We start from the raw sequence: 57,671 nt of genomic DNA, 5'->3' as shown, positions 1-57,671 counted from the left end.
ATCCCTGTCGCCTTGCCATATAGCTCCGCCATGATCGCTTTAGGATCAGAACCTAAGGCCATAGGATGAGCGTGGTCTCGATAAGCAGTGATATACTTGTCGCCTTTTTCTAATGCAGAAACAGCTCCAGCTACACATGCCTCTTGGCCGATATACAGGTGACAAAAACCTTTGATTTTCTGCTGACCATATAACTGACCCGCCTTCTCTTCAAACTTTCTCATCAACAACATGGACTCGTACCACTCCATGTAGGTTTCCTTTGGAAAATCACTTTTGGATTTTGCTCTGGTATTCTTTTTTTCTTTTACACTTGCCATTTCTAAATAAGGTTTAAAGCGTAAACACGCAATATTTTCAAGGTTAGACTTAAACACTAGGTTAGCGAAGTGCGAAATTAGTTATTTTCGTCACTTCAGCAAAGAATATATGTTTCTTCAATCACTTAAACTCAGCAATTTTAAAAACTATTTAGCAGAAGAGGCCGTTTTTTGCGAACATGTCAATTGCTTCGTCGGACTCAATGGCAGTGGAAAGACCAACCTTCTCGACGCGATCTACTACTTATCGTTGACCAAGTCCGCTTTCAACACCATAGATAGTCAAAACATAAGACATGCAGAGTCTTTCTTCCTCATCAAAGGGGAATTCAAAATCAACAACAAATCCAGCATAATACAGTGTAGCCTAAAAGCTCAAGAGAAGAAAACCTTTAAAGTCGATGGACAGGAATATGATAAGCTCAGTCAGCACATGGGCAAATATCCAGTGGTCATGATCGCGCCTAACGATGATGAACTGATCCGTGAAAGCAACGAGGTGAGACGTCGGTTCTTTGACAGTATTATCTCACAGTACGACCCGGAGTACCTACAAGTACTCATCAAATACAACCACCATCTAAAACAGCGGAACGCTGCTCTAAAGCAGTTCAAAGAGACTAGGCAGTTCAATGCGACGCTACTCGACAACTATGACGCTGTATTAACCCAAGCTGGCAAAGTGATCGCTGAAAAACGTAAAGCTTTCTTGCTACAGTATCAGCCCTATTTCCAAAACAACTATGACGAACTCGCCGACCAAAAAGAAAATGTCACGATAGACTATAGTTCAAAGGCGTTAGAAGTAAATTTCAAAGAACTCTTCATGGAGAGCCGTGACAAAGATCGTATCATGTTACGTACACTGGTCGGCACACACCGTGATGAATTCATTCTAAAAATTAACGGAAAGCCACTCAAAAAATTTGGATCTCAAGGGCAACAAAAATCTACGTTGATCTCACTCAAACTGGCACAATTCGAATTTATCAAAGCCCACCTGAATTTGACCCCCATCCTTCTTCTAGACGACATATTTGATAAACTGGATGATGAGCGAATTCAAAAACTGCTAGATATCATTTCCTCAGACAGGTTTGGTCAGATATTTATCACCGACGCACGAGAAGAACGAACCAGGGATCTCCTCATAAAAAAATTTGAGGCCTTAAAAATATTCAAAATAGATGCTGGGCAGATGACGGAATTGACCTAAAAATTGAGCACAAAAAAGCCTGACTCATCAGAGTCAGGCATAAACCTCCTATCATTCGTGCTTCAAACTAAGATAGGCGGTTAGGTTAAAAGGTTGTCTTTCTCTATGAGAACTACCAAAACCTTACCGTCTGCCAATTGCTATCCAATGCCGTAAGACGGTTGTCCATAGCACTCTTTGGCTTTTCTAGTAAATTCGACTTTAGAACTCCCATTAATATTATATACATGCTTAGCACCAAGATTAACTTGCCGTAACTCCTTTGGTCTTTTTTATGAACAGTCATAATGCATTGATTCTGGTTAAAGATTAAAATCACAATAATTCATGGTTCAAAAGACTACCTATTTATAGCCTAAGTCAACACCACGTATTAGGTATATTAGTCGAATCAAATACTGCTGAGACGCCCCGTTAAGCACGTCTATTCACAAAATTCTACGATTTTATTTAAAGTAGCAATACCACATAGTGCGTATTTTTGCTCTTCCACCCCTTTAGTATTAGTAGACCAAGCCGTAAATGTCACATCTCATAAAGTCAGTCTCTTATCTATCATTTTTCACGCATGAACGAATTTCTTAAAAAACGGCCTTTGCTTTAATCTATCACACTTTGCAGGATGTTTTCTGGGCTGAGACCTTGTAATTTCCTGCAATATATTCTACTCATTTGTTCGAGAGAGTTGCAGATGACTCAGTATTTATATTAATTTGTACGTAGTTATACGTAATTAAATAGTGATGAAGAACGAACCATGTAAAACGTGCCAAAACCTAGATTGTATTATTAAAAGGAATAGCTATGGAGAAGGGATAGAAGATTACCTTGCCCAAAAACATACTATACAGTGCAAAAAAGGACAGCAGTTTATCTTGGAAGGAGCTCCTGTACACGGGCTGTACTTTGTTTACAATGGCAAGGTAAAAGTAGCTAAAACAGGCTTTCAGGGGCGTGAGCAGATTGTTCGCTTCGCCAAAGACGGAGAAATCATCGGCCATAGAGGCTTTGGTATTGGTCAATCCTATCAGATCAATGCAGTAGCACTAGAGGACACGGTCCTTTGCAACTTTACCAATGACGTGCTACAGGACATGCTCCACAAGCTACCCAACCTGACCTACGACTTTATGATGTTCTATGCTGAAGAACTCAATCGAAGTGAAACTAAAGTCAGAAAATTTGCTCAAATGACTGTAAGGGAGAAAGTTATTGATGCATTCCTATATATATATAGAAAATTCGGGCAGAGCAACGACTACTTAAATATTCAGCTTTCTAGAAAAGAAATAGCAGATTTTGCAGGAACTACTGATGAACAAGTCATACGTGTAATCTCCAGCCTCAAAAAGGAGAACCTGCTAAGAGCAAGCGGTAAAAGGCTTGGCATCATAGACTTAGACCAGCTACGAAAAGAAATATCAGAACATAACTTCTTCTTGGATAGCTAAAACATGTTACATAAAGCTATTACGCATTTAATTTGCACGTAATAATACGTATATATTAAATGTCACAATTTCAATCCACTCAAGCGAACAAAACACTTTTTCTAAACACGCTGGCCTTTACTTTTTGTTTTGCCGCCTGGCTTCTCAATGGTATCTTGGTTACATTCCTTGTTGACAATCAACTATTCGACTGGACTGCAATACAAATCGGATGGTTAATAGGCATCCCAGTATTAACAGGCGCAATTTTCAGACTTCCTGCCGGCATACTCACAGATAAATTCGGTGGCAAACCCGTATTCACAACACTTCTACTCATTTGTGCCGTCCCATTATTCTCACTATCCTATGCTGACGATTTTTGGTCTTATGCACTATGCAGTTTAGGCTTTGGTCTCGCAGGTACTAGTTTCGCAATTGGTATTGCGTATAGCTCGGTTTGGTTTCCAAAAGAAAAGTAAGGAACCGCACTAGGCATATTCGGAGCAGGAAATGCAGGCGCAGCGGTCACTACGATGGTTGGCCTTAACATCCTAGACTACCTCACCGATGACAAAACTAACCTAGAAGGATGGAGAGTGATGCCCCAGCTATACGCTGCGGGTCTTATCATCATGGCAATCATATTTTTCCTCTCCACGACGAGGTAAGAAACCAAATACTGATCCCAAATCCGTCGGAGAACTGTTACGACCACTCAAAAGCATCCGTGTTTAGAGATTTGGCTTATACTACTTTTTGGTTTTCGGATGCTTTGTATCTTTTGCTGGCTGGCTAGTCCCCTATTATACCAATGTCTATGGCTTTGACCTGGCTATGGCTGGTTTTTTGGCTTCCTGTTTTAGTCTTCCTTCTGGTATTATTCGAGCCTTTGGCGGATGGCTTTCTGACAAATTCGGCGCACGTACGATCATGTATCGTGTACTCGGCGGGACACTTATACTCTCTCTAGCATTGCTACTTCCCAAAATGGATATCTACTCCACAGGGAAAGGTGTTCCTGCTAAAAAATCCGGCACCATCACAGCAGTATCCAGCCAGTCCATAGCCATAGATGGACAAACCTATGACCTAGAAAAAAAAACAAACAAACTAAAAGATGCCGAGAAAGAATTTCACTTTTGGCCTGTAAAAGAAACATGGCAGGAACCTATCGTACAAGTAGGCGATAAGATTGCCAAAAAAGAATTACTCGCCGAAGGAAAAACACACATCTACTTTCAGGCTAACGTTTGGATATTTGCCAGCCTAGCGATACTGCTAGGGTCTATCTGGGGAATAGGCAAAGCAGCGGTCTACAAGCACATCCCGGACTACTTCCCTGATGAGGTCGGGGTAGTCGGCGGTATGGTCGGGGTACTAGGTGGTCTCGGTGGGTTCTGCTGTCCCATCATCTTTGGCTATCTGCTAGAATGGACCGGACTCTGGTCGAGTTGTTGGATACTGATGCTCGCACTGTCAGCGATCTGCCTAATCTGGATGCACCGTGTGATTCAAAAGATGACCGACAAAGCAGTACCACAGTTGTCCACCGATTTTGACAGAACAAAAAACTAAATTTTACTTATTCAAATTCAAGGCCACTGGTAGAAGACTAGTGGCCTTTTTATTGTCCAGAAAACGCCTCGTAGTAGGACAATAATTTATTAATTTGATCAATCAGCTTATCCACCTGATTCGCCAACATTTCAGCAGAGCGATCGGACAAGCTAACCAACATGTCACGCCACAACGCATCCACTCGATCCAACACTGGCAAACATTGCGCTGAATTGATTCGCGAGTTTCTAATGACTTTAATGTTACCCTCAAAAGCAGTGATCGTTTCTCTGGTCATCTTTTCGTTCTCCATCAGTTGCGCATTGAGCAGTTTCATCAACAACATCCTCTAACGTCCCGCACAATTGATCAAGCCAGACATCTCTCCGATATCATGAACCAATCGATCCAGCTCCTCTAGTTTATCGATCGATCGTGCACTCATATTTTGTATCTCTCCTGCCAAAACCCTGAACGGAGCTCCTTCGGATCCTCCCAACCTACCTGCGTGAATCGCAGCATTGATAGCAACCATATTTGTCTGTCTAGAGAAGTCACTCATGCTCTTGATCACCGTACCTAAATGCTCTTTAATCGTCATATTTTATCTACGTATCACTACTTACTTATGCGAAATTCTAGAAAATACAGCCTCAAAAATCCAAATTCTACGTAATCTTCAGATTTTGAAGCGAAATGTAACCAGTTTGCTCTATTTGACGATTTTTCTTAAATAAATGATTTATAGCATGTCATTTCATGGATAAAAAATATTTTCTAGGCTGTCATATCCCATTTCCCAGCGAAAACTCTCAGTCTATGTTTGCTGCATAGCAAGTAAAAACAATACGTATTAATACTTAGTTCAGTTAAAATTTAGTCAAAACGAAAATTACCATAACCAATATGAAAAACGCATACCTCATCATCACAGCACTGGTCATCAGTTGCTTTTCTGCTAAGGCTCAATTCTCCCTTTCTGGAGAAGTCAACGTTAGAGGAGAATACAGAAATGGATTTAAACGACCCATCCTAGAATCGCAAGACCCGGCCTTCTTCATAGAACAAAGAACAAGACTATATGCCAACTACAAAATGGAAGATCTCGAAGTACAAGTCGACCTACAGGACGTTCGGATGTGGGGAGAGGACGGGATCGTAGACAAAGACTACAGCGGATCCTTTGGTATCTCTCAGGCCTGGGCACGCTACTACATGACCTCCAATCTATCCATGAAAATGGGACGCCAGATCATCTCCTACGACAACCAGCGAATGTTCGGAGGATTAGAGTGGGCCATGCAAGGGTTAAGACATGACGCACTCCTGTTCATGTACGAAGACACGCTTGGTCTCAAAATCCACGTAGGTGGAGCATTCAACCAAAACCCAACTACTGGAGGTGAACCTGTACGACTAACGGGGACTTATTACCCATCATTCACAGGCAATGGTCCCTACCACGCTACAGGTAACTACAAGCACATGGAGTATGCCTACCTCAATAAGAAATTCAGCGCAGCAAGTCTCTCGCTTTACCTCATCAACGACGCTCGTCAGTACGGACTGGAAGATTCTGTTGCCAACAGACAGTCATACGGACTAATGGGGATGAAAAAACTAGGTGGCCTCACCTTGAATGCAGAAGGATTCTATCAAGGCGGAAAAATGGGACTAAGCGACCTCAGTGCTTACATGTTCTCCCTATCTGGTACAGCCAAAACATCAATCACACCATTGACGATAGGCTATGACTATTTATCAGGGCAAGATACCAGTAGCGAAAAAGCAACAGCATTCGCTCCACTATTCGGCACCAACCACGCACTATACGGTTTTATGGACTACTTCTACGTAGGCAACGGCCACCTCGGCGGACTACAAGACATCTACTTAAAGACCAAATTCAAAGTTGGGAAAGGCGCACTACTCGGACACTTGCACTACTTCCTCACTGCTGCTGACGTGATGGACGGAGCAGGAGCGACTATAGATAAAGGACTCGGCACAGAAGTCGATCTCGTCTACGTTCGAAAACTTGGTGCATCAGGCACGCTCAAAGTTGGATACTCGCAAATGTTTGCCACCGACTCTATGGAAACCGTCAAAGGCATCACCTCTGAAACCGCTTCTATCAATAACTGGGCTTGGGTTCAACTCATTTTCAAACCAAAATTCATATAACATATCACAACTGACATACCATGAAAAATCTATACAACAACTTCTTCATTAGACTCAGTGCATTCGGGGCACTCATGTTCTTACTGAGTCAATGCGGAAGCAAAAAAACTGAACCGACTACTGAGCAATTCTCAGACGCTACCACACAAACTGTACAGCTGGACATAGAAAAGCCAGAACTCACCTTTGGTTTTATCAAACTCACTGACATGGCACCATTGGCCATCGCCAAAGAACTAGGCTATTTCGAAGATGAAGGACTATTCGTAACGATCGAGGCACAGTCCAACTGGAAAAATGTACTCGACAGAGTCATTGACGGGCAGTTAGATGGCTCACATATGCTAGCTGGTCAACCCATCGCAGCAGGCGCTGGATTTGGCCGTCAGGCAGAGTTAGTCACAGCATTTTCGATGGATCTCAACGGGAACGGCATCACAGTATCCAATGATGTCTGGTCCAAAATGAAAGCCAATGTCCCTGCCGATGCAGATGGAAAACCCATTCACCCGATCAAAGCGGATGCTCTGGCTCCCGTCATCGATGAATACAAAAAGGATGGGAAAGCCTTCAAAATGGGTATGGTATTCCCCGTATCGACGCACAATTATGAGATTCGCTACTGGTTGGCCGCTGCAGGTATCAAGCCCGGCTACTATACTGCCGACAACATTCAAGGACAGGTAGATGCAGACGTATTGCTATCGGTAACACCTCCACCGCAGATGCCAGCTACACTCGAGGCAGGCACCATCTACGGCTACTGTGTAGGCGAACCGTGGAACCAACAGGCAGTATTCAAAGGAATCGGCGTGCCTGTCACCACCAACCTAGACATCTGGAAAAACAACCCAGAAAAAGTGTTCGTGATGACCAAAGAGTTCACCGAAAAGTATCCGAATACTGCCATCGCTGTGACCAAAGCACTGATCAGAGCTGGCAAATGGCTCGACACACCAGGGAACAGACCCGAGGCTGTGGGTATCTTATCCATGCCTGAGTATGTCGGTGCTGACTCGGTCGTGATCGCCAACTCTATGACGGGCACGTTTGAATTCGAAAAAGGAGACAAACGCTCTATGCCTGATTTCAACGTCTTCTTTAGATACCACGCCACCTATCCATACTACTCTGACGGAACGTGGTTCTTGACACAAATGAGAAGATGGGGACAGATTCCAGAATCAAAACCTGCCAACTGGTACTCCGAAACGATCCAAGACATCTACAGGCCTGACATCTGGAATCAAGCCGCACAACTCCTCCTCAAGGAGGGCTACTTGACTGAAGAAGAAATCCCCGAAACAGATGGCTACAAACCTGCCACCACGGACTTCATCGATGGCATCAGCTATGACGGCAAAGACCCAATCGGTTATATCAATAGCTTCGAAATTGGCAACAAAGATTAAAGTTTGATTTAAAGGTTATTCGGACGGAAAGGAAACCGCATGGTTTTCTTTCCTCCCAATAATCCCTAGACACCCGCGACCTCCTTTGTCGCTATTCAACCCATTGCACACACATACTTAAATTTTACATCATGAAAGATAAGCTCATCAAAATAGTCCGATTCTGCGGCCTTGGATTCCTAGAGCCACTCATTCGCCTTATCAATGGCGAAGAACCGAAAAAAAACGCAACCAACTTTGTCAAAAAAGCCCTCTTCCCGGTGTTCTCTATTATTCTATTCATAGGGATATGGCACAGTGGAGCGAACTACCTATTCAACAAAGAAGCCACTAGAAAAATAGAAAAAGCCAGAGAAGATCAAGGCGAAGAAGCAGCCATCGCTATGCAAGCATGCATCAAGGCGGGCAGTGTCAGCTGCCAACCTAACACACTCCCGTCTCCTGCCCAAGTATGGGGCGCCTATCTCTCCCTTCTCGACGATCACAGAGCCATCTCGGCCAAAAAAGACGAGTTCGCTGCAAAAACACAAAAAATCAATGCCAAAAGAGCTGAAAAAGGTGAAGACCCTATTCAGTACACAGGCCGTCCTTCGTTTTTAGATCAAATCAAAACGAGTATCAAGACCGTATTTGCAGGCTTTCTACTTGCCGCCTTCATAGCGATTCCGATTGGTATCATCATCGGACTTAGCAGCACCCTACGCTCCTCCTTCAACTGGCTGATACAGATATTCAAACCTGTCTCTCCAGTGGTGTGGTTACTTTTAGTATTTATGATCATCAAAACACTGATCACAGATCCAGACCTTGACAAATCCTTTATGATCTCCTTTATCAGTGTGGGGCTATGTGCCATGTGGGCCACTTTGGTCAATACAAGTATGGGAGTCGCTACCGTAGACAAAGACTTTATGAACGTATCTAAAGTCCTACGTCTATCGGTAGGCAAAAACATTTTCAAAGTTATCTTACCTGCTTCTTTCCCCCTGATTTTCACAGGTCTTAGAATCACATTATCCGTAGCATGGATGGTACTGATCGCGATTGAACTACTCGCTCAGAGTCCTGGTCTTGGCTCCTTCGTTTGGGAAGAATTCCAAAATGGCGCCAATGACTCCAATGCCAAAATCATCGTAGCGATGTTCGTCATCGGCATCATCGGGTTTGCTCTGGATCGAATCATGCTTACCATCCAGAAGTTCATGTCCTTTGACAAATCTGAAGTCGCATAATTGGTTAATAATCAGCAAAAGGTAGTAGACATACACTACTACGACTGGATAGCACTCTTAACTATTTTCTTTTAACCATTAACTAAAACAGACATGGCATTCTTAGAACTAAACAACGTCAGTAAGTCCTATGGCACTGGCAAAGACAAAGTCGAAGTACTCAAAGACATCAACTTACACATAGAAGAGGGCGAGTTCGTAGCTATCGTCGGATTCACCGGCAGTGGAAAAACTACCCTCATCAACCTCGTCAATGGTCTCCTATTTCCTGATGAAGGAGAAGTCCTCCTAAATGGAAAACCCATACTCGGGCCTGGTCCAGATCGTGGAGTAGTATTCCAGAACTACTCTCTCCTCCCATGGCTCAGCGTCCGAGACAACGTCAAACTGGCCATCGATGAGGCTTACCCTAGCGCCAGCAGAGCCGAAAAGAAAGAACGCATCGAGAAGTATGTAGAGATGGTACACCTCTCCCATGCGATTGACAAAAAACCAGCCGAACTATCTGGAGGGATGAGACAGAGAGTCTCCGTCGCACGAGCACTAGCGATGAACCCAGACATGCTACTCATGGATGAGCCACTATCGGCTTTAGATGCCCTGACGCGTGGCACACTGCAGGAAGAAATCGTTAATATATGGAGTCAAGACCAAAAAACCTGTCTGCTCATCACCAACGATGTAGATGAAGGAATCGTCATGGCCGACCGCATCATTCCTCTAAAACCTGGCCCGAAAGCTACATTAGGACCCGAGTTCAAAGTGGATTTCGAAAGACCACGAGTCATTACTGAGATCAACAAAGATCCTGCTTACAAACATCTTCGAAACGAGGTGATCGAATACCTCATCAAAGTAGGAGCAAATCGAAAATCCACAACTCATGTCGATCTAGAACTCCCCGATCTGCAACCCATCATGCCCGGCAGACTACAGTGGGGCAAGAAGAAAGAGAAAGAAAAGGTCAAGTACTTTTAATAGCCGGATTCACTACACACATACAAAAATCGAATATCTGATACTATCAGACTAAACCTACGTACACATGGAAGTTTTAGAAAAAAACAAAATACAGCAAAAAGCGAATAGTCAAGGCAAAGACCTCCGACCAGACATGCTCGTCTGTCAGGACATCACCAAAATCTACCCTACGCCTAAGGGAGATTACACCGTACTCGCAGACCTTCAACTCACCGTCAAAAAAGGAGAATTCATATCCATCATCGGACACTCAGGCTGTGGAAAATCCACCCTACTATCTATGATCGCTGGGCTCAACGAGATCAGCGCTGGCAAAGTCCTCGTGGATCAAGAGGAAATTCGAGGGGCTGGACCTGACCGAGCGGTCGTTTTTCAGTCCCCGAGTCTATTCCCATGGCTGACTGCACTACAAAATGTACTTATAGGTGTGAAACAAGTTTTTCCTCATGCGAGCAAAAAACAAAAATTAGATATTTGTAAATACTACCTAGACAAAGTAGGGCTCGGCAATGACCTGAATAAAAGAGCAATAGAACTGTCTCAGGGAATGCAACAACGAGTCGGTATAGCACGAGCATTTGCACTTAAACCCAAAGTTTTGTTACTTGACGAACCTTTTGGAATGCTGGATTCTCTCACGAGAGGCGAGCTACAAGATGTCCTGCTAGAAGTATGGCAAAAAGAACAAATCACCGCACTCATGGTCACACATGATGTGGATGAATCCATATTTTTGGCAGACCGTGTCATCATGATGACCAGTGGCCCCTATGCCAAGATCGGAGATGAGCTGAGAATCCCATTCGAAAGACCTAGAGATCGCGTGCATGTATTAGAGCACGATGACTACTATGACTACAGGAGCTATTTGATGAACTTTTTAAACCATTAATCGATTATGAAAAAACTATCCGTGCAGTATTTGCTCTTTTTGGGTGTACTAACTGTCGCGATCGTTGCGAGCCAAATACTAATTCAAAAAGCCATCGCTGACAGCAAAACCGATTCTCGAATTATCAATATATCGGGAAGGCAGCGAATGCTCAGTCAAAAAATCACCAAAGCAGCGCTCAAATTACAAAGTTGCAAAACACGGGAAGACTTCTATGCGGTCAAATTAGAACTGACCACTGCTGCAGATCTATGGGCTGAGTCTCATGATGCCTTACAGCATGGCAATGCGAATATAGATGTCTCAGAAATGAATGCTTCTCCGATACTTATCAGTTTGTTTTCAAATATTCAACCATACTATGACTCCATCATCGGAGCGGTAGGAAATATTAGGACACTAGGGTTTTCTAGTAGTATTAGAGGTTCTGAAAAAGATACCCTAGTGAAAAGCATCAAAACAATCTCGGACAATGAAGCAAACTTTCTGCAGCTAATGAATGACATCACCTTTGAACATGACAGGCTGGCTCATCAAAAAGTAGAAGAGCTTTCCACCTCTGAATACTACTTACTGGCTGTAGCACTGGTATTAATCATGCTGGAAGCATTCTTTATTTTTCGGCCTATGTTTAAGTCTGCCAAGAAAAAGGAATCAGAAATTTCGGATCTGCATGAATATGTTCAACAGTCCATTTCCTACTTAGGTAAAAGTCAGGAAGGCGAAACCCTCATCAATGAAGCCAATGAAACCATCAAAAAGCTCAAAAGTGAAAACAGTAGACTGAAAACAAAAGTCAAAAAGCTCAAAAAAGCACAGACCATTACCAACGAAGAGTAGTCTAGCCACTGACAATTAAGTATGTGTAACAGCCGCTCCTTTGCCCAGCAGAGAGCGGCTGTGTGCGTTTACCTCCTATATGTGTAGTAAAAACAGGAACTCACGTGCCAAGAGGCATTTTAATGAGTCAAAGAATAAACTATCATTGGATTTTCGAGAAAATAATGTTTTCATCAGCTACGAGCTTTTCCTAACCATCTCCACCTAAGCGGCTGTATCGCATTTCTTCACGAAAAAACCCAAAGCAGCATTAGCCTAAAAATGAGTTCTATTAACGCTATATCAACTCATTTTTATGCATCCAAACTCTAATTTGGCCCTTTTGGGTCTAGTCTCCACTCCTCCCGAAGGCGCAGGTTTCGTACGTCTCAACATCGATGACCTCTGGGTCTTAGTAGCCGCCGCACTCGTATTTTTCATGCAGGCAGGTTTCAAAGTTCTAGAAACTGGTATGGTCAAAAAAGAACATCGATCCAGCATTGGGGCTAAAAACCTACTGGATTGGGTGGCAGGTAGTATCGCCTTTTTCTTAGTTGGATTTGCTTTTATGTTTGGGGATAGTATTGATGGGTTTCTCGGGCTAGACTACTTCTTTGGTCAGGGTCTCGACTCTGGGAAAATCCTCATCTTCTTCCTCTTTCAACTTGCCTTTGCAGGGACGGCACTGACTATCGTTTCTGGTGCCATGTCTGGTCGTACAGGCGTGGTGGCTTACTTCATCGTGTCTCTAATTACCGCTACACTTATATATCCAGTATTTGGGCACTGGGCCTGGGGCAACCTCTGGAATCCCGACAATCAACCTTGGCTAGCATCCATGGGATTTATGGATTTTGCAGGGTCGACAGTGGTACACTCCACTGGGGCTTGGGTAGCTGTAATGGGCATCTACATGGTAGGGCCTCGGCTTGGACGCTATGACGCCTATGGTCGCATCCAACCGACCAAAGCATCAGACTATGCCTACAGCATATTGGGTGTAATGATCCTATGGCTCGGCTGGTGGGGGTTCAATGGTGGTAGCACGCTCGCCTTCAACGAAGATGTCGTCAAAATCATCCTCAACACCAACCTAGCTGGTGCAGCAGCTTGTTTCACGGGCTTCTTCCACGCCTATTTGTTTCAAAACAAGAAAGACGTAATCGAAAAAATCGCAGGGGGCAGTTTGACTGGGCTGGTCGCCATTACCGCTTGCTGTAATGTCGTCACGCCAATTTCCAGTTTGATGATAGGTGCATTAGCAGGCGTTATTCACAATATCTTCTATGTAGTAATTAGCGAAAAATGGAAACTAGATGACCCTGTAGGTGCCATTGCAGTACATGGAATCGGTGGCGTATTCGGTACGATGAGTGTCGCACTATTTGGTCAGGAAGAACTCCTCATGCACTCCCGCTGGATGCAGCTCGGGATTCAGTTTATGGGAGTAGCCACCTGCTTTCTATTCACCACGGCCGTTTCTTATGTCATGTTCACCGTGATCAAAAAAACCATCGGTCTCCGGGTGTCTCCTATCGAAGAGAAAAAAGGTTCATTCGTAGGCAACTATGATCTCGAAGTAGGCATCAATGAAGTAGATGATCAGACCGTATCTCAGGTTTCCATCCGTATCAGTGATAAAGGCTACAACATCTACAGCGTCATAGAATATCTATCGATCAGTCAAGAGCGACGCAAAAAAATGGTCGCAGAGGACCGCATCAAATACATGGACGAATCGGGGGGTATCATCCCACCACTAGTGGCCGTTCGCCAGTTAGGTATGATGCTCGATAGCATGAAAGATGAAGCCACAGCCGAAAGGGATGAGCTACGCAACAAACAAACAGAATATGATAGTTCGCTCCAGCATGTCAGCTCCTTACAAAGCGCCATGCTCGAAGATGAATCTGGACTCAAAGACCTCTTTGGTGAAGCATTTTTGATCTTTAAACCGCGCAAAAAAGTAAGCGGAGACTTTTACTGGTTCAAACAAATCTCTGAATACAAAATATTGATCGTCTCCAACTGTACAGGCATGGGTGTTTCTGGTGGGTTTCTAGGTATGCTAGGTATATCACTCATCAAGGAAATCTTCAGCAACAACAAACTGCTCTACCCAGATAAGGTTCTCAAGTTGCTAGACAAAAAGTTTGATCATGCACTTCGTACTCGAACACTCAGTGCCAAACTAAAAGATGCCATGGATGTCTCTATCATTATCGTGGACGAACTGAAACAAAAGATCTATTTCTCTGGTGCCAACAATGGTCTGCTGCACTTTACTGCCTCAGGTCTATCCGAATACCAAGGAAGCAAATGGCCCGTCGGACAAACTCCCGATGACGACAAGGCAATATTTACCCGAGAAGTGATCTCTTATCTGCCTGGTGAGTCCATCTATCTATATACCAATGGCTACTACAATCAAGTCAATGAAAGTGGCAATAGTCTAGGAATCGATAGCTTCAAAGCTCAGCTAAAACAAGCCCATAAAATGGATATCGATACCCAGCAAAACATACTGCTCGATGATCTACATGAATGGCAAGGAGCCGCCGAACAAACAGACGATGTTTTGGTAGTAGGCTTAAAATTAAGATAAATACGTACTAATACGTATTAAAATAAAAAAACAGCTATACGTACTTTAAAAGCTGATATAACATAAATAACTGTGTTATATCAGCTTTTATCATGTAAATAAACCTTTTCTAGACCACTGATTAACCATTTTTTAGACAGATCATTCATCATACTTTTGTCATGTAATTAAGTAGTAACCGACAACTACGTAGACAATTAGACTTGACAAAACGATGAAAACAAATACACCTTCACTAGAAAAAGCGACTAGAATCAACTTGCTTGACTTTAGCTCTCTCCAGATGCGCACCTTTCACCTGAGCTGGATCGCATTCTTTCTTTGCTTCTTTGGCTGGTTTGCGCATGCTCCTCTGATGAACTCTACCATCGGGCCAGACTTAGACCTGAGCAAAGCACAAAAAATTACAGCCTTTATTGCCTCGGTTGGTATCACCATTATTGCGCGACTCATCATCGGTAACTTGTGTGATAAGATCGGACCAAGAAAGAGCTACACGTATTTATTATTATTCGGAGCGGTCGTGGTAGCCAGCTCATCTTTTGCCTACAACTGGGAGACCTATCTCCTCTCTAGAATGGCGATTGGTGTGATTGGAGCTTCCTTTGTGATCACACAGTACCACACGACCAAAATGTTCGCTCCGAATGTCGTAGGAATTGCTAACGCCACCACCGCAGGTTGGGGGAATCTCGGTGGAGGCGTGACGCAAGCTTTGATGCCGTTGATCGCATCAGGCATGCTCGCAGTAGGCCTAGCCAACTCAGAACTGTCCAAATGGAGACCAGCCATGTTCGTTCCTGCTCTCATCATGTTGGGCGTTGCTTACCTCTACTGGACTTATACCAAGGATGACCCAAAAGGAAACTTCTCTGAAAACCCAGACCTACAGCCAAAAAAACTAGAAGGCGAATCAGGCCTATTTATGTCTGCTGTCAAAGACCGTAGGGTTTGGATACTGTTTGCCATCTATGGTGCATGTTTCGGGCTAGAGTTATTCGTCAATGGACGTGCAGCAACCTACTATCAAACCAAATTTAGCCTCAACGAAACCACTGCTGGGATGATTGCAGCACTATTCGGCCTGATGAACCTATTCGCACGCTCGATGGGCGGATGGTTAGGTGACCGATTTTCCAAAACTGGCGGGCTATCTGGTAGAGTCAAGTGGCTCGTGATGGTGCTCTTCGTAGAAGGATTTGCACTCATATTGTTCTCCAGAATGGACATGCTAGGCCTAGCCATCGGTACCATGATTCTTTTCTCACTTTTCGTGCAAATGGCCGAGGGAGCAACCTACTCTGTCGTACCATTTATCAACAAGAAATCTCTAGGCGCAGTGGCCGGTATCGTCGGTGCAGGCGGTAACGTCGGTGCGGTGATCTACGCACAATTCCTGCTAAGAAGTGGGGCCTCACTCGAAAACAGTTTCATGTACTTCGGTATCGCGGTGGTCGCCATCAGTATGCTCGGTCTTGGTATCAAGTTTAGCCAAGCAGACGAAGATGCCGCCGTAGCAGAACAAAAGAAATTAGAAGAGTTCGAGAAAGAGCTACAAGCCAAAGAGAAATTGGCGGCTTAAAAAACACATTAGCGACCAACGTCGGAACCGATACTTTTCCATTTCAAAAGACCAGCGAGTACTGCCCACTCGTTGGTCTCTTTGTTTTATTCAAACGAACGACCGTGGCTCAACCCTATCAAATGATCAGCAACAGGCGGTATTCTCATCAGCCCTACAGACAGCTCTGACAAGATCGGACTCCCAAACATGCGCTGAAACTGCCTGCCTGCCCAGAGACGAAAAGCAAACTGATCATTCCAGCACTTTTGATACGTAGATTCTAAGGCGGTATGATCCATAGTACCACCGTACCAATGCTCGGTAATCAACCCGCTGAGTAGCCATGCCGAGCGGATCGCCATCGCCATGCCATTACCACACAGCGGGGTAATCATGCCTGCAGAGTCTCCTGACATCAGAATATGATTTTCTACCGCTCTTTTCTTCTCGAAGGAAATTTCATTGATCACTACAGGCTTATCGAATAGAAAATCTGAGTCGTCCCAAATGGCCTTAAGGTGAGGATTACGAAACAGTACTTCCCTTTCCATTTCTTCTATCGTTCTACTTTTGAGATTGTCTCGATGGCTAAGGTAACAAAGGTTGTACACATCTCCACCCACGCTACTCAGTCCACAGTAGCCATCCTTGAAGTTGTGCAATGCGATCACATCTTTGGCAAAATCTGTTTTGATATGGTATTTGATGCCGATATATGGTGATCGATTGGCCATGAAAGCTCTCTGCAGACGTACGTCCAACTGGCTCCTCTTGCCAAATGCTCCGATGACCAACTTGGATGGGTATCGTTGGTTAGACGCAGTGACTTCAAAATGATCTCCATCCCAACTGATATCACTCACTTTCATCCCTTCCCTTAGTTCTACACCAGATGCTTTGGCCTTCTGCGACAGGTACAAGTCCAGATCATAACGACTAATTCCAAAACCTCCCATACCCAATGCGCTGCGAACAGTCTTGCCACTAATGGCACTCAATCGAAACTGACTAATTTGACTAGGTTCTAGCTCCGACGGGTACAAATCATGCTGGAGCAAAAAAGGCTTTACCTCATTAGAAATATATTCTCCACACACCCGATGAAAGGGATAACGCCCTTTCTCCATCAAACAGACCGACAGCCCAGCCCTAGAGAGCAAAATTGAATTAATCAAACCAGCCAACCCTCCTCCAACGATAATCACATCTAGCATGCCTAAATATCACAGATAATCATCAACTATTAGAAGACTTGCTCGTAAAATTGCATCAGAAAAATCCTCTATCATGGCAGAAGAACTTACGCTAGACAAAACACTTAGTAAACAAGATATCTACACAACACTGCTCCCTCAGATCGAAGCACTTAACAGTGGAGAAACAGACTTGATTGCCAATCTTGCCAATACCTCCGCTGCGCTGAAAGAAGCCTTTGGTTTTCTATGGGTTGGGTTCTATCTCGTCAAAGAAGATCAATTAGTGCTCGGCCCATTTCAAGGCCCAATAGCCTGTACCCGCATCTCAAAAGGAAAAGGAGTCTGTGGTACAGCATGGCACGAAGGCTTGACTCTAGTAGTAGACAATGTAGACGAATTCCCGGGTCATATTGCCTGCAGTTCCGCATCCAAATCTGAAATTGTCGTACCGTTATTCAAGGCTGGGGAGGTCATCGGCGTACTAGACATAGACAGTGATCAATTCGCCAGTTTTGACGAAATAGACCAACAATACCTAGAGCAGTTGGTTTCGCAGCTCTGCAAAAACCTCTAACCTAAAATTAGAAACACCCGCTAATCGCCACTCATTTTCTCCCCGACTTGCTCTTTGATTCCATAGAATTCATAGTGTTGCTCTGTTCCGTTTTTTGGTTCCAAGACAAACTCGTCTTTCTGTCCATCATATAACAGCTCGTAGTACTGATCCTCCAGCTCGCCCGTGATCAGGAGATCACTCTTGATGTCGCGATCATAGATCAGCATTCGACTCGCATATTCAATGGGAATATTGAGCTGAATATAGTCTCGGATATAAAGATCATGCGTCTCGCCAAATAGCACGACACGCACTCGGTTTTTGGTCTTTTGAAACTGTGTACGATAGAGATAAACCGTGCCCACCACATCATCTGCAGTAGGCGTTCGCTCGACATAGTTACGCTCGTTATAGTGATACAAGACCTTTTGAATTTCTTTGTTTTTCAATTTGAACCCTGGAGCAGAAACATAGCCATAGGACTCGGCATCATCCGCCACCAGCGTCTTTAGGGTTTTAAGCTTCTCTTCCCGCTCACGCTTGTTGTCATGTGCATCGTATAGTTCGAACAACTCATCATTCTTCTTGGCATACAGTACATACCCTCCATACTGATCCAGATACAGCGTGATACTACCAGTCATCAGTCGCTCTACAAAAAGGTAACTACCCGTCTCTGGAGGGAAAATCATAAAATAATCCTCATCCTTTTTAGCCTGACTATAACCGATGATAGAATCAGGTAGCACATCGATCATCTCCTTTATGTTGTAGTCTTTGACTTGGACTACATCCTCATAGGTAACCATACGTGTGAACGGAATACGCTTTCCGCTCTTCAACACAAGTGTGTCTTGCCCCATGAGGCTTGAATTAGACCCCAGTATTACTAACCAAATGAGTAATCCTACCTGAGGAAAGGCTATTAATTTCATACGCTAAGTTTAAGTTGTATTACACAGGGTTATGGCAGATAGGTACATCAAATTTAAAAGAATCTGACGAAAAAATTAGCACTTACAACCAAACCTAAGAATCAAGGGTCTTGATGATGAACCAAATTCCTGATGATGAAAACACCTTTTATACTTCTACTGGCCACTAGTGGCATATTATTAGCCTGCTCCAAAGACGACAGCACCAACGAACCAGAAGACACTACGGGCATAGTAGGCACCTGGCAGCTCATCGAACAACTCGCGGATCCAGGAGATGGGAGTGGCGTATTTCACCCTACAAAAAATGATTTGCGATTAACCTTCCGCACCAACGGCAGCTATACTTCCACAAATTCACTGTGTTCTGTTTTTGGGGATCCCCAAAATGCAGGGACGGGTACCTACAACACCGAAAAACTAAGTCTCCATCCAGCGGGATGCGAAGATAATGAATGGCTATCAGAAAACGGACTGCCCTATAAGCTCGAAAATGGCAACTTGATCGTCTATTATTTCTGTATAGAAGGTTGCGCACAGAAGTTCGAGAAGGTCAAATAGTCACTCAAGCTATCCCAAATAAAACATCTGGTCATCTGCGGTCGTCAAACTAAATGGTTTCTTCCCATATTTAGGTCTAAACACGATAATCTTATCCTTCTCTGACAGACGATCATATAGTATCGGATTCACATCGATCGATCTCCATGTGGTGTGTATCCGTTGCAGCGTACTGGATCGATTAGATGTAATGGTACTTTTGTCCAAAACGATGGCAGCCATGCCCACTTTCTGACCGTAGGACTGACTTCTCATATATAAAAACACCGAATGACACAGCCTAAAAAACTGAACGCTTGGAATGATCACGAGGGGAAACATGAATACCAAAACACCCCACATATCAGAAGACAGCAGTCCATATATAATGAATAGAAAAGGCGTCATCCAAATCAACTTTGATCGAAATTGTTTCCAAAAATTCTGCTTCATGACCACTCTGTCATCTTCATGAAGAGGCAACTCGATCTCTTCGAGCTGGCTCAGGTCTATCGCGGGCTCTCTCGTGACAATATCATGAGACGCTGCTGTGGCCCGCACCTCAAACATGAGAACATGCTTAGACTTAGGCGCACGATCCATCACAACCAAATCTCCAACTCTGGCTTTGGCATAATGACGATAATCCACTTTGTACTCCTCGCCATCAAGATAGATGTAATAATTTCTAGTCGTTCGGGTGCTACTCTTCCCCTTTGATGATGACCCAGTATTTGAGGTATGGATATCCAATCGCTTATCAGTCATTTTACCCGAAATTCGATGTTTCAGACCTCCTTTAATGTCCTTGACAACTGTCCAAGCCATATAAGCGATAATGCCCATAAAAATCACCCCAAAGCCTGCAAACACATAGATCACTATGTCATCATGCATGTGGGACAGTACAAACGTATACATCGCTGTAAATATGCCCACAACGAAGAGGGAAAAAATAAAGGCTCGTATCAGTTGCTTCTTGAGCGACTTGACATCTTCTGAGGTTAACGCTAGAGTTTCCATCCGTCTAAAATTTAATCTGCTATATCTGCTAAATCACCGATTCGCTCCATCCTTTCTCTCAGCTCGGCAGCATCCTCATAGTACTTGTTTACTAGATAGTGCGCGCACGCCTCCTTGCCCTCCGCAACTGGTATGCGGTAGATTTGATTGGTTTCTCTGTCTCCCGCTTTGGACGAAACCGTTAGTGCCATCGTCATAGGCTTCTTTTCCTCATCTATTTTGGCAACCGACACGAATCGCTTCATTCCGGTCAGTTCGATCAGCAGATCATTCACCAGTACTTTATCCTCTGTGAAAATCACCTTGCCCTCACGAGCACTCTCCAAGAGTTGCATTCGAGACCGAATAAACACCCCATAACAATACCAAACGATGACAGCCACGGGTACAGCCACAGCCAAACCATACAATACACTATGCAGCCAATCATACTCTGGCAACAACTGCCATATCGCTACACCCATGACGATCACAGCTATACCAATCGGCTTGGCGACTTGATCCTGATTCATCTCACTGCGGCTCGTAGCGAGATAGTCACTCCAGTCAGTCCCAGACAGTGACCACTGCTCGATGATTCCCGCCGCGTTCTGACGCACTTGATCAGAGACTGCTACTCTGCGCTGACGCATCGCCCCCGACAATAATTTGATGGCAATGGGAATACCCAACACACCAAAAACCACTACCGCCATGAGCCATGTCTGGCGTACACCCAACGCTACTGCCATCCCTCCGCCCAGAAGCGCAGCACCTGCTAACGCCAGTACGATCGTATAAACTACTATAGGCCCTGTTGATGTTTTCTTATCCATGATTCTCTGTTTAGTTTCTTTATCTAAGTCCTAGATGGTATAGACCCAAAATAAAGAGATATTAGTAGCGTATCTTATACCCACAGGAGGGTATTTTCTCGTACCTCAGATTGGGGACAGCCCATAAATAATATCAGATTTATTAACACTATACTATCATAGCCATGAGCAAACGAATCGACAAGCACCAGACACGTGGAGAAGAAATATCTAATGCCATCACCCATGGCATCACTGCACTGACAGCTATTGCAGGTTTCGTAATACTCATCATATATGGTGTTCAGAGTGATCAAAAGTGGAGTCTATTTAGTGCCTTATTCTATGGCAGTAGTTTGGTTGCGCTCTATGTGTTTTCTACGTTTTATCACAGTTTGACACATGTCAAGGCGAAACGCGTCTTCAACATACTTGATCACTGCGGTATATTTTTGCTGATCGCAGGCACCTATACTCCCGTCATGCTCATCAGCATCGGAGGAGTGACAGGCTGGGTGTTTTTCGGAATACAATGGGGAATGGCTCTCATCGGCATCATCCTAAAGATTTTCTTTACAGGACGCTACAACCTCCTCTCAACTATGCTCTATGCAATGATGGGATGGATTATTGTATTCAAATTGGAACTGGTCAAATCAATCCTCCCAGAACCTGGCTTTTGGTTGCTCGCTGCTGGAGGGTTCAGCTATACCATAGGGATCGTCTTTTATATTATTGACTACCGAATGAAATTTGCCCACTTCATCTGGCATCTATTTGTGATGGCAGGGAGTATTCTCCACTATCTGATGATGGTAATGTATGTTTTCAAATAAAATCTAGTCGTCCGAAATCAAATTCTCCAGTTTCACATCTGTCTCATGCAGCGTCTCTTCTATATGTTTAAAATTCGTCTCGTATTGATCAAAATAACCACGCTGTTCTAGACTGGAAGAGATTCGTTTGGTGAGCTCATTCATTTCGTCCAAAGAATCATCAATCATCTTGAGAATCTCTTGTTTTTCAGGCTCTCTTTCTTCTGAAGACAGTAGATTGACTAAGGCCATCACTCTACACAGTGGTGCACGCAGCAAGTGTGAGTTAATAAAAGACTGCTCTGCCAATATCTTGTTTTGCTGCTCTAGCCGCTGGGCTCGCTCTCTCACTTCCAATGTCAAATATTCATTGATCTCGGTGACTTTGGATTGGCTCTCGTACAGTGTTTTGTTGTCATTGAAAATTTTACGCTGATAGCTCTTTAGCTTATTCATGAGTCGTTGTTCGCGCTGCGCTTGCAAATACAACTCATAGAGAAAAGCATACATGACCAAAAACAACAACAAAGTGCCAAAGCCATAGGTCACATAGTCTAAATAACTATCGACGAATACCTGTCCCATGTCCTTCCTATCTGGCAAAAGACTCCCCAACTTATACTGTCCTAGTATGATCAGCAACCCTAAACCCGTACAAGTCCAAAGAGTATATTTTTCACGGTAGTCAAAAATGACCCAAGGGATAAGCATCATCCCGAACTCTGAGATGTACAATGAAATGATCAACGGATCGCTAGGAGCCACCAGAGAAGCATGATAACCCGCATTGAGAGCAAGAGGTATGAGTGAAAGAATGGCTCTAGGAACGGTGGAAAAGTTACGTCTGAGCAACCCTATCGATAGCAAGCCCAAAAAACCTGCAACAATCGGGAATACGGCTAAATATGCATTGAAATACACAAATGAGAAGACACCATATACTGCCCCTAGAAATACAATCAAATATCCTATTCGGTAAGCTACACGATGATGCCTATCCCTTTTCATGCTAGTTGACAGTTGGTTCGATCAAGTTTATGCTCTAGAGCTATTAATACTAATATACCTCATTTTTGAAGCATATCCATAACTAACCACACATACAACCGACACCACCTTTAAAAACTGCTACAAAAAAACAGATCAAAACAGGCGTTATAGTCTACAAGAGTAGATAATACAAAACCTGGGGTCGCTCATAAAAAATTACATCTCCTTCTTTTGCGTAAACCCCCATGACTTGACCAATACAACTACTCCGATGAGAAACATCGGTACACTGAGCCACTGCCCCATGTTGAGCGGAATAGACGCTTCCCAAGCTTCTTGATTCTCTTTGAAGAACTCCACGGTGAACCGCTCGGACCATAGCATCACCATGAACAGGCCAAACAGAAAACCTGTCTTGATCTGCATCCTGTGATGATACCAAATGTGCGCAAGAATCAGGAACATGAATATACAGGCGATAGCCTCATAGAGCTGTCCAGGATGTCTCGGGATACCCAAAACAGAAAACTTAACATGCTGCTCCCCTCTTGACATGTAGGCCTCATAGTGCGCTGGCTGATCCACTGGCAGTGTCATATGCTCCGCTACCCCGTAGTAGCGATCTATCGCCCGTGGGATAGTTGTCTCAAAAAACAACTTGGTATTGTCCTCCTGTAGCTCCACACCACGCTTGTAGACGAGCTCGATTTGCATCGGTATCTCACCCGGTGATGTACTTGTAGCTTCTCCACCTTTCTCGAAAGAGACCTCTTCGATCCGTGGATCCAGTCGGGTAAACATATCTTCTATGCTTCTCGCAAACACAATCCCATTCTCAGACCCCGTAGGCAATCCAATGATCTCTGAATTCATGAAGTTACCTATTCGAATACAAGCCCCTACGAGTACCGTGACAATCGCTACACGGTCCAATATCCACATATAACTTTGGTCTGCATGTTTTCGACTGTAGAGATACAACGCCACGAGCATACCTATCGCACCTCCATGGCTCGCTAGTCCCCCTTCCCATATTTTGATAATCTCAAAAGGGTTGGATAGATAGTATCCCGGATTGTAAAATAAGCAATGACCCAAGCGTGCGCCGACAACTACTGCTATCACGAGATACATCGTCAGCTGGTCTACATCCTTTACATTCTTGTTTTCAGATTTAAAAATCCAATACATTACTTGCTGTGCAAGGATAAATCCCAAAGCGAACAACAATCCATACCATCTAACGGGATGTCCCAAACCAGGAATCGTGAAAATTTCTGGGCTTGGACTCCAAATAATCATCTCAAATAATGTCATAGGTCTCTTTTATATTTTTCTCCAAAAATATGGAGTGAACAAAATCAATACAGTAAACAGCTCTAATCTCCCAAGCAGCATTAGCATACACAGCACCCACTTACCTACCATAGGTATATTGCCAAAATGATCAACAGGTCCCACATCACCCAATCCAGGGCCAATATTACCCAGACAGGTTGCCACTGAGCTAATAGCGGTCATAAAATCAAGCCCTAAAAACGCCATCAGAATAGACCCTAGCGCAAAGATGCTCACATAGATCATGATAAAGGCTAGGATGTTAAAAGTGATATCCTTGTGCACCGCTTTGCCATTGAAGCGAACGGGCAAAATCGCAGAAGGATGCAATTGCCGTTTCAATTCTAGTACACTGTTTTTTACCAAGATCAAATGACGTACGATCTTAACTCCTCCAGCGGTACTACCGGCACTAGCTCCTACAAACATGAGGACGAAAAGTAACAGCACAATTTCATACGGCCACTGTGTATAATCGGCACTGACATATCCCGTAGTTGTCATGATAGAGACCACCTGAAAAAGCCCTTCGCGTATCGACAGCTCTATAGACGTTCCCTGTGTTTGGTATATCCCTATCGTGATCAAAACCGTCACGAGTACCGTCAACAACACATAAAAGCGAAACTCCTCATTCTTAAATACAGTCTTCATCTTGCCATGCAGTGCAAAATAGGTAACCGTAAAGTTAGTCCCTGCCAAAAACATGAAGACAATAATGACATATTGAATAAAGGGGGAATTGAAGTGTGCTACACTAGCATTTTTGGTAGAGAATCCACCAGTTGCCATAGTCGTCAGGGCATGGTTGATCGCATCGTAGAAGGTCATTCCTCCTGCCCACAGAAGAGTCATTTCGGTTAGGGTCAATGCGACATAGATGAACCATAGTCGTTTTGCCGTCTCAGTGATTCGAGGCTTTAGCTTGTCAGGAGATATCCCTGGCGCCTCCGCCACGAACAGCTGCATACCTCCAATACCCAATAGCGGCAATATGGCCACTGCCAACACGATGATACCCATCCCTCCAATCCACTGCGTCAAACTACGCCAAAACAAAATGCCCTTGTCTAGCGCCTCTATGTCCGTCAGGACCGTAGCTCCTGTAGTAGTAAACCCGGATACGGTCTCAAAAAATGCATCTGTAAAACTAGGGATCGCACCGCTCAGCAAATATGGAAGCGTACCAAACAAAGACATGGACAACCAGCCCAACGTTACAATCAAGTAGCCATCCTTCTTTTTTAGTTCTTTGGAGCGATTACGTCGTGTGATCACAAATACCACATAGCCAATCACCATCGCTGATACGCCTGATATTAACAAGGCATTCATGTCTTTGCCTCCGAAATACCAACTGAACGGGATACAAGTCATCATAAAGGCGCCATTGAGCAAGATGAGCAGGCTCAGTACATTCAGGATGACTTTGTAGTTAAATCTCATTTGAAAAAGCCTTCTACTTTTCGAATACACTCTGGTTTGGAAAGCACTACAACACGGTCTTTGGGCTCAAAGGTGAAATTTCCTCTCGCCGTAATGCCACGATCGCCTCTGATCACTCCCCCGATCAACGCCGATTGAGGAAAATTAAGATTTCGAAGCTCAGCCTCCAATATCTTAGACCCCTCTTTCACCTCGAACTCTACGATCTCAGCATCTACTCCATGGATGGTTGTCATGTTGACGACCTGTCCCTTTCGGATATAACGGAAGATAAAACTCGCCGCGATTAGTTTCTTATTGATCATCGTGTCCACACCTATGTTTTGAGAGAGGTGGATGTAGTCCATGTTCTCGACGAGCGAGATAGTTTTGGGCACATTATGATTTTTGGCGACTAGCGAAGAGATCATATTGGTCTCAGAGTTACCAGTCACTGCGATGAAGGCATCCATATCGTCGATTCCTTCTTCCTTGAGTAGTTCGACATCTCTACCGTCACCATTGATGATCATGGTGTTGGGGAGCTCATCGGCTAGATCAAAACACTTGTCCCTATCCTGCTCGATTAACTTGATGTTGTATTTTTTGCTTAGCTGTCTAGCGGCTTGTATGCCTATTTTGCTACCGCCGAGGATCATCACATTCTTGATAGACTCCCTTTGTTTACCAGCTAGATCCAGCACACGATCCACACCATCAGGCTGACAGATAAAGTATGCATGATCATTGACCTGAAACTTGTTATCCCCATGAGGAATAATCGTCTCCTCACCTCTCAGTATCGCTACCGTGATAAAGGAATAATCAGGATTGAGATAGGCTGTTTCGACTAGCGTTTTATCCTTGAGCTCTGACTCCTCATCGATCAATATGCCTACGAGAGATAGACATCCTTTTTCGAAATCAAAATTATCTGTCAGAGCATTTTCTTTAAGGAGCCGCTTGATCTCCTTGGCCGCTAGTGACTCAGGGGATATAACCTCATCGATCCCTATCGTTTTGAGATCCAAAATATCTTTCCGCTGTATGTATTCGGTATTAGTGACACGAGCAATGGTCTTTCGCGCTCCGAGATTCTTCCCAATGATGGAGGTGGTGATATTAGTTGTCTCAGACTCTGTCACAGCGATCAGTAAGTCTGCCTTGGCGACCTGTGCATCTTCCAGGACCTTGTAGGAGGTCGAATTGCCTTTCGTCGTGTGTACGTCTAGATGATTAGAGATATACTGTAATCGATCATCATCCGTATCAATGATGTTAATATCGTGTGCTTCATATGCCAAAAGTTTTGCCAAATGAAAGCCTACATCTCCCGCGCCTGCTATTACTATTCTCATTGAATTCTCAAAGTATTCATTGATTAGAACAAATATAATTTAATCCACTTACCAATGGTTCCTTCCTATCTAATAGTTGAACCGCCAAAAGTGCTAAAACTCTACCGCTTTGTCGCCCTTGTCATTTCCTTTTTTCCTGGAGGCCCTGGTAATTCTTCAATTTCAAAGCCTGCCGACTTGATATCTCTTTTAAATTGCCCTTGTGCACAATAAGTAACCAACACACCATTTTGCGCCAGTCCCTGATACATTTTAGCCAACACCTCTGGGCTCCACATCTCTGGTTGCTTTGAGGGGGCAAAGGCATCAAAAAAGATCAAATCATAAACGGCCTCCTCTACTTCAAACTGGAAAACATCCGTTTCTACCTTGATCAGGGAGAATAGCTCCGTGATCTTTTGCTGCTCATTCCACGCCACTGCGTGTACGCGATCAAAAACCTCTTGCCCATTTTCATCTCCCAGCTGCCCTACATAGTTCAGCTGATCGGTCACCTCTTTGGCCAATGGATATTTTTCTAGGGACGTGTACACCAGCGATTCCATAGATTTATTGGTTTCTAAAGCTGTCAGCCAAGCGTTGAGCCCTGTGCCAAACCCGATCTCTAGTACCCGAATCACCTGTTGATCAGGATTCCTCTCACGATAGTGCGCCAGCCCCTTCTCCAAAAACACATACTGCGCTTCGGTGATCGCTCCATGAGTAGAGTGATAGGTTTCGTTCATCTCTGGCAAGAGCAGCGAATGAGAACCGTCTTTAGTCTCGAAAATTTCTACTTTAGGCATTTCTATAGATTAAAACCGTCGCATGCGCAGATACCCCCTCTTCTTTGCCCACAAAACCGAGCTTCTCTGTAGTAGTTGCTTTGATAGACACATCTTCAACTTCCATTTCCATCACTTCTGCCAAGACTCGTTTCATCTCGCTGATATGTGGGTTAACCTTAGGCCGTTGTAGACAGATCGTAGAATCTATATTTCCAACTTCATAACCTGCCTCCCTGATCAGATTCATTACTTCTGTTAGCAAGATCTTGCTATCTATTCCTTTGAATTTGGGGTCTGTGTCCGCAAAGTGATAGCCAATATCTCTCATATTCGCTGCACCTAGCAGTGCGTCGCAGATAACATGTATCAACACATCGGCATCAGAGTGTCCCACTGCACCATGTGTATGTGGCACCAAAATACCTCCTAGCCAAAACTCCTCTCCCTCTGCCAGCTGGTGGACATCATAGCCATAACCTACTCTTATATTTGGTTTCATATCCTAATCAATCTCTTCGTTTCGAAATGTAAATAAAGGCAGTCTGCCCGCCAACCCCCATCAAACCCGCTTGTTTTTGAACAAAAATTCAAATAATTGAGTCCTTCTTTGGATGAAAATATCCTCCACAAAATGTGTTGATAAAAAAGCCAATACCACCGTTCCTCCAAAGTAAATCACGAAACCAACCACACTATAGCCCCAATAATGCACAATGGGAATCAAAATAAAAAAGTGCCACAGATAGGCATTGTAGCTATAATACGCCAGAATTCTAAACACACGGTGAAATCGAAACTGAGTCAAATACACCAATACATAAGCCAGCAGCAGCGGCGAAGTGATTCTCAAACCCAGCTGATATGTCGTCTGATCTATCTGCGTGATCAGCAGCAACATTCCCCCAGCGATAAGGCAGAAAAAGCCACTTTGAAAAAACTTCATGTTTCGAATTTGATCTCGGAATAGAAAAATCAAAGCCCCATAACAGAATGCATCGAGACGGTTGTGTGTGTAGGTCGGGTACTCCGCAATATCGGTGTACATCGCCTGCACCTTAGCTATGACACAACAAACAATCACGAAACATGAAAACCAAACGGCATACCTCCGAAATGAAACCCTACTCACCGCAGCTAAAGATACAATCCATATCAAAACATAAAAATGCTCCTCAACACAAAGCGTCCAAACATGCTCAAATGCCCATCTATGTGGAAGGCCCGCATAATTGCGATAGAAAAGAAAATACTGCTTCCATTCACTCAGCTTGGGTAGATTCTCTCCATAAATCTCTGCAAAAAATAGTTTTCCGATCAAGAATGCCGCAACTAGAAAGAAAAAATAGGAAGGAATAATTTTCGTCCATCTGCTGACGAAGTATCGCTGATTGACCATGGGTTCCTCTCGACTCAGCATCTGTACCACTAAATATCCTGAGAGGATAAAAAAAGCATCGATATCAATGCTGTAAGTCTCTAAAATTTCGAAATGCGTCACGATGACAGACAATGCCGCCATACTCCTGACAAAATCAAACGCCTCTATTCTATCCTCACTTTGGACGATGCGACGGAGCCTGTCGAATATTTTGAGATCAAGAATAGCCACGGGACAACTGACTACAGCGACTTTGCTTTTTCCCAGTAGGCGTCCATCTCTTCTAGGCTCATTTCGCCCATCTGCTTGCCGTCCTTCTTGCTTTCTATCTCTAGGTACTGAAAACGCTTGATGAACTTCTTATTAGTACGCTCTAGGGCCTCTTCGGGATCTATTCCAACGAAGCGTGCATAATTGACCATCGAAAACAGAATATCACCAAACTCGCTGAGTGCTTCCTCCTTGTTGCCCTGATCGATTTCTACTTTGAACTCCTCCAGCTCCTCTTGAACTTTGCCCCAGACTTGCTCCTGATCATCCCAGTCAAAACCCACTCCACGTGCTTTTTCCTGAATACGCATGGCTTTTACCATCGCGGGGAGCGATTTAGGCACTCCTCCTAATACAGACCTATTGCCCTTCTCTTTGAGCTTGAGTTTCTCCCAGTTGGCCTTGACCTGCTCCTCATCGTCAGCTTTGGTATCACCATAGATGTGTGGGTGTCTGTAGATCAATTTGTCACAGATGGCATGCAGCACATCTGCCACGTCAAAGTCTCCCTTCTCCTGTGCGATCCGAGCGTAAAACACGAGATGAAGCATCAAATCTCCCAATTCCTTTTTCACCTCCTCACCGTCACTTTCTAAGATCGCGTCTGATAGCTCGTAAGTCTCCTCGATAGTCAAGTATCGAAGTGTCTCCCAAGTCTGCTTTTTGTCCCACGGGCAGTTCTCTCGCAGCTCATCCATGACGGTCAATAGTCGATCAAATGCTGCCAATTTTTCAGGACGCTTCACATCTGGCTTACTTCTTGATTCTGACATAATGAATTATTTGAAGGTGATAGTTGTTGACATTAGATAAGGATCTTGGATTCTTTTCGACCCAGATTCAACAAAGCTATTCGCTTTAATGTATAAATTTGCAGCAAGTATTCGAAATTATGACAACAGTACTTTTAGGAATCGGGTTTATAGCGGTGTTTTTCATTTTCATGAGTGTAAGGCTCATTTTCTTGAAAAACGGGGAATTTAAAGGGACGTGTGCTTCGCAGAACCCTTACTTGAACAAAACAGGTGAGCCATGTGGCTACTGTGGCAAGACTATGACACCTGGCGAATCTTGTGGCAACCCAGACAACGAGGTGGATAAGGTCATGAAAAACTTCAAATAACTAACCTAGAAACTAACCGGGGACTAGTTGCATCAGTATTACTAAGTTACATTTCACTTTGTGCTTTGAAAGCTTTGAATACCTTTGCGCTCCCAAAAAACTACACGCGTAGATGACGTTAATAAAATCAATCTCTGGAATACGGGGAACAATTGGTGGCAAGGAAGGTGAGGCTCTGACACCAAATGATGTTGTAAAATATGCAGCAGCGTTTGGCCAATGGACCAAGGAAAACAGTGACAGCAATAAAATTGTCATTGGTAGAGATGCAAGACCATCAGGTGATTTGATTACCAAGATGGTATCTGGCACCCTACAAAGCCTCGGCATAGATGTAGTCGATCTAGGCCTCTCGACCACTCCTACAGTCGAAATGGCTGTACCCACAGAACAAGCCTCTGGCGGTATCATCATCACAGCAAGCCACAACCCTAACGGCTGGAATGCTCTGAAACTCCTAAACAAAGACGGAGAATTCATCTCAGACGTCCAAGGTCAACGCGTACTAGAAATCGCCGAACAAGGTGAAATCGAATATGTACAGTCTAAGGACCTTGGCTCTTTCGAAAGCAATGACACCTACATCGATTTTCATATCGATAGAATTCTAGAACTAGGACTCGTAGATGTCGAGGCAATACAGGCTGCCAACATGAAGATCGCAGTAGATGCCGTCAATTCTACAGGCGCAATTGCGATTCCTAAGTTGCTAGATAAATTAGGCGTTCAGGATTACAAAATACTATTTGATGAACCAAACGGATTGTTTCCACACAACCCAGAACCACTTCCAGAGAACATCACACACATCTGCAATGAGGTAGAAAACAATCGCTACAATCTTGGGATCGTAGTAGACCCAGATGTGGATCGCTTGGCATTCGTCTCGGACAGTGGCGAGCCATTCGGCGAAGAATACTCACTCGTCATGATCGCTGATTATGTCCTGAAAAACACTCCGGGCAATACAGTGTCTAACATGTCTTCTACACGCGCACTCAAAGATGTCACCTTGAAAAACGGTGGTAGCTACGAAGCATCTGCGGTAGGCGAGGTGAACGTCGTGACCAAAATGAAAGAAACCAACGCCATCATCGGAGGAGAAGGCAACGGCGGCATCATCTACCCAGAGCTCCACTATGGACGTGACGCGCTCGTGGGTATTGCGCTATTTTTGACCGCTCTAGCAAAATTTGGTAAGTCGTCTTCTTTCATGAGAGCGACCTACCCTAACTACCACATCTCCAAAAACAAGATAGACCTTACCAAGGATATTGACGTGGATGATGTACTGGCACAGATTCAGAAAAAGTACGAAAAACACCCGATCAACACCGTGGACGGTGTGAAGATAGATTTTGATAGCGAATGGGTGCACTTGAGAAAGTCAAACACAGAACCTATCATCCGCATCTACTCTGAGTCCGAGTCCAAAAACACCGCCGAGGTACTCGCCAAAAAAATCATGATGGATATCAAAGAAATCGTGACCGAAAAAATCGAGGACTAAAACTCACAAAACACCAACAAAGAAGGCTCATCAATTGATGAGCCTTCTTTGTTTATAAACCTTATTCCCTATATAATATTGAAGTCCTCGCTTTAGGCGAGGACTTCAATTACACTTTAAAACTACTTGCTCCCTTCCCCTCACTCACCTTGCTCCACACCTCCGCTTTCTTGCGGTAGGCTTGAAAATGCTCATAGACCTTTTTGCTTTGGGAGTCCGTATCGATCATCTCGGTGATCACCTCTTTGGAGGCTTGGCGCAGGGGCGCCAGTACTTCGGGCGAAAAGGCACGAATATCGACACCTTCGTCGATCATTTTTTGGAGATAAATCGCGTTTTGAGCATCGAACTCCAGGAGCATCCATTGATTGAGGCGCATGATGGCTGCATAGAGGATTTCTTGAAGGTCTTTGGGTAGCTCGTTGTACTTGTCCTTGTTCATGGCCATCTCTAATACCGTACCGGGTTCGTGCCAGCCGGGGAAGTAGTAGTGCTTGGCGACCCGATGAAACCCCATCTTGTAGTCATGATAAGGGCCGATCCATTCTGTCGCATCGATCACACCACGCTCTAGGTTGGTGAACAACTCTCCTCCAGCCACGAGGACTGAGGTGCCTCCGACCTTGTTGATGACCTTGCCTCCGATACCAGGCATTCGGATTTTGAGGCCTTTGTAGTCTTCGATGGTGTTGATTTCTTTGTTGTACCAGCCACCTGCTTGCTGGCCGGTGTTGCCTCCAGGTAGTGGGATAAGATTGAAGGGCGCGTATATTTCTTCCCAGAGTTTTTGTCCGCCAGCATTGAGTATCCAGGTGTTCATCTGCTGAGCAGACACCCCAAAAGGGATAGACGAAAAGAATGTTGCTGCGGGAATCTTGCCAGCCCAATAGTAGCCCGATCCACTCATCATCTCTACCGCACCATGACTCACGGCATCAAAGCACTCCAAGGATGGAATCAATTCTCCCCCTCCATACACCTCGATTTTGAGGCGACCTCCACTCATTTGTTCCACCCATTTGGCGAGGAGCTTACAGCCTTGTCCCAGTACAGGAAAATTAGGTGGCCATGTCGTGACCATCTTCCATTGGTAGTTATTGTTGAAATTGATGTTTGGGGTTTCGATGGGGGATTTCTCGGTGGTACAGGATGCGAATGCACCCGTCACTCCTGCCGCCAAGGCTAAACTCCCTGCCTTGATGAATTTTCGTCTATTCTGTTCTGACATATCATGCGATTAATGGATCGAAGATAAAGAAAAAGCCCTATTAGTTCTCGGGGCATTTTTTCTAACTTTCTAAAGTATCCACCACTATGCGTGATGACAGGGAGCTACATGTCTGTCATCCTGACTTGATTTTGCGTTAGACACGTCCGATATCGGACACAATGACTTGATTTGAGTCAAAAATCAAAATGGAATAAGAATTGATGAAACCCTATCACCATCCACATCGAAGGGATGAGTACCAACATAAACAAAGAAGAAAATGAATTTTAATCAATACACAGTCAAATCACAGGAGGTCATCAACAAGGCCGGGGAGATTGTATTGGCGCATGGCCAGCAAGCCATCGAGCCTGCGCATATCCTCAAAGCCATCGTGGAGACCGATGAGAATGTCATAGGATTCATTGTCAAAAAGCTGGGCATCAACAAGGAACAGCTTAGCATCAGGATAGATGAGGTCACGGCGAGTTATGCCAAGGTCAGTGGTGGACAGCCCTACCTATCCAATGAATCCGCCGCTGCTTTGCAAAAAGCAGAAGCTATTGCGAAGAAGCAAAAAGATGAATTTATAGCCATCGAACACTTGATTCTAGGTGTCTTGGCTGGAAAAGATAAAGCCGCTGCGCTACTCAAAGAATTGGGATTCAACCAGAAAGATTTAGAAGCGGCGATACACGAACTAAGAGGAGGAAACAACGTGAATAGTCAAAGTGCAGAGTCCAACTATCAATCACTCGAGCGATACTCCAAGAACCTGAATCAACTGGCCAAGGACGGCAAGATTGATCCGGTGATTGGTCGCGACGAAGAGATCCGACGTGTCTTGCAGATTTTGTCTCGTAGGACCAAAAACAACCCTATGCTGATCGGCGAACCAGGAGTCGGTAAGACTGCCATCGTAGAGGGTATGGCGCAGCGTATCGTCGACGGGGACGTACCCGAAAACTTGAAATCAAAGACCTTGATTTCCTTGGACATGGGAATGCTCGTCGCGGGTGCCAAATACAAAGGGGAGTTTGAGGAGCGGCTCAAAGCCGTCATCAAGGAGGTGCAAGACTCTGCGGGAGAGATCATCCTGTTCATCGATGAGATACACACCCTCGTCGGTGCGGGTGGCGGAGAAGGCGCCATGGATGCGGCCAACTTGCTGAAACCAGCGCTGGCACGTGGCGAACTACATACGATCGGTGCGACCACACTCAAGGAGTATCAGAAATACATCGAGAAAGACAAGGCGCTCGAACGTCGATTCCAGACCGTGATCGTCGATGAGCCCAACGAAGCAGATGCTATTTCTATCCTGCGTGGGATCAAAGACAAGTACGAGTTGCATCACGGTGTACGCATCAAAGACGATGCAGTCATCTCAGCGGTGGAGTTGTCGAGTCGCTATATCTCTGATCGCTATTTGCCAGACAAGGCGATCGACCTGATGGATGAGGCTGCCGCCAAAATGCGGATCGAGATCGACTCCATGCCCGAGGAGCTGGACGAACTCAACCGCAAGATCATGCAGTTGGAAATCGAACGTGAGGCGATCCGTCGGGAGAAAAACAAAGAAAGAGAAAAAGTACTGTCACGAGAAATCTCGGACCTGTCCGTACGCCGTGATGACCTCAAGGCCAAGTGGCAGAATGAAAAATCTGTGATCACCGGTATCCAGCAAGAGAAAGAGAACATCGATAAGTTCAAAATCGAAGCGGAGCAAGCGGAGCGTGCAGGAGACTTTGGGCGTGTGGCGGAGATACGCTACGGCAAGATTCAGGAGAGCGAAAAGAAACTCGAAGAACTGAAGGTCAAACTCGTAGAGATGCAGGGCGAAAGCACCCTGCTCAAAGAAGAAGTAGGAGCCGAAGATATCGCAGAGGTGGTTGCCAAATGGACTGGTGTGCCGGTACAAAAGATGCTGCAAAGCGATAGAGAGAAGCTTCTGCACCTAGAAGAGGAGTTGGGAAAACGCGTCGCAGGACAGGAGGAAGCCATCGAGAGTATCTCTGATGCAGTGCGTCGCAGCAGAGCAGGCTTGCACGATCCGCAGCGCCCGATTGGTTCGTTTATCTTCCTCGGCACGACAGGTGTGGGTAAGACGGAGTTGGCCAAAGCCCTCGCGGACTACCTCTTCAATGACGAAAATGCCATGGTACGGATCGACATGTCCGAGTACCAAGAGAGTCATGCGGTGAGTAGACTCATCGGAGCACCTCCTGGGTATGTGGGATACGATGAAGGAGGTCAGTTGACTGAGGCGGTGCGAAGAAAACCCTACTCTGTGGTGCTTCTCGATGAGATCGAAAAAGCTCACCCAGATGCCTTCAACGTTTTGTTGCAGGTGTTAGATGATGGGCGATTGACGGACAACAAGGGCCGAGTCGCCAACTTCAAGAACACGATTATCATCATGACAACCAACATTGGAGCGGGGTTGATTCAAGACAACTTTGCACAAATGGACTTTGACAATGAGGACGAGATCATCGATAAGACCAAACGCGAAGTAATGGAGATGCTCAAGAAGTCGGTGAGACCGGAGTTCTTGAACCGGGTCGATGAGACCATCGTCTTTAGACCATTGGATCGTGCCAATATCCGAAAAATCGTCGAGATACAGTTTAGACTAATCAAAAGGCGTCTGGCTGAAAACGGCGTGAAGCTTGAAGCTTCGCCCGAGGTACTGGATCGATTGGGAGAGCTGGGGTATGACCCGCAGTATGGGGCTAGACCGCTCAAGCGTGTCATCCAAAAGCAGATTCTCAACGAGCTATCCAAACAGATACTCGCAGGCAAGATCAGCAATGAGGCGGTAATTGGTATCACACTCAATGACGACAGGGAGATCGAGTTTATCAATCTCGATGAGGTTGAAATAGAGAAAGAAGTCAAGTAGCAATAAGTGAAAAGCCAGTTCGAAAGAGCTGGCTTTTTTATCTTGAAGCTTCGGTGCTGCCTCTCTGTGCTTCGAGCCCCTCAGCATGACAGGACAAGTTTTTGAAGTCTCTTTGACAGATTAAAATTAGCTATAGAAATCAATAAGAATGTACCCCAGCTATAGCAAGCAGCTCCCCCCCCATGTCACCCAGAGACGAAAGGTTAACAAGCCCTTCTTGGGCAAGTAGATAGGTTTATTACCCCAGCTTCATCGGCTTGTGCTCCACGGTCTCATCTAGTAGATAGGCTTCATGCAGCACTTGATTCAAGACTTCTTCATCTACTTCTTCGATGGATGAATAGGTGATTCCAGCCATTCTCTTTCTGTCTTTGAAATCCAAGACGCCCGACTCATTGGATAGCTCTCTGCCTCGCCAGAACACTATTTCAACCGACCCATCCTTGAAAGGGTTCAGGTGGCAAACGGGGCTTTTTATTTTGTAGCAGGGCAAGCTGTAGCTGATCTTCCCTTGAATCTTTGGGTGCTGCGAGACAATTTGGTGCAGATGCTGTAGCAGAGCCGACTGTGCCGCAGGCTTGCTATGAATATAAGTAAGGATGGCGTTCATACCAGACCAAAACTAATAAAGACGATAAATAGTTAGCCATAACAGCATTTGAAATTTATCTGTTAGAATCTTGAGACTCCCTAGCTAAGAAGTTAAAATATTAACAGAACCGCCCATTCCTTGACAATTCTTAAGGATGCCCCTCTATATCAATTGCTTCTTGTCGGATTTGAGCTAGTTTTGCCCTTCGAAATTAGAACACAACTAAAAGGAACATCATAATGAAACTTGCAGTAGTAGGAGCAACAGGACTAGTAGGGACAGAAATACTAGAGGTGTTGAAGGAAAGAAATTTTGAATATGACGAATTGTTATTGGTCGCATCTGCTCGCTCAGCGGGTAAGCAGATCGAGTACCAAGGCAAGACCTATACCGTGATTGGTTTGGAAGATGCTGTAGCAGCCAAGCCAGACATCGCCATCTTCTCCGCTGGAGGGGGCACTTCCCTAGACTGGGCACCTAAGTTTGCCGAAGTAGGCACGATCGTCATCGACAACTCTTCTGCATGGAGAATGGATCCTACCAAAAAATTAGTCGTACCAGAAATCAACGGAGATGCCATCACCATCGATGACCGCATCATCGCCAACCCTAACTGCTCTACCATTCAGATGGTATTGGTATTAGGACCTTTGCACCAAAAATACGGGATCAACCGTGTGATCGTATCGACCTACCAGTCTGTGACTGGATCAGGAAAAGGAGCTGTAGACCAAATGATGGCTGAGCGTGCTGGCGAAACACCAGAGATGGTGTACCCACACAAAATCGACATGAACGTACTGCCACACATCGACGTGTTCCAAGACAATGGCTATACCAAAGAGGAAATGAAAATGACCAACGAAACGGTCAAAATCCTCAGAGACGAAAAAGTAAAAGTATCCGCTACATGTGTGAGAATCCCAACCATGGGCGGTCACTCAGAAGCGGTCAATATCGAGTTTGACAATCCATATGACTTAGAAGAAGTGAAATCTATTCTATCTAAAGTACCCGGTCTAGTGATCCAAGACGATGTGGCTAACAACGTATACCCAATGCCATTGACGGCTCACAAGAAGGACGAGGTATTCGTCGGCCGTATCAGAAAGGACGAGTCCAAAGAAAACGCACTCAACCTCTGGATCGTAGCGGACAACCTCAGAAAAGGAGCTGCTACCAATGCCGTTCAGATCGCACAGTACGTCACCGAAAACAACTTGGTGTTGTAAGACATTCCTATTTTAGCGAAGGCTGGTTCTGATTTGTATAAATTTGGATCAGCCTTTTTTTGTTTATGACCGAAGCACTTCTGACCCCCGCAATACAGCAGTTCATCCAAGAACACAGAGACGATGATCCAGCGCAACTCGCACTGCAGGCCAGAAAATATCCAGACATCCCTATGCAGTGGGTAGCGCACCAGATCAAATGCTACCAGAAGGCAAAAAGTAAGATTCCTGCATTCGCAGAAAAATCAATCATCATCTACCCTCCAGGTATCTCACTGGAGCAGAGTTCGTCCGAAGCGACTGCACAATACAAAGCACGATTGATTCAAGGTAATTCCGTGACAGACCTAACGGCAGGCTTTGGGATAGACACCTACTACCTCTCTCAACATATCGAGACAGTCATCGCTCTAGAGCGCAATCCAGACTTAATTCCCATCGTCAACCACAACTGGGACGTACTCGGAGTGAAAAACATCACTTATCACCAGACAGAGGCAGAGACTTATCTTAGTACGGAAGAGAACCCTACTGACCTCTACTTTATAGATCCCGCGAGACGTGATGATGTCAATCATAAGCTCCATCTCATCGAAGACTGTCAGCCCAACCTCCTACACATCCTACCCGCTCTCATGGAGAGAAAAGCAGAAGTGTGGATCAAGTTGTCACCGCTTCTAGACATTCATCAGGCACTAGAAAAAATCGCCCACGTAGCAGAGGTGCATGTAGTCTCTGTGCAAAATGAATGCAAAGAGCTTCTCCTCCGAGTCATCCCTAATCACAGCACCGAACCAATCATCCATGCAGTAAATCTGACCAAACAAGGTGATGAAATTTTGAAATTTTGCTATTCGGAGGAAAGCGATGAAATAAACTACAACCTACCACTACACTACCTCTACGAACCGAATGCCTCGATCATGAAAGCTGGAGGGTTCAAAGCTGTCGCGAAAAAATACGCTCTCAGCAAACTTCATCGAAACTCTCACTTGTACACTTCTGACGAACTTGTACCTAACTTCCCTGGACGAAGCTTCAAGATAGAAGCATTAACTGTTCTCAACAAAAAAAAGCTGAAACCCTATCTTCCAGCCAACAAAGCCAATATCACCGTCCGAAACTACCCCAATACCATACAAGAGATACGAAAAAAAACCTCCATCAAAGACGGAGGTTCTGTATATCTATTTGCTACCACACTGATGGACGGCAGTCCTAAAGTGCTAGTCTGTAGTCGGGTTTGATTTATTCCTAGTGAAACAATCTGTTTACTTTACCGCCTCATTAAACAACGCTAGTAGAGACTTTTCTCCTGCGAGCTTCTCACGGATTGCTGATTGCAGGTAGCTTGGTATTTGGTCTCCAGCTTCTAATTTTGACTCTACATCACCGAGCATGTCTAGCAACTCCTGCTGATCATCACGATCCAATTCGTCCACCAGCTCTATCAATGTACTGATTTTAGAAGCGTCCTTCTTGGCTACAAGTGCTTGCTCTTTCGCATCAGATTTTTGATCGATACAAGCATTATAATCGATGATGATTTGATCTAAGTCTGACTTATTGTACTCCCCAGACTCCAGCTTGGCCGAGACATCTTCACATTCGGTCAGGAACTCCAAAAGTCTCTTTTTGAAACCAATATTACTGACAATATGTTGACGACCATCAGCAGTCACGAGCAGTTGACCCGCATAGTCAGAAGTATTGGTTTTTGGATCCGCATAGCGATAGAGATTCAAGTAACTGCCCTCTTGTTCCACTTCCATAAACTGGTATCTCCCACGAAATTTAACCGTCACATACTTCTGATCCTTCTTTTGTATCTCCCTGACCTCTGCCGCACCGAAACGGTGCTTTTTCTTCCCTACTTTGACCGATACGCGATCCGCCTGATACTCACCACCCGTTTGGATGAGGACTTTCCCGACTAGGGTGTCCATCTTGGCAGTGATGATTTGATCTTGTGCCTGTGTGGCAAAAAAGAAGGTTAGTAGTACTAAAGTGAACAGATGCTTTTTCATGCGTAAAAATTTTAGCTCAAGCTTATAAAAAATATTTTAGAATCAACAAAGCTAGGTCGCCTTTGTGAATCACAAAGAACATAAGGAAGGTATAATAATAATGCCATGTTGACAATAATAGTTGTCTCATACTATTACCCATGGGTAGTTGGGTATAGGCAACCTGCTGTCTGGTCTACGGTTATAGTGTTTTGTTTACGCTAGAGGTATATTTGTTAGGATGGGAAAAATAGAAATGATCGTCAAGTACCTCTTTCAAAGCAGGGTCGTGAGCCATATCTTCTTTTGGGGCTCCTATATTTTGTTTTATACTCTACTGTGGGGCAGCTATGACGATGATTATGTTGGCAGCTTCGCGATCCAGCTCATGTTCGTACCCGTCAAGATGCTACTGACCTACTATACCCTCTACATCCTACTCCCCAAATACATCCTCAAAGGTCGTTGGCTACCCTTTGTGTTTCTTCTCATCGCATCAGCATTCACTGGGGGCGCACTGTATCGACTGATCGCATACTACATAGAGTACCCGCTTTACTTTCCGCAATACATCGATGGAGACCCGCTCAATTTCTACAAAATCATCAAGGGCATCATGGACATATACATCGTTGTATTCCTAGCACTCGTGATCAAGCTTCTCAAATACTGGTATGTCAACCAGCAGGACAAACAAATCTTGGCACATGAAAAACTAGAAGCTGAACTAAAATTCCTCAAGACTCAGATAAACCCACACTTTCTATTCAACACCCTCAACAACCTCTATGCGCTAACGCTTAAAAAATCCGACTATGCCCCAGAAGTAGTGCTAAAACTGTCTGAACTGATCAATTACATGCTCTATGAATGCAATGCCCATAAAGTACTCCTCGATAATGAACTCAACTTCATCAAAAACTATATAGAAATCGAACGTATGCGTCACGGAGATGACTTAGATATCAAGGCCATGATCAATGGTGACAGTGCTAATGTGTATATCGCTCCAATGATCCTACTGCCTTTTATAGAAAACAGTTTCAAGCACGGTATCAATGAAGAACTGAATAAGTCTTGGATCGATTTTGATCTCACGGTGACGGATGAGCAGCTAGTACTCAAACTCGCCAATAGCAAAAGTGAAACACAACACCTCATCGAATCGAACCAAGGAATCGGTCTCACGAATGTAAAACGCCGCCTAGATCTCCTGTACAAAAAAGGCTACAGCCTAGAGATCCATGACGAACAGCGCTCCTATACTGTATCCCTTTCCATCAACTTAAACCTAGAGAAATGAAAATCAAATGTATAACTGTAGACGATGAACCACTGGCATTAGAAATCATCGAATCCTATATAGACCGCATGGACTGCCTCGAGCTCGTCGGTCAGTTTCGAAATGCCATCAAAGCTTTTGATTTTTTGCAAAGTGGAGCGGAAGTGGATCTCATCTTTTTGGATATCCAAATGCCCAAACTCACAGGAATTGACTTCCTCAAAACAATTCAAAACAAACCTAAAGTCATCCTCACCACTGCCTATCGCGAATATGCACTAGAAGGTTTCGAACTAGAAGTATTGGACTATCTCCTCAAACCGATATCCTTCGAGCGCTTCATGAAAGCAGTCTCAAAATACCCACGAGAGTCCAACGAACTCACCGCTCCTCCAGAGAGTGATGACTCTTTTATCTTCTTCAAATCCGACAAAAAGAACATCAAAATCTGTCTAAAAGACGTCCTCTACATCGAAAGCATCAAAGACTATGTCAAAATTCTAACGGAAGACAAAGAGGTCGTCACACATCACAAAATCAGTGAGCTAGAACGTAAACTGCCTGCTACAGATTTCATCAGAGTACATCGATCGTTCATCGTCAACATCCCTAAGATAGAAAGCTACTCTGCTTGCGAAATAGAGATGACCGAACAAAGTATACCCGTAGGTCGAAACTACAAGGTTGAGGTACTAGAGCGACTAGGTAAAATAGTCTTGTAATCCAGAAAGGAAATCTTAGTATAATTGGGCTTGTCTTCCATCTGAACATTGTATTTTAGACTATGGACGAAAAAACCTTATACAAACTAAAATACCCCATAGGCGAATTTGAAAAGCCTAGCTCTATCACAACTACGCAACGAGAGATGTGGATCAATTCGATTCAGTCTTTTCCAGAGCGCATCAAACAACTAACCGATGGTCTATCCATAGTGCAGCTCAACTGGCCCTACCGACCTGATGGCTGGACTATCAAACAAGTCGTACACCACTGCGCCGATAGCCACATGAATAGCCTCATGCGTTTCAAACTCGCATTGACAGAAGATTCTCCCGAGATTAGACCCTACCATGAAGACCGCTGGGCAGAACTAATCGATTCACAGGATGATGATTTGTCCTACACCCTCATGCTCCTCGAAGGGCTACACTACCGACTGGTCAGCGTGATCAAAAATCTCAGCAAAACAGATTTGCAGCGTGAATTTGTGCATCCAGAGCATGGTAAACGATTTACTTTGGAAGAAACCATAGGCACCTATGCTTGGCACTCCGAGCACCATCTCGCTCACATCCAACAAGCTCTAGATGCTGGTGGAAAGTTCTCTCCAGTCAATCCATAGAGCTGGGGAATGCCCACTTATATCTATTGGTTTTATCATTTTACATTTGTTATTCTTGGGACAGAAAAGAACGCTACTCTGAGTTCGATTTTAAGAATGAGCAACAAAAACATCATTCTCAGAAGCCGTCTTGTCTAGTCTTTTTACTCCAAGACACTAAAAAAGAAAAACCCCGATGACATATGTCATCGGGGTTTTCAACAGACAACTTCCAAATCTTAGCCTGCCAAAGGCAAACAAGTTGAAGTCCTTTCCAACTACAATATGAGAAAACTACTTGTCTTCCTATCTCCAACTGCTACGGAGACAAATATTGTAATTTGGGTCAAAATGCAGTGATTATTTGTAATAACAATTCAATGCGTCAATGCCCTAACCGAACGTTAAGCCATCAAATATTTGTTGACCGAATAGGCAGCCTTTCGGCCTTCGCTGATCGCCCATACGACGAGCGATTGCCCTCTACGACAGTCTCCTGCTGCAAAGATATTTTCCTTATTCGTTCGGTACATTTCGTCTTTGATATTGCCTCGCTCATTGGTCTCGATACCGAGTTGCTCCAGCAAGCCCTCTTTCTGCGGGTGCATAAACCCGATCGCTAGATATGCTCTATCACATGGTAGGATACGCTCCGAGCCAGCCACTTCGTTGAACTGGAACTTAGACTTGTCCGTCCATTCTACGTCTACGACTTTAAGTCCTGTGACCTGTCCTTGCTCGTTTCCGATAAACTCCTTGGTGAGGATAGACCAGTTTCGCTCCGCACCTTCCTTCTGAGAAGTCGATGTTCTGAGTACCAAAGGCCACTCTGGCCAAGGATTGGTCGCTTCTCTGCTCTCAGAGGGCTTATCAAGTAACTCAATTTGTGTCACTGTTTGTGCGCCTTGTCTGATGGACGTACCCACACAGTCAGAGCCCGTATCACCGCCACCGATCACGATGACATGTGCATCTTTGGCATTCATCTCGTATACGATCTTCGCGTCCTCACCAGACACCACTTTATTGGAATTCTTCAAGAACTTCATCGCCAGATGAATCCCCTCTAGCTCTCTCCCAGGTATCGGTAGATCTCTCGCTACCGTACTACCCGTCGTGATCGTGATTGCGTCAAATTTCTCCTCGATCTCTTTGGCATCTATGTCTTTGCCAATCTCCACACCACACTCGAACTTCACACCAGAGGCTTTCATCAGGTCAACACGTCTCTCGACTACTTTCTTGTCCAATTTGAAATCTGGAATACCAAACCTCAACAATCCACCAGGCTGTGTATCACGCTCGAACACTGTCACGTCATGGCCTTGCTTGCACAACTGCTCGGCAGCAGCCAATCCAGCAGGTCCTGAACCAATCACGGCCACAGACTTTCCTGACTTGACCATAATCTCGTGTGGTGTTTCCCAGCCATTGGCAAAAGCCTCCTCTGCGATAGTCTTCTCGATGTGCTCGATACTAACAGGGTCTTTGTTGATCCCAAGTACACATGACCCCTCACATGGAGCGGGACAGATACGTCCTGTAAACTCTGGAAAGTTGTTGGTGCTTTTCAAAATCCCCCAAGCTTCCTTGAAGTCCTTGCGGTACACCGCATCGTTGAAATCAGGAATTTTATTACCTAAAGGACACCCGCTATGGCAAAAAGGAATACCACAATCCATACAACGGGCCGCTTGCTCGTTGGTCTCTTGCTCAGAGACAGGCTTCACAAACTCCTTGTAATGCTTCGTTCTCTCGTCGACCTCTTCGTATTGCAATGCGTGTCGGTCGTATGTCAAAAATCCGTCTACTTGTCCCATCCTTATGCGATCTCTTTTTTAGCTAACTTTTGTTTCTCTAGTACTGCTTTGTACTCTGTCGGGATCACCTTGACAAATTTGCCTTTGGCTGATTCCCAGTTGTCCAGTAGTCCAAAGGCTACTTTGCTGTCTGTAAATCTCTGGTGCTTGTTGATCATCTCATGGATGAAATCAAAATCCTCCGCACTTGGCGTTTCTAGCTCCACCATCTCCATGTTGCATCTTGACGCAAAGTCAAAATTGTCTACATAGATGTAAGCGATCCCTCCACTCATACCTGCAGCGAAGTTTTTGCCCGTCTCACCGAGTACGATCACACGACCACCAGTCATGTACTCACACCCGTGATCTCCGAGCCCTTCGGTGATGGCTGTAGCGCCTGAGTTTCTCACAGCGAATCTTTCTCCGGCCTTACCGTTGGCATAGAGTTCGCCAGAGGTCGCTCCGTATAGGTTCACGTTACCCACGATGATGTTGTCTGCTGCCACGAGATCAGACTTCTTATTTGGTGAGACGATGATTCGTCCACCTGACAGACCTTTTCCTACATAGTCATTGGCTTCCCCTTCGAGGTTGAAGGTAATCCCGTGTGCGAGGAAAGCACCAAAACTCTGTCCTGCCGATCCGACGAACTTCACCTTGATGGTATCTTCTGCCAGTCCGTTGGGTCCATGCAGACGAGCCAATTGGCCTGATAGCATTGCACCTGTCGTTCTGTTTTGGTTGTTGATCGGATACTCTAGTTTCACCTTCTCCTTGTTGTCCAAGGCTGGTGCAGCATCTTTGATCAGTGTATTGTCAATCACGATATCCAATTCGTGATCTTGGTTTTCTGTTTTGCAAGACAGGCCATCTTCTGCTGAGTGGAATGGATTCTGAAGCAAGGCTTCCAAATCGATGTTGCCCGCATGCTCTGCTGCCAACGAACGATCGAAAGTCAACAAATCCGTACGTCCGATCAGTTCATCCACTGATTTGACACCCAACTCTGCCATCACCTCTCTGAGTCCCTGCGCCAAGAACTGGAAGAAATTGACAATGTGATCGACTTGACCTGAGAACAATTGTCTCAAAGCAGGGTTCTGCGTCGCGACTCCCACTGGGCAAGTGTTCAAGTGACATTTTCTCATCATGATACAGCCCTCTACGACGAGTACTGCAGTAGAGATACCCCACTCCTCTGCACCGAGGATAGCCGCAATGGCCAAATCACGTGCTGATCTCAACTGACCATCTGTCTGTAGCTTCACTTTCTTTCTGAGGCCGTTCTTTTCCAGAGTCTGGTGCGTCTCCGCTAGACCAATCTCCCAAGGAATGCCCGCATGGTGTACCGAACTGATCGGTGATGCTCCTGTACCGCCATCGTGTCCAGCGATGAGGATATTGTCTGCCTTTGCTTTGGCCACACCTGCTGCAATCGTCCCTACACCAGATTCAGAAACCAACTTGACGTTGATGTCTGCCTGCTGGTTGGTGTTCTTCAAATCATAAATCAACTGCGCCAAATCCTCGATAGAGTAAATATCGTGGTGAGGAGGCGGTGAGATCAAGGATACACCTGGTGTACTGTGTCTGATACGACCGATGGTCTCATCGACTTTCTTGCCCGGCAGCTGTCCACCCTCTCCTGGTTTCGCTCCTTGCGCAACTTTAATTTGTATTTCGTCTGCGTTGACTAGGTAGTGGGCTGTCACACCGAATCGTCCCGAAGCGACCTGCTTGATCGCTGACCTAGACAAGGTACCGTCTGGGTTTGGCTCGTATCGAATGGCATCCTCTCCACCTTCTCCACTGTTAGATTTTGCACCAATCTTATTCATCGCCTTGGCGATTGTCGTATGTGCCTCCTCAGAGATCGACCCGAAAGACATCGCTCCTGTCGCAAATCGTGGCAAAATATTCTCTATCGGCTCTACTTCGTCTATGTTGATGGCTCCCTTCGAGTTGAAGTTGAACATACTACGCAGCGTGATGTTGCGCTTCGCTTGGTTGTCCACTTCCTTTTGATAGGTCTTGAACAGCTCATAGTCGCCGAGTCTCGTGGACTTCTGTAGCGCATGGATGACCTCTGGAGAGAAAAGGTGACGTACGCCATCTCTTTTCCACTGGTACAACCCTCCCGTGCTGAGTGCTGGAGATTCGTTGACTGATTTGAATGCTATGTTGTGATCCTCGAGAATCTCTTTTTCCAATTGCTCGAATCCCTTTCCTGAGATTCTAGAAGGAGTCCCTCTGAAACACATATCAGACACCTCAATATCCAAGCCTAGGATTTCGAAAATCTGTGCAGATTCATAAGACTGTATCGTAGAGATACCCATCTTGGAAAGGATTTTTCTCAATCCATAGCCTACTGCTTTTCTGTACTGCTCAAACAATTTGGCAGGATCTGACTCACCTAAAGTATCTCCTTCGCTAAGCATCGTCTCGATCGCCATAAACGGATAAATCGCTGTAGCTCCAAAACCAGTCAAGGTGGCAAAGTGATGCGTCTCGATGATATCACCTCCTTCGATGACCAAACTCGCTTTTGCTCTTTGCTTCGTGCCTAACAAGTGATTGTGCACCGCACCAGTCGCTAGCAAAGAAGGTATTCTTACCTTGTCTGCGGCAACTGCTCTGTTAGAGATGATGACGATACTTGCTCCCTCATTGATCTGCGCTTCTACCTCGGCTGATAAGTCTTCGAGTGCTTGTTTTAGGTTCTTTTGGCTGCTATCGTAGGTCGAATCAACGACGACAGACTTGAACCCCTCTAGGTTTATATTTTTGATGTACTCAAACTCAGCGGTCGAAAGCATCGGGCTTTCTATTCTCAATTTGTGTGCGTGCTCTGGGATATGGTCTAGTACGTTGTACGAAGTGCCGAGGTAGTTAACCAACGACATCACCGCTTTCTCTCTGATCGGATCGATCGCAGGGTTAGATACCTGAGCAAACAACTGTTTGACGTACTGACTGATGTGCGTACTATGTTCTCTAAACACTGCTAACGCGGTATCGTTACCCATCGAACCGAGCGGCTCAGTACCGACCTTCAGCATAGGCTCTAGGATGAACTTCACGTCTTCGTTGGTAAACCCGAAAGCGATTTGCTTTTGCGTCAGCTCATCTTCTTTGAGTTCACGTGCAAATGTCTGTGTCTTCACCTGCTCGTTGATTCTCACGAGGTTCTTATCTACCCATTCTTGATACGGCTGGGCATTCGCCAAAAACTCTTTTATTTCCTTGTTGTAAGAAATCTTTCCTGATTGGAGATCCACCATGACCATTTCTCCTGGCCCTAGTCTTTCGTTCTTTGCTACGTTCTCTGGTGCGATATCTACCACTCCTACTTCAGAACTGAGTACGAGTCTATCATCTTTGGTGAATACGATACGCGAAGGTCTCAGTCCATTTCTATCCAAAGAGGCTCCTATCGTATAACCATCCGTGTACACGAGTGAAGCAGGACCATCCCATGGCTCAAAGATCGTCGAGTGGAATTCGTAAAATGCTTTTTTCTCTGGGCTGATCACGGTCTCCTCTTGCCATGCCTCTGGCACGAGCATCGCCATAGCGTGCTGGATATTGGTACCCCCCATCACCATCAACTCTAGGATGGCATCTAGGTTCGCCGAATCAGAGAATCTACCATTACAAATAGGAGACAATACCTCCAGCTCCTGATCGGTAAAGTTCGTAGAGGTCAATAGTGCCTCACGAGCGGACATCTTGTTGATGTTACCTTTGATCGTGTTGATCTCTCCATTGTGCGCGAGGAACCTAAACGGCTGTGCCAATCTCCACTCTGGGAATGTATTGGTAGAGAATCTAGAGTGAACCAGTGCAATGGCTGATTTGTATCTATCATCTCTCAGATCCGTGTAGAACTCAGGGATCTGCCAAGTTCTCAACTCTCCTTTGAAGATAATGGTCGTTGACGAAAATGATGGCATATAAAAATCGCTCACTGGGTAAACGCTTTTCACTTTGTGCTCGATCGATTTTCTGAGGACATACAGTGATCGGTTCAGATCAAGTCCTTTTAGATTATCCTTTTTGACAAAAACGTGGTAAATCGTCGGTTCAGATTGCTTGGCAATCTTACCTAACTTCTTATCATTGACGGGTACTTTTCTCAACCATAGGTTGTCGAACCCTAATTCCTCGATCGCCTGAGAGACGATATCCAGATGACCTTGTTCTTCTTCTAGATTTTTAGGCACGAACAGAACGCCCACACCATATTGCTCTTTTTTAGGAAGCGTTATCTTCTCTTCTTTGGCTACTGCTTCGAAAAACGCATAAGGAACCTGGGTCATGATACCAGCCCCATCGCCAGTTTCACCATCGGCAGCTACACCCCCTCGGTGTTCCATTTTCTCAAGCATGATCAGACCGTCTGACACGATCTTATGGGAAGGCTTATTTTTAATCTGAGCAATAAATCCAATCCCGCAAGAATCCCTCTCAAACTCCGGAGAGTACAATCCTGTATTTTTTATAGTTTGCTTCATAGACATATCCAATAAATAAATGTTGCTTTCGCTGTGCCTTGATGTAGATCTCTCCTAAATTGAGAGTTGTCGGTCAGCACAGATCATTTTCGAGTTTACAAATCTAAATTTTTAATTTTCAAATATTTTAATAGATTAGCAATAACATAACATTCCCAAAACACCCCAAAAATCATTTAACTTTCTGATTTTCAATTTATTAAACCAATAAAAATAGCACCATTAATATCATGTCCAAAATTTCTAGCGCACAGCCACTCTTCCACCTCATAAAGTCCCTGACCAAGTCTGAAAAGCGAAGTTTCAAGCTTTATGTCAGCCGGATCAATGATGAGGCAGATGTCAAGTTCATTACGCTCTTTGATATCCTTGACAAATTAGATGAATACGATGAAAAAATCATCATCAAGAAGATGTCAAATATTAGCAAAGCACAACTGGCTAATCTCAAATCTCACCTGTACAAACAAGTACTACTCGTCCTACGGATCAGTCACCTGAAATCTGACGTAGACATTCAGCTCCGTGAAAACCTTGATTATGTGCGTTTATTGTACAAAAAAGGGCTTTATGATGAGAGTATGAAGCTGCTCAACAAGATCAAATTAACGGCCAACAACTACAAAAAAAATATTTTCAAACTGGCTCTGCTTAACTATGAAAAGAACATAGAAAACCAACAAATGCTAACCCTAGACACCACGACCACACTGCGTCTAGACCGAGAGACCAAGAGCATCCTCAACAAGATCAATGTCGCCCAGTCATTCTTCTCAGTGGCGCTCCGCATGAAGGCACAATTCCTCAAAGGAGGGATGGCCAGAAGTGAAGATGAGCTCGAAAAAATCAACAAGCTGTTTTACTCCAGTTTGCCAGAATACGACAAAGCACACCTTTCGTTTAGCGAACAGTATAATATGTGTCGCGCCTACTACTGGTACTCCTATTTGATTCAAGATTTTGATTCTTGTGTCAAGTACACCGAGATATGGGTCAGTATTTTCAAAGAGAACAATTTGACACACCTACGCCATGCCGAGTTCCTGAGAGGACTCAACAGGCTGCTGCAGTCACTGTTCCGAATCAACGACCGAGACAGATTCAACATGTACTATGAAGAGCTAATTGAATTTGAAAAGCTGTACATGAAAGCCATCGACTCGAATAGCAAACAACTACTCCTAAGATGTCTCACCATCCAGACGCTGAACAAGTGTTTCATGGAAGGGGAATTCAAAAAGTACGAGCATAGTCTAGGTAGATACCTGCACAAGATTGAGGACAGCATGGACTACATAGATAGAAACAACCAGCTGGTGATCTTCTATAAATCAGCGATACTGTACTTTGGTCTTCAGGAATATGACAAGTGTATCAGCTATCTGGATAGAATTCTAAAGGATCATGACGAACACTTGCGCGAAGACCTAAAAAGCTTCTCTTACATTATATATGTGATCGCTCTCTACGAAATGCGTGATTACAAAAAGCTGGAGAAAATCAGAAAGCGTGCCTTCGTCTACCTCAGACAGCGCAATATTCTAGGTAAGTTCCACCACATCATCTTGCAGTTCATTAAAAGATCGGAGGACATTATGCCTCTAGACCTAAAAGGTGAACTGAAAAACTTAAGGCTGAGCCTAGAGCCGCTGAGAGAAGACAAGTTCGAATCAAAGCCTTTGCTGTACTTTGACATCATGAGCTGGTTAGAAAGTAAAATCTCTGGCCGTCCCTTCCTCGAAGTAGTAAAAGAAACTGCAGATAGTAAGTAGGTTGTTTTTCAAAACAAAAACATTGAGCCACGGGGATTTCCTCGTGGCTTTTTTGATCAAAAAAATAAGTTCACCAAGCGACTCTGCACTGAAAAGGTCGGAAACTCGTCTACCGTAGCAGAACACGAAGGAGGGTTAAAACAACACACTATCGCCCTGCAATTAGAAACTATGGTCTCTCGCTGCTATGTTTAGTCGAATGGCTATCGAGGTGAAATGGGTTGTTTGATCCAAAGACATATCGTCACTATCTTGATTTCGATAAATATGACGCAAATCGATGAACAAATTGTGGCGCAACATGTAGCTAGCCAGGAGATCTATATAGAGTACTTGATTACCAACCCCACCTCCTATATCATAGTTATAATCACCAGAACGCTCATTGTAGTCCTTGAGCACGTCCCCTCCGAAATCTTGCCCAATCGGGTCTGTACCATAGTCCGAAGCTATCGCCTTGGCAGTCAAAAATAGATATTTGATAGGCTGATAGCGTGCGATCAAAACCAGCTCCTTGAAATTCGCTCCTAACGGGTGGGCTAGCGGCTGACGATAATGCGCATAGTTGGTAAATATCGATTCGTGCGAATAGGTAAATGGCCTTGAGAGATTATACTCCGCCTGTAGATCCAGATTTTTCACACCCAATACATTGTAGTATTTCCCCCCAAGCTGAAGCGAGTATTTATTGCCCCACCACCCATTGCCTGCTTTTAGCTCACTCACCACCAGTTCGTCTAGGAGACCCTGACCATAAAGCTGTACACTTTTGACAATGTTCCATTTGAAGTCCAACCCAAAAAGTGCATTGTCTGGACTCCCTGTAAATTGCTCGATCGAGCGATAAAAAATAATTGGGTTCAGGTAGTTCCACTCAAACGCGGAGCTCGTACTGTCTCCACGATGAAAAATGATCGCTTCGAAGACTCCCACATTAAAATTGTCCGTTACATTGAAACTCAAATGATGGGCTGTCATAAACTTCTTCGGAAACACCTCTGTCCCATTAGAACCAAAAGTCGTATATGGTGCATCAGCCACTAGTTCTGTAAATAAATTGGTGTACTGCAATCTCCATACTTTGGTCTGTATTTTTAGGAAAGTACTCGGCGCACTAAAGTCCGACAACAACATCGATCGATACCCATTGCCAATAAAATTCTTGTCATGACCGAATTGTATCCCGATGTGCTTGGTCGCCTGAAAGGTAAAATATCCTCTTGCTGTGAAAAAATCGACCGCTCCATCCTCTCCAAACTTCTTCCAAAAAGCCTCGTTGGGCACCACTCCGTAGGTACTCGTATAGTCCTGCACATACTGCGGAAACAAGGCCTGATTCTCGCCCACGTATGAGTAGAAACCCACCTTATCATCAATGCTCCCGCGTAGTTCCACCCCCCGTGTGTTAGTGAAAGGTCTCGCACCAGCATTGTCATCGATCCCCAGCCCGAGGTACAGTACTGGGCTAACCTTCAACTGGAAGGACTCTTGATTAACATGCAAAAAGTCTGGTTTGGTTCTATAAAACCATTTTAAAAAAGGTTTTTTGCTCGCAGCATAAACCTCCCCCTCACTCACAAACTCCCAGTTATCATTGAGTAAGTAATGTTGGTTGTTTTCATTGGTCGACAGGCTATCGATATGCGTGACGATATCTACCCGGCGATAGGGCTTGTAGCTCGTATGGAGACTAGGACTGACGGTCTTGTTGAGCACCTCTTCACGATCTATCAAGTGGTAATAATCCTGATTCAACGGCGCATAGACACTTTGTCCCAAGACTGTACTCCACATACCCACCACGATCCCTAGCAACAAAACACTTCTCATCATAGACCAAAAATTTAAGAAACAATGATAGGGATTAATTCCTGTCATGACAAGATCCAAACCAAATGACCTATTCTACATGGAGTCGTTTCTAAGTCAACCACTTAGGCTTATGATCAATAAAAGCCTGATAGACAGAAAAGTATTTGAGAAAACATGTTTGTTTTTCAATGCTCTATGCATAATTTTGCCATCCTTTTCTTAGAAAGGAACTGGAAAAACGAAAAATCAAATTCATGGCAAAAACCATGAGCGCAATTAAAACTATAATAAAATGAAAAAAGACATTCATCCAGAGTACAGAGATGTGATCTTCTTTGACACATCTAGTGACTTCAAGTTTATGACTAAGTCTACTATGAACTCAAGCGAAACAATCGAGTGGGAAGATGGTAAAGAATACCCAGTAGTTAAAATAGAAGTTAGCTCTGCTTCACACCCATTCTACACAGGCAAGAAACTATTCGTGGATACTGCTGGTAGAGTTGAGAAATTCAACAAAAGATACAAAAAGAAATAATCCCTTTTTGCATTCAAAATATCGGGGTCTTCAAGATTTAGTTCTTGGAGACTTTTTTATTTTTACCCCTATGAATATAGCACTCGTCGATCTGGATATTCACCGATCGAAACTCCTTCCTCTTACCTTCACCCGACCCATCGCGGACCTCCGTATCGGCATCCTCACTATTCGTGAAAAGTGGGAAAAAAGGCTCAACCAAGAGGTTTCGTTTCTGACAGATGACAGCCTATCTACACTTTTCCCTTCCAAAAGGGATCACTTCGATCTCGCCATCAACAGTGCCGTCTGCCCCAATGCTACGCTGATAGACCGCATCACCAACCTAGAAGAAAATCAAGCCCTCTACCAAGACGACCTCTGGATCGCTACGAAGGGAAGTTTTGCGACACGAGACGAAGCAGCGCTGCTGCTAGCACTACCCAAAACAGCCTATGAAGGCGAACTGATCTACATCGATCGTACATGGAGTCTATTTCTCAACAATGCCCACGAAATCCAACAGGATTTTGATTTGCTCACCGAAGGAAAAATCTCAGCACCAATAGCTGATCCACACACCATCGTCTATGGTGAAGAAAACATATTCCTAGAAGAAGGTGTAAAAATCAAAGCAGCCATACTCAATGCCGAAAATGGCCCCATTTATCTCGCCAAAGGAGCAGAGATTCAAGAAGGTGCCACGATCCGTGGACCGTTTTCGCTAGGCGAAGGCGCGCGCATCAATATGAACGCCAAAATCCGAGAAGGCAGCACTGTAGGGCCTGGTTGCAAAATCGGCGGAGAGCTCTCCAACTCCATCATCTACGGCAACTCCAACAAAGCACACGACGGGTTCCTGGGCAACTCCGTCCTCGGTGAGTGGTGCAACCTTGGCGCAGACACCAACAACTCCAATCTCAAAAACAACTACACTCACGTAGAGATGTGGGACGAACTCACTGGCAACTACATCGATACGGAGCTTCAATTTTGTGGATTGGTGATGGGGGATCACTCCAAAGCAGCCATCAACACAATGTTCAATACAGGCACAACTGTAGGCGTGTGTGCCAATATCTTCGGAGCAGGATTTCCAAGGAAAAGAATCCCTTCATTCTCCTGGGGAGGCGACAGAGCAATGATCACCTATGACTTTGACAAGGCCATGGAGACTGCCTCCATCGTGATGGAAAGAAAGGGGAAAAAATTTAATACCAAAGACAAAGACATGCTCCTACATATCTACAATACGAACAGCAAAGCTTCATGAGATTCGCCGATATACCTGGACTGCAAGACACCAAAGACCAACTGATCCAAGCGATCCAAAACAACCATGTCGCACATGCGCAATTGTTTTATGGACAGCAGGGTTCAGGTAATCTGGCCTTGGCTCTAGCATACTCAGCCTACATCAACTGCAAAGACAAATCAGAGACAGACTCCTGTGGAGTCTGTAGCAACTGCACCAAAATCGATAAACTGGTTCATCCCGACCTACAGTTCGTCTATCCCGTCAGCTCTACCAAAAGTGTAACGGGTAAAAATGTAGTGAGCTCTAGCTATCTCAAAGAATGGCGCAACTATCTCACCAACAACAAATATGGCTCACTAGAAGACTGGAGCGGTCACTACGGTGCGGAGAACAAAAATGCCAATATCTCCAAAGAGGAAAGTAGAAATATCATCAAATCGCTCTCTCTCAAATCCTTCGAAGCGGAGTACAAGATACTCATCATCTGGCTGCCCGAGAACATGCACGTCTCTGCTGCCAATGGTATCCTCAAAATCCTCGAAGAACCGCCAGAGAAGACCTTGTTTCTCCTAGTCACAAATGATTATGAGAAACTACTCACAACCATCCTGTCTAGATGTCAGTTATTCAAAGTACCCAGCTTTTCTCATGAAGAGATCACCCGCTACTTGGTCAACACCAAAGGGCTAGAGGAAGGCAACGCCAAGAAAATCGCTGCACTCGCCGAAGGCAGTATAAAAGCCGCTGTAGAAAATATCGTCAGTGCAGAAGAAGACTCCCATGTCATGTTTAGAGACTGGATGCGCCAGTGCTGGACCAAAGACTATACGGCAATATCAGGTGCCAATGACATCTTCTTCAAAATGAACAAAACTGCACAGAAGATGTACCTGCAGTATGCAGTCAATATGATTCGTCACTCACTCGTCTCTGTCTATATGCCTGATGAAAAACTAAAACTCAACACCGACGAGCAAGGATTCGTGACCAACTTTGGCAAGGCGCTAAGCACGGATAAACTAGAGCGCATCAGCAAGGAACTGAACCAAGCCGCCTACCATCTAGAGCGCAATGCCAACGTCAAAATATTATTCATGGACCTCTCCCTAACGATAGGTCGCATCATGACAGCCAAATGAAAATAAAAATAGGAACGCGCGGCAGCAAACTTGCTCTCTGGCAAGCCTACTTCGTACAAGACCAGCTCGCCAAAGAAGGCGTAGAGAGTGAAATCATCACGATCGAAACCACTGGAGACAAGCGACTAGACGTAACCATCTCCAAGATCGGCAGCAAAGGTGTATTCACTGAGGAGATCGAAGAGCAGTTAAAATCCGGCGCTATCGATATCGCCGTACATAGTGCCAAAGACATGCCCTCCACATTACCTGAAGGCTTTGAGCTCATTGCGTTTAGCGAACGAGAGCAAGCACACGACGTGCTCATCAGCCACAAGACCATTGATTTTAATCAACCAGACTTAGTACTAGGGACTTCATCCACTCGCCGCATTGCCTTCCTCAACAAGCATTTTCCTCATGTGAATACGGTAGCCGTTCGTGGCAACCTACAAACACGAATCAAAAAAATGAAAAGTGGTGTCTGCGATGCACTGTGGCTCGCCTATGCCGGCGCACACCGCATGGGATTTGACGATATGATGGTACATCACTTTGACGAAAACGAGTTCGTGCCTGCCGTAGGACAAGGCAGTGTCACCATAGAAGTCTACCGTGGTATCTCAGACGAAAAGAAAGCCTTGATCCGAAAAGCCACCAATCACCCCGAAACGGAACAATGCCTCCTCGCCGAACGCAGTTACCTACAGATCATGAATGGCGGCTGTAGCATCCCCGTCTACGGACGTGCCAGATTAGAAAATGGCCAACTCACCCTCACAGGTGGCATCATCAGCCTAGATGGTCGCGAACAAGTCTCACAGACCTATACTTCATCACCAAACGAAGGACCTGAGACAGGAAAAAAACTCGCGCAATACGTCCTCGATCATGGAGGAAAAGAAATTTTAGCAGAAATCAGAAAACAACAAGCAGAAGATTAAACAGATGAAAAAACAACTCTCGCTACTCGTACTATCAATGGTCATCTTGGTCTCATGTGCCAAAGACCGAAAAGACTACATCGTCACCATACACACTTCATTTGGGGATATGAAAGTCCTCCTGTATGATGAGACGCCGCTACACAAAGCCAACTTCATCGAGCTCGCCGAGTCTGGTGACTATGACAGCACGACCTTTCACCGAGTGATCCAGGATTTTATGATCCAGGCAGGTGACATAGATGCGAAAGAAGGGACAAGAAATAAAAAAACCATCCCAGCCGAACTCAGCAAAGGCTATATCCATGAAAAAGGAGCACTAGCCGCAGCAAGACAAGGCGACAATATCAATCCCAAAAAGGCTTCTAGCTGGTGTCAATTCTACATCGTACAGGGCAAAACCTATACGGCAGAAGAGATCGATCAGTACGAAGAGCAAATGAATATGGGAACCAAAAACCAACTCTTCAACGAATACATCACCAAATCTGAAAACAAACCACAGCTCGAAAAACTACAAGCCTATAGACAAGAGAACAACCCCGAAGCATTTGATTCGCTGATAGCAATCGTGATGACGGAAATAGAGGGCAGCTTCGAGCCAATCACACTCACTGCCCAACAAAAGGAAACCTATACTACTGTAGGTGGCTCTCCACACCTAGACAATGAATACACCGTGTTTGGCCGGGTGGTAGAAGGACTAGAGATCATCGACCAAGTAGCTGCTGTAAAAACAGCCAGAGGAGACAAACCCATAGAAGATCTATACGTCACCATGGAAGTAGAAAAACTCTCGAAAAAGAAAATCACCAAACTATACGGGTACGAATATCCTACCGAACAATAGAACACTAGCCGTAAAATATTTTCGCTACAAAAGCCTTACTAACCTGAGTTCGATTAATAAAGGATATAAATCATCTTCTTAATTCAAGGTTTTTGAAAATTACACTGTCTGGCTTGAAGACAAAGTACAATTGATGCATTTCATAAACGATTTTAACTTTTATTAAAATCGAACGCAGGTTTCTATAGTAACTTGGGGAAATAGTTTGACGTAACTAATCCCCAAATGTGGCATCTTGGCCTCAAAATAAAATTGACACTTAACTATAGTCGTATGATATATTCTATCAAATGACTA

The 57,671-nt window shown here is 44.6% G+C and carries 50 protein-coding genes (1 of these 50 only partly in view); 29 read left to right on the top strand and 21 right to left on the bottom strand.

Annotated elements, in window-relative coordinates; all coding sequences use genetic code 11:
- Positions 1–320 carry the start of a pyruvate dehydrogenase (acetyl-transferring) E1 component subunit alpha gene (pdhA, locus tag BUB99_RS15130; protein ID WP_073123783.1) on the bottom strand. The gene continues 712 nt to the left of window position 1, outside the view, so only the first 320 of its 1,032 coding nucleotides appear in the window; it begins with the start codon at positions 318–320; the stop codon falls past the left edge of the window.
- Positions 321–429: 109 nt separating this feature from the next.
- Here pdhA and recF point away from each other — a divergent pair, with 109 nt between their 5' ends.
- The 4 genes from recF to BUB99_RS20625 all read left to right on the top strand — a co-directional run bounded on the left by recF (position 430) and on the right by BUB99_RS20625 (position 4,544).
- Entirely contained in the window at positions 430–1,536 is a 1,107-nt protein-coding gene (recF, locus tag BUB99_RS15125) for a DNA replication/repair protein RecF (protein WP_073123781.1), read from the top strand.
- Between the two features lie 743 nt (positions 1,537–2,279).
- Positions 2,280–2,987: a Crp/Fnr family transcriptional regulator gene (locus tag BUB99_RS15120; RefSeq protein WP_073123779.1), complete on the top strand. Its 708-nt coding sequence runs from the start codon at positions 2,280–2,282 to the stop codon at positions 2,985–2,987.
- Positions 2,988–3,046: 59 nt separating this feature from the next.
- Complete coding sequence (locus BUB99_RS20630) at positions 3,047–3,448, top strand: MFS transporter (RefSeq protein WP_245816849.1); 402 nt, start codon at positions 3,047–3,049, stop codon at positions 3,446–3,448.
- A 277-nt stretch (positions 3,449–3,725) separates the two neighbouring features.
- Positions 3,726–4,544 (top strand): MFS transporter, encoded by an 819-nt coding sequence (locus BUB99_RS20625; protein WP_245816848.1) that lies wholly within the window; start codon positions 3,726–3,728, stop codon positions 4,542–4,544.
- Positions 4,545–4,593: 49 nt separating this feature from the next.
- On the opposite strand, the gene BUB99_RS15110 is transcribed toward BUB99_RS20625, so the two are convergent.
- Both BUB99_RS15110 and BUB99_RS15105 read right to left on the bottom strand, forming a co-directional pair.
- Positions 4,594–4,863 carry a hypothetical protein gene (locus tag BUB99_RS15110; RefSeq protein ID WP_139281039.1) on the bottom strand — a complete coding sequence of 90 codons (270 nt, stop codon included), beginning with the start codon at positions 4,861–4,863 and terminating at the stop codon, positions 4,594–4,596.
- A gap of 12 nt (positions 4,864–4,875) precedes the next feature.
- Positions 4,876–5,127 (bottom strand): methyl-accepting chemotaxis protein, encoded by a 252-nt coding sequence (locus BUB99_RS15105; protein WP_073123776.1) that lies wholly within the window; start codon positions 5,125–5,127, stop codon positions 4,876–4,878.
- Between the two features lie 305 nt (positions 5,128–5,432).
- Here BUB99_RS15105 and BUB99_RS15100 point away from each other — a divergent pair, with 305 nt between their 5' ends.
- From BUB99_RS15100 to BUB99_RS15065, 8 genes are all read left to right on the top strand, one after another.
- Complete coding sequence (locus BUB99_RS15100; protein ID WP_073123774.1) at positions 5,433–6,710, top strand: alginate export family protein; 1,278 nt, start codon at positions 5,433–5,435, stop codon at positions 6,708–6,710.
- Between the two features lie 20 nt (positions 6,711–6,730).
- The gene (locus BUB99_RS15095; protein ID WP_073123772.1) at positions 6,731–8,122 is read left to right on the top strand and encodes a CmpA/NrtA family ABC transporter substrate-binding protein; all 1,392 of its coding nucleotides are present in this window, start codon (positions 6,731–6,733) and stop codon (positions 8,120–8,122) included.
- 131 nt (positions 8,123–8,253) lie between these two features.
- A complete protein-coding gene (locus BUB99_RS15090) occupies positions 8,254–9,354 on the top strand; it encodes an ABC transporter permease (protein ID WP_073123769.1) in 1,101 nt (366 codons plus the stop codon).
- Positions 9,355–9,447: 93 nt separating this feature from the next.
- The gene (locus BUB99_RS15085) at positions 9,448–10,332 is read left to right on the top strand and encodes an ABC transporter ATP-binding protein (protein ID WP_073123767.1); all 885 of its coding nucleotides are present in this window, start codon (positions 9,448–9,450) and stop codon (positions 10,330–10,332) included.
- Between the two features lie 67 nt (positions 10,333–10,399).
- Positions 10,400–11,227, top strand: a complete 828-nt coding sequence (locus BUB99_RS15080; protein WP_073123765.1) for an ABC transporter ATP-binding protein — start codon at positions 10,400–10,402, stop codon at positions 11,225–11,227.
- Positions 11,228–11,233: 6 nt separating this feature from the next.
- A complete protein-coding gene (locus BUB99_RS15075; RefSeq protein ID WP_073123763.1) occupies positions 11,234–12,067 on the top strand; it encodes a type IV pili methyl-accepting chemotaxis transducer N-terminal domain-containing protein in 834 nt (277 codons plus the stop codon).
- 295 nt (positions 12,068–12,362) lie between these two features.
- Complete coding sequence (amt, locus tag BUB99_RS15070) at positions 12,363–14,651, top strand: ammonium transporter (protein ID WP_073123761.1); 2,289 nt, start codon at positions 12,363–12,365, stop codon at positions 14,649–14,651.
- Positions 14,652–14,865: 214 nt separating this feature from the next.
- Complete coding sequence (locus tag BUB99_RS15065; protein ID WP_073123759.1) at positions 14,866–16,233, top strand: MFS transporter; 1,368 nt, start codon at positions 14,866–14,868, stop codon at positions 16,231–16,233.
- An 86-nt stretch (positions 16,234–16,319) separates the two neighbouring features.
- Here BUB99_RS15065 and BUB99_RS15060 read toward each other — a convergent pair whose 3' ends face one another.
- On the bottom strand, positions 16,320–17,429 hold the full coding sequence (locus BUB99_RS15060) for an NAD(P)/FAD-dependent oxidoreductase (RefSeq protein ID WP_073123757.1): 1,110 nt from the start codon (positions 17,427–17,429) through the stop codon (positions 16,320–16,322).
- Between the two features lie 73 nt (positions 17,430–17,502).
- Between BUB99_RS15060 and BUB99_RS15055 the strand changes: the two genes are divergently transcribed.
- On the top strand, positions 17,503–17,985 hold the full coding sequence (locus tag BUB99_RS15055; protein WP_073123755.1) for a GAF domain-containing protein: 483 nt from the start codon (positions 17,503–17,505) through the stop codon (positions 17,983–17,985).
- A 20-nt stretch (positions 17,986–18,005) separates the two neighbouring features.
- Here the strand turns inward: BUB99_RS15055 and BUB99_RS15050 are convergent, their stop codons facing one another.
- Complete coding sequence (locus tag BUB99_RS15050) at positions 18,006–18,902, bottom strand: hypothetical protein (RefSeq protein ID WP_139281038.1); 897 nt, start codon at positions 18,900–18,902, stop codon at positions 18,006–18,008.
- Positions 18,903–19,034: 132 nt separating this feature from the next.
- Between BUB99_RS15050 and BUB99_RS15045 the strand changes: the two genes are divergently transcribed.
- Positions 19,035–19,463, top strand: a complete 429-nt coding sequence (locus BUB99_RS15045; protein WP_139281037.1) for a hypothetical protein — start codon at positions 19,035–19,037, stop codon at positions 19,461–19,463.
- Between the two features lie 9 nt (positions 19,464–19,472).
- Here BUB99_RS15045 and BUB99_RS15040 read toward each other — a convergent pair whose 3' ends face one another.
- Positions 19,473–20,465, bottom strand: a complete 993-nt coding sequence (locus tag BUB99_RS15040; RefSeq protein ID WP_073123750.1) for a hypothetical protein — start codon at positions 20,463–20,465, stop codon at positions 19,473–19,475.
- Positions 20,466–20,476: 11 nt separating this feature from the next.
- A complete protein-coding gene (locus tag BUB99_RS15035; RefSeq protein ID WP_073123749.1) occupies positions 20,477–21,280 on the bottom strand; it encodes a hypothetical protein in 804 nt (267 codons plus the stop codon).
- Positions 21,281–21,444: 164 nt separating this feature from the next.
- On the opposite strand from BUB99_RS15035, the gene trhA reads away from it, so the two are divergent.
- Positions 21,445–22,095 (top strand): PAQR family membrane homeostasis protein TrhA, encoded by a 651-nt coding sequence (trhA, locus tag BUB99_RS15030; protein ID WP_073123748.1) that lies wholly within the window; start codon positions 21,445–21,447, stop codon positions 22,093–22,095.
- Between the two features lie 3 nt (positions 22,096–22,098).
- On the opposite strand, the gene BUB99_RS15025 is transcribed toward trhA, so the two are convergent.
- The 8 genes from BUB99_RS15025 to mazG all read right to left on the bottom strand — a co-directional run bounded on the left by BUB99_RS15025 (position 22,099) and on the right by mazG (position 30,373).
- Positions 22,099–23,082 (bottom strand): hypothetical protein, encoded by a 984-nt coding sequence (locus BUB99_RS15025; RefSeq protein ID WP_073123746.1) that lies wholly within the window; start codon positions 23,080–23,082, stop codon positions 22,099–22,101.
- 198 nt (positions 23,083–23,280) lie between these two features.
- Complete coding sequence (locus BUB99_RS15020; protein WP_073123744.1) at positions 23,281–24,381, bottom strand: prolipoprotein diacylglyceryl transferase; 1,101 nt, start codon at positions 24,379–24,381, stop codon at positions 23,281–23,283.
- A 9-nt stretch (positions 24,382–24,390) separates the two neighbouring features.
- Positions 24,391–25,848 (bottom strand): TrkH family potassium uptake protein, encoded by a 1,458-nt coding sequence (locus BUB99_RS15015; protein ID WP_073123742.1) that lies wholly within the window; start codon positions 25,846–25,848, stop codon positions 24,391–24,393.
- A complete protein-coding gene (gene trkA / locus BUB99_RS15010) occupies positions 25,845–27,185 on the bottom strand; it encodes a Trk system potassium transporter TrkA (protein ID WP_073123740.1) in 1,341 nt (446 codons plus the stop codon). Before trkA ends, BUB99_RS15015 begins: the two co-directional genes overlap by 4 nt.
- Before the next feature lie 101 nt (positions 27,186–27,286).
- Positions 27,287–27,970, bottom strand: coding sequence for a tRNA (5-methylaminomethyl-2-thiouridine)(34)-methyltransferase MnmD (mnmD, locus tag BUB99_RS15005; protein ID WP_073123738.1), 684 nt, complete (start codon positions 27,968–27,970; stop codon positions 27,287–27,289).
- Positions 27,963–28,451 (bottom strand): 2-C-methyl-D-erythritol 2,4-cyclodiphosphate synthase, encoded by a 489-nt coding sequence (gene ispF, locus BUB99_RS15000; protein WP_073123731.1) that lies wholly within the window; start codon positions 28,449–28,451, stop codon positions 27,963–27,965. Before ispF ends, mnmD begins: the two co-directional genes overlap by 8 nt.
- Before the next feature lie 60 nt (positions 28,452–28,511).
- A complete protein-coding gene (locus tag BUB99_RS14995; protein ID WP_139281036.1) occupies positions 28,512–29,561 on the bottom strand; it encodes an acyltransferase family protein in 1,050 nt (349 codons plus the stop codon).
- A gap of 11 nt (positions 29,562–29,572) precedes the next feature.
- Complete coding sequence (mazG, locus tag BUB99_RS14990; RefSeq protein WP_073123727.1) at positions 29,573–30,373, bottom strand: nucleoside triphosphate pyrophosphohydrolase; 801 nt, start codon at positions 30,371–30,373, stop codon at positions 29,573–29,575.
- Between the two features lie 119 nt (positions 30,374–30,492).
- Between mazG and BUB99_RS14985 the strand changes: the two genes are divergently transcribed.
- Positions 30,493–30,723 (top strand): hypothetical protein, encoded by a 231-nt coding sequence (locus tag BUB99_RS14985; RefSeq protein WP_073123725.1) that lies wholly within the window; start codon positions 30,493–30,495, stop codon positions 30,721–30,723.
- 112 nt (positions 30,724–30,835) lie between these two features.
- The gene (gene glmM, locus BUB99_RS14980) at positions 30,836–32,233 is read left to right on the top strand and encodes a phosphoglucosamine mutase (protein WP_073123723.1); all 1,398 of its coding nucleotides are present in this window, start codon (positions 30,836–30,838) and stop codon (positions 32,231–32,233) included.
- A 109-nt stretch (positions 32,234–32,342) separates the two neighbouring features.
- Here glmM and BUB99_RS14975 read toward each other — a convergent pair whose 3' ends face one another.
- Entirely contained in the window at positions 32,343–33,461 is a 1,119-nt protein-coding gene (locus BUB99_RS14975) for a TRAP transporter substrate-binding protein (protein WP_073123721.1), read from the bottom strand.
- A gap of 262 nt (positions 33,462–33,723) precedes the next feature.
- Here BUB99_RS14975 and clpB point away from each other — a divergent pair, with 262 nt between their 5' ends.
- Positions 33,724–36,348 (top strand): ATP-dependent chaperone ClpB, encoded by a 2,625-nt coding sequence (clpB, locus tag BUB99_RS14970; RefSeq protein ID WP_073123719.1) that lies wholly within the window; start codon positions 33,724–33,726, stop codon positions 36,346–36,348.
- Between the two features lie 238 nt (positions 36,349–36,586).
- On the opposite strand, the gene BUB99_RS14965 is transcribed toward clpB, so the two are convergent.
- A complete protein-coding gene (locus tag BUB99_RS14965) occupies positions 36,587–36,958 on the bottom strand; it encodes a DUF1801 domain-containing protein (RefSeq protein WP_073123717.1) in 372 nt (123 codons plus the stop codon).
- Positions 36,959–37,179: 221 nt separating this feature from the next.
- On the opposite strand from BUB99_RS14965, the gene BUB99_RS14960 reads away from it, so the two are divergent.
- Positions 37,180–38,172 carry an aspartate-semialdehyde dehydrogenase gene (locus BUB99_RS14960; RefSeq protein ID WP_073123715.1) on the top strand — a complete coding sequence of 331 codons (993 nt, stop codon included), beginning with the start codon at positions 37,180–37,182 and terminating at the stop codon, positions 38,170–38,172.
- Between the two features lie 65 nt (positions 38,173–38,237).
- Positions 38,238–39,419, top strand: coding sequence for a THUMP-like domain-containing protein (locus tag BUB99_RS14955; protein WP_073123713.1), 1,182 nt, complete (start codon positions 38,238–38,240; stop codon positions 39,417–39,419).
- Between the two features lie 24 nt (positions 39,420–39,443).
- Here the strand turns inward: BUB99_RS14955 and BUB99_RS14950 are convergent, their stop codons facing one another.
- Positions 39,444–40,199, bottom strand: coding sequence for a hypothetical protein (locus BUB99_RS14950; RefSeq protein ID WP_073123711.1), 756 nt, complete (start codon positions 40,197–40,199; stop codon positions 39,444–39,446).
- 220 nt (positions 40,200–40,419) lie between these two features.
- On the opposite strand from BUB99_RS14950, the gene BUB99_RS14945 reads away from it, so the two are divergent.
- The 3 genes from BUB99_RS14945 (at position 40,420) to BUB99_RS14935 (ending at position 42,805) form a co-directional block, all read left to right on the top strand.
- The gene (locus BUB99_RS14945) at positions 40,420–41,481 is read left to right on the top strand and encodes a sensor histidine kinase (protein ID WP_073123710.1); all 1,062 of its coding nucleotides are present in this window, start codon (positions 40,420–40,422) and stop codon (positions 41,479–41,481) included.
- Complete coding sequence (locus tag BUB99_RS14940) at positions 41,478–42,182, top strand: LytR/AlgR family response regulator transcription factor (RefSeq protein ID WP_073123708.1); 705 nt, start codon at positions 41,478–41,480, stop codon at positions 42,180–42,182. The genes BUB99_RS14945 and BUB99_RS14940 overlap by 4 nt, the downstream gene beginning before the upstream one ends.
- 62 nt (positions 42,183–42,244) lie before the next feature.
- Complete coding sequence (locus BUB99_RS14935) at positions 42,245–42,805, top strand: YfiT family bacillithiol transferase (protein WP_073123706.1); 561 nt, start codon at positions 42,245–42,247, stop codon at positions 42,803–42,805.
- A 383-nt stretch (positions 42,806–43,188) separates the two neighbouring features.
- Here BUB99_RS14935 and BUB99_RS14930 read toward each other — a convergent pair whose 3' ends face one another.
- Both BUB99_RS14930 and gltB read right to left on the bottom strand, forming a co-directional pair.
- Positions 43,189–44,604: a glutamate synthase subunit beta gene (locus tag BUB99_RS14930; RefSeq protein ID WP_073123704.1), complete on the bottom strand. Its 1,416-nt coding sequence runs from the start codon at positions 44,602–44,604 to the stop codon at positions 43,189–43,191.
- A gap of 2 nt (positions 44,605–44,606) precedes the next feature.
- Positions 44,607–49,103 carry a glutamate synthase large subunit gene (gene gltB, locus BUB99_RS14925; protein WP_073123702.1) on the bottom strand — a complete coding sequence of 1,499 codons (4,497 nt, stop codon included), beginning with the start codon at positions 49,101–49,103 and terminating at the stop codon, positions 44,607–44,609.
- Between the two features lie 230 nt (positions 49,104–49,333).
- On the opposite strand from gltB, the gene BUB99_RS14920 reads away from it, so the two are divergent.
- Positions 49,334–50,875, top strand: a complete 1,542-nt coding sequence (locus tag BUB99_RS14920) for a hypothetical protein (protein ID WP_073123700.1) — start codon at positions 49,334–49,336, stop codon at positions 50,873–50,875.
- 162 nt (positions 50,876–51,037) lie between these two features.
- Here the strand turns inward: BUB99_RS14920 and BUB99_RS14915 are convergent, their stop codons facing one another.
- Positions 51,038–52,708: a capsule assembly Wzi family protein gene (locus BUB99_RS14915; RefSeq protein ID WP_245816847.1), complete on the bottom strand. Its 1,671-nt coding sequence runs from the start codon at positions 52,706–52,708 to the stop codon at positions 51,038–51,040.
- A 271-nt stretch (positions 52,709–52,979) separates the two neighbouring features.
- Here BUB99_RS14915 and BUB99_RS14910 point away from each other — a divergent pair, with 271 nt between their 5' ends.
- The 5 genes from BUB99_RS14910 to BUB99_RS14890 all read left to right on the top strand — a co-directional run bounded on the left by BUB99_RS14910 (position 52,980) and on the right by BUB99_RS14890 (position 57,374).
- Entirely contained in the window at positions 52,980–53,225 is a 246-nt protein-coding gene (locus BUB99_RS14910; RefSeq protein ID WP_073123698.1) for a type B 50S ribosomal protein L31, read from the top strand.
- A gap of 70 nt (positions 53,226–53,295) precedes the next feature.
- Positions 53,296–54,477, top strand: a complete 1,182-nt coding sequence (locus BUB99_RS14905; protein WP_073123696.1) for a GlmU family protein — start codon at positions 53,296–53,298, stop codon at positions 54,475–54,477.
- Positions 54,474–55,601 (top strand): DNA polymerase III subunit, encoded by a 1,128-nt coding sequence (locus tag BUB99_RS14900; RefSeq protein ID WP_073123694.1) that lies wholly within the window; start codon positions 54,474–54,476, stop codon positions 55,599–55,601. Before BUB99_RS14905 ends, BUB99_RS14900 begins: the two co-directional genes overlap by 4 nt.
- Positions 55,598–56,524: a hydroxymethylbilane synthase gene (hemC, locus tag BUB99_RS14895; RefSeq protein ID WP_073123691.1), complete on the top strand. Its 927-nt coding sequence runs from the start codon at positions 55,598–55,600 to the stop codon at positions 56,522–56,524. The genes BUB99_RS14900 and hemC overlap by 4 nt, the downstream gene beginning before the upstream one ends.
- Before the next feature lie 4 nt (positions 56,525–56,528).
- Complete coding sequence (locus BUB99_RS14890; protein ID WP_073123689.1) at positions 56,529–57,374, top strand: peptidylprolyl isomerase; 846 nt, start codon at positions 56,529–56,531, stop codon at positions 57,372–57,374.
- The last annotated feature ends 297 nt before the right edge of the window (positions 57,375–57,671 follow it).

It is taken from the genome of Reichenbachiella agariperforans, from assembly GCF_900142205.1.
GTDB lineage: Bacteria > Bacteroidota > Bacteroidia > Cytophagales > Cyclobacteriaceae > Reichenbachiella > Reichenbachiella agariperforans.
The sequence above is the reverse complement of the archived record's forward strand: the minus strand, read 5'-3'. Positions and strand labels throughout refer to the sequence as shown.

Coding starts and splice junctions, on each gene's coding strand:
- recF (WP_073123781.1), top strand. CDS start 430: ATGTTTCTTCAATCACTTAAACTCAGCAATTTTAAAAACTATTTAGCA.
- BUB99_RS15120 (WP_073123779.1), top strand. CDS start 2,280: ATGAAGAACGAACCATGTAAAACGTGCCAAAACCTAGATTGTATTATT.
- BUB99_RS20630 (WP_245816849.1), top strand. CDS start 3,047: ATGTCACAATTTCAATCCACTCAAGCGAACAAAACACTTTTTCTAAAC.
- BUB99_RS15110 (WP_139281039.1), bottom strand. CDS start 4,863: ATGAAACTGCTCAATGCGCAACTGATGGAGAACGAAAAGATGACCAGA.
- BUB99_RS15105 (WP_073123776.1), bottom strand. CDS start 5,127: ATGACGATTAAAGAGCATTTAGGTACGGTGATCAAGAGCATGAGTGAC.
- BUB99_RS15100 (WP_073123774.1), top strand. CDS start 5,433: ATGAAAAACGCATACCTCATCATCACAGCACTGGTCATCAGTTGCTTT.
- BUB99_RS15095 (WP_073123772.1), top strand. CDS start 6,731: ATGAAAAATCTATACAACAACTTCTTCATTAGACTCAGTGCATTCGGG.
- BUB99_RS15090 (WP_073123769.1), top strand. CDS start 8,254: ATGAAAGATAAGCTCATCAAAATAGTCCGATTCTGCGGCCTTGGATTC.
- BUB99_RS15085 (WP_073123767.1), top strand. CDS start 9,448: ATGGCATTCTTAGAACTAAACAACGTCAGTAAGTCCTATGGCACTGGC.
- BUB99_RS15080 (WP_073123765.1), top strand. CDS start 10,400: ATGGAAGTTTTAGAAAAAAACAAAATACAGCAAAAAGCGAATAGTCAA.
- BUB99_RS15075 (WP_073123763.1), top strand. CDS start 11,234: ATGAAAAAACTATCCGTGCAGTATTTGCTCTTTTTGGGTGTACTAACT.
- amt (WP_073123761.1), top strand. CDS start 12,363: ATGCATCCAAACTCTAATTTGGCCCTTTTGGGTCTAGTCTCCACTCCT.
- BUB99_RS15065 (WP_073123759.1), top strand. CDS start 14,866: ATGAAAACAAATACACCTTCACTAGAAAAAGCGACTAGAATCAACTTG.
- BUB99_RS15060 (WP_073123757.1), bottom strand. CDS start 17,429: ATGCTAGATGTGATTATCGTTGGAGGAGGGTTGGCTGGTTTGATTAAT.
- BUB99_RS15055 (WP_073123755.1), top strand. CDS start 17,503: ATGGCAGAAGAACTTACGCTAGACAAAACACTTAGTAAACAAGATATC.
- BUB99_RS15050 (WP_139281038.1), bottom strand. CDS start 18,902: ATGAAATTAATAGCCTTTCCTCAGGTAGGATTACTCATTTGGTTAGTA.
- BUB99_RS15045 (WP_139281037.1), top strand. CDS start 19,035: ATGATGAAAACACCTTTTATACTTCTACTGGCCACTAGTGGCATATTA.
- BUB99_RS15040 (WP_073123750.1), bottom strand. CDS start 20,465: ATGGAAACTCTAGCGTTAACCTCAGAAGATGTCAAGTCGCTCAAGAAG.
- BUB99_RS15035 (WP_073123749.1), bottom strand. CDS start 21,280: ATGGATAAGAAAACATCAACAGGGCCTATAGTAGTTTATACGATCGTA.
- trhA (WP_073123748.1), top strand. CDS start 21,445: ATGAGCAAACGAATCGACAAGCACCAGACACGTGGAGAAGAAATATCT.
- BUB99_RS15025 (WP_073123746.1), bottom strand. CDS start 23,082: ATGAAAAGGGATAGGCATCATCGTGTAGCTTACCGAATAGGATATTTG.
- BUB99_RS15020 (WP_073123744.1), bottom strand. CDS start 24,381: ATGACATTATTTGAGATGATTATTTGGAGTCCAAGCCCAGAAATTTTC.
- BUB99_RS15015 (WP_073123742.1), bottom strand. CDS start 25,848: ATGAGATTTAACTACAAAGTCATCCTGAATGTACTGAGCCTGCTCATC.
- trkA (WP_073123740.1), bottom strand. CDS start 27,185: ATGAGAATAGTAATAGCAGGCGCGGGAGATGTAGGCTTTCATTTGGCA.
- mnmD (WP_073123738.1), bottom strand. CDS start 27,970: ATGCCTAAAGTAGAAATTTTCGAGACTAAAGACGGTTCTCATTCGCTG.
- ispF (WP_073123731.1), bottom strand. CDS start 28,451: ATGAAACCAAATATAAGAGTAGGTTATGGCTATGATGTCCACCAGCTG.
- mazG (WP_073123727.1), bottom strand. CDS start 30,373: ATGTCAGAATCAAGAAGTAAGCCAGATGTGAAGCGTCCTGAAAAATTG.
- BUB99_RS14985 (WP_073123725.1), top strand. CDS start 30,493: ATGACAACAGTACTTTTAGGAATCGGGTTTATAGCGGTGTTTTTCATT.
- glmM (WP_073123723.1), top strand. CDS start 30,836: ATGACGTTAATAAAATCAATCTCTGGAATACGGGGAACAATTGGTGGC.
- BUB99_RS14975 (WP_073123721.1), bottom strand. CDS start 33,461: ATGTCAGAACAGAATAGACGAAAATTCATCAAGGCAGGGAGTTTAGCC.
- clpB (WP_073123719.1), top strand. CDS start 33,724: ATGAATTTTAATCAATACACAGTCAAATCACAGGAGGTCATCAACAAG.
- BUB99_RS14965 (WP_073123717.1), bottom strand. CDS start 36,958: ATGAACGCCATCCTTACTTATATTCATAGCAAGCCTGCGGCACAGTCG.
- BUB99_RS14960 (WP_073123715.1), top strand. CDS start 37,180: ATGAAACTTGCAGTAGTAGGAGCAACAGGACTAGTAGGGACAGAAATA.
- BUB99_RS14955 (WP_073123713.1), top strand. CDS start 38,238: ATGACCGAAGCACTTCTGACCCCCGCAATACAGCAGTTCATCCAAGAA.
- BUB99_RS14950 (WP_073123711.1), bottom strand. CDS start 40,199: ATGAAAAAGCATCTGTTCACTTTAGTACTACTAACCTTCTTTTTTGCC.
- BUB99_RS14945 (WP_073123710.1), top strand. CDS start 40,420: ATGGGAAAAATAGAAATGATCGTCAAGTACCTCTTTCAAAGCAGGGTC.
- BUB99_RS14940 (WP_073123708.1), top strand. CDS start 41,478: ATGAAAATCAAATGTATAACTGTAGACGATGAACCACTGGCATTAGAA.
- BUB99_RS14935 (WP_073123706.1), top strand. CDS start 42,245: ATGGACGAAAAAACCTTATACAAACTAAAATACCCCATAGGCGAATTT.
- BUB99_RS14930 (WP_073123704.1), bottom strand. CDS start 44,604: ATGGGACAAGTAGACGGATTTTTGACATACGACCGACACGCATTGCAA.
- gltB (WP_073123702.1), bottom strand. CDS start 49,103: ATGAAGCAAACTATAAAAAATACAGGATTGTACTCTCCGGAGTTTGAG.
- BUB99_RS14920 (WP_073123700.1), top strand. CDS start 49,334: ATGTCCAAAATTTCTAGCGCACAGCCACTCTTCCACCTCATAAAGTCC.
- BUB99_RS14915 (WP_245816847.1), bottom strand. CDS start 52,708: ATGATGAGAAGTGTTTTGTTGCTAGGGATCGTGGTGGGTATGTGGAGT.
- BUB99_RS14910 (WP_073123698.1), top strand. CDS start 52,980: ATGAAAAAAGACATTCATCCAGAGTACAGAGATGTGATCTTCTTTGAC.
- BUB99_RS14905 (WP_073123696.1), top strand. CDS start 53,296: ATGAATATAGCACTCGTCGATCTGGATATTCACCGATCGAAACTCCTT.
- BUB99_RS14900 (WP_073123694.1), top strand. CDS start 54,474: ATGAGATTCGCCGATATACCTGGACTGCAAGACACCAAAGACCAACTG.
- hemC (WP_073123691.1), top strand. CDS start 55,598: ATGAAAATAAAAATAGGAACGCGCGGCAGCAAACTTGCTCTCTGGCAA.
- BUB99_RS14890 (WP_073123689.1), top strand. CDS start 56,529: ATGAAAAAACAACTCTCGCTACTCGTACTATCAATGGTCATCTTGGTC.